The sequence below is a fragment of the Burkholderia sp. Ax-1719 genome, from assembly GCF_011753055.1.
Taxonomy (GTDB): domain Bacteria; phylum Pseudomonadota; class Gammaproteobacteria; order Burkholderiales; family Burkholderiaceae; genus Paraburkholderia.
This window is the reverse complement of sequence record NZ_VWWJ01000016.1, coordinates 115,343-173,013: the sequence shown is the minus strand read 5'-3', so window position 1 is coordinate 173,013 and position 57,671 is coordinate 115,343. Positions and strand designations below refer to the sequence as shown.

At 56.4% G+C, this 57,671-nt stretch carries 47 protein-coding genes and 3 pseudogenes (1 of these 50 cut by a window edge); 38 read left to right on the top strand and 12 right to left on the bottom strand.

Annotated features, from left to right (window positions below):
• The 12 genes from F3J17_RS24005 to F3J17_RS23950 all read left to right on the top strand — a co-directional run.
• Positions 1-242 carry the 3' portion of a hypothetical protein gene (locus tag F3J17_RS24005; RefSeq protein ID WP_167064762.1) on the top strand. The gene continues 139 nt to the left of window position 1, outside the view, so only the last 242 of its 381 coding nucleotides appear in the window; its start codon lies beyond the left edge, outside the window; its stop codon occupies positions 240-242.
• Between the two features lie 588 nt (positions 243-830).
• On the top strand, positions 831-1,385 hold the full coding sequence (locus tag F3J17_RS24000; RefSeq protein WP_167064759.1) for a hypothetical protein: 555 nt from the start codon (positions 831-833) through the stop codon (positions 1,383-1,385).
• Positions 1,386-1,764: 379 nt separating this feature from the next.
• On the top strand, positions 1,765-2,595 hold the full coding sequence (locus F3J17_RS23995) for a transporter substrate-binding domain-containing protein (protein WP_167064756.1): 831 nt from the start codon (positions 1,765-1,767) through the stop codon (positions 2,593-2,595).
• A 136-nt stretch (positions 2,596-2,731) separates the two neighbouring features.
• Entirely contained in the window at positions 2,732-3,877 is a 1,146-nt protein-coding gene (locus F3J17_RS23990) for a porin (protein ID WP_167064753.1), read from the top strand.
• Positions 3,878-4,226: 349 nt separating this feature from the next.
• Positions 4,227-5,057 (top strand): amino acid ABC transporter ATP-binding protein, encoded by an 831-nt coding sequence (locus F3J17_RS23985; protein ID WP_167064750.1) that lies wholly within the window; start codon positions 4,227-4,229, stop codon positions 5,055-5,057.
• Positions 5,058-5,064: 7 nt separating this feature from the next.
• Positions 5,065-5,736, top strand: coding sequence for an amino acid ABC transporter permease (locus tag F3J17_RS23980; RefSeq protein ID WP_167064745.1), 672 nt, complete (start codon positions 5,065-5,067; stop codon positions 5,734-5,736).
• 10 nt (positions 5,737-5,746) lie between these two features.
• Positions 5,747-6,412 (top strand): amino acid ABC transporter permease, encoded by a 666-nt coding sequence (locus F3J17_RS23975; RefSeq protein ID WP_167064741.1) that lies wholly within the window; start codon positions 5,747-5,749, stop codon positions 6,410-6,412.
• A 34-nt stretch (positions 6,413-6,446) separates the two neighbouring features.
• Positions 6,447-7,325, top strand: a complete 879-nt coding sequence (locus F3J17_RS23970; protein WP_167064738.1) for a dihydrodipicolinate synthase family protein — start codon at positions 6,447-6,449, stop codon at positions 7,323-7,325.
• Positions 7,326-7,454: 129 nt separating this feature from the next.
• Positions 7,455-8,747, top strand: coding sequence for an FAD-dependent oxidoreductase (locus F3J17_RS23965; protein ID WP_167064735.1), 1,293 nt, complete (start codon positions 7,455-7,457; stop codon positions 8,745-8,747).
• A 12-nt stretch (positions 8,748-8,759) separates the two neighbouring features.
• The gene (locus F3J17_RS23960; RefSeq protein WP_167064733.1) at positions 8,760-10,241 is read left to right on the top strand and encodes an aldehyde dehydrogenase family protein; all 1,482 of its coding nucleotides are present in this window, start codon (positions 8,760-8,762) and stop codon (positions 10,239-10,241) included.
• A 12-nt stretch (positions 10,242-10,253) separates the two neighbouring features.
• Entirely contained in the window at positions 10,254-11,285 is a 1,032-nt protein-coding gene (locus tag F3J17_RS23955) for a proline racemase family protein (protein WP_167064730.1), read from the top strand.
• A gap of 72 nt (positions 11,286-11,357) precedes the next feature.
• A complete protein-coding gene (locus F3J17_RS23950) occupies positions 11,358-12,065 on the top strand; it encodes a GntR family transcriptional regulator (protein WP_205194932.1) in 708 nt (235 codons plus the stop codon).
• A gap of 1,295 nt (positions 12,066-13,360) precedes the next feature.
• Here the strand turns inward: F3J17_RS23950 and F3J17_RS23945 are convergent.
• The 4 genes from F3J17_RS23945 to F3J17_RS23930 all read right to left on the bottom strand — a co-directional run bounded on the left by F3J17_RS23945 (position 13,361) and on the right by F3J17_RS23930 (position 17,852).
• A complete protein-coding gene (locus tag F3J17_RS23945) occupies positions 13,361-14,311 on the bottom strand; it encodes an HNH endonuclease (protein ID WP_167064728.1) in 951 nt (316 codons plus the stop codon).
• 13 nt (positions 14,312-14,324) lie between these two features.
• Positions 14,325-15,833, bottom strand: a complete 1,509-nt coding sequence (locus F3J17_RS23940; protein ID WP_167064726.1) for an AAA family ATPase — start codon at positions 15,831-15,833, stop codon at positions 14,325-14,327.
• Between the two features lie 145 nt (positions 15,834-15,978).
• The gene (locus F3J17_RS36345; protein WP_205194931.1) at positions 15,979-16,545 is read right to left on the bottom strand and encodes a DUF4145 domain-containing protein; all 567 of its coding nucleotides are present in this window, start codon (positions 16,543-16,545) and stop codon (positions 15,979-15,981) included.
• A gap of 836 nt (positions 16,546-17,381) precedes the next feature.
• A complete protein-coding gene (locus F3J17_RS23930; RefSeq protein ID WP_167064723.1) occupies positions 17,382-17,852 on the bottom strand; it encodes an Lrp/AsnC family transcriptional regulator in 471 nt (156 codons plus the stop codon).
• A gap of 136 nt (positions 17,853-17,988) precedes the next feature.
• On the opposite strand from F3J17_RS23930, the gene F3J17_RS23925 reads away from it, so the two are divergent.
• The 6 genes from F3J17_RS23925 to F3J17_RS23900 all read left to right on the top strand — a co-directional run bounded on the left by F3J17_RS23925 (position 17,989) and on the right by F3J17_RS23900 (position 23,430).
• On the top strand, positions 17,989-18,396 hold the full coding sequence (locus tag F3J17_RS23925; protein ID WP_167064720.1) for a CidA/LrgA family protein: 408 nt from the start codon (positions 17,989-17,991) through the stop codon (positions 18,394-18,396).
• Complete coding sequence (locus F3J17_RS23920; protein ID WP_167064718.1) at positions 18,393-19,067, top strand: LrgB family protein; 675 nt, start codon at positions 18,393-18,395, stop codon at positions 19,065-19,067. Before F3J17_RS23925 ends, F3J17_RS23920 begins: the two co-directional genes overlap by 4 nt.
• Before the next feature lie 299 nt (positions 19,068-19,366).
• Positions 19,367-20,683 (top strand): amino acid permease, encoded by a 1,317-nt coding sequence (locus F3J17_RS23915; RefSeq protein WP_167064715.1) that lies wholly within the window; start codon positions 19,367-19,369, stop codon positions 20,681-20,683.
• Positions 20,683-21,756 carry an aminotransferase class V-fold PLP-dependent enzyme gene (locus F3J17_RS23910; protein ID WP_167064713.1) on the top strand — a complete coding sequence of 358 codons (1,074 nt, stop codon included), beginning with the start codon at positions 20,683-20,685 and terminating at the stop codon, positions 21,754-21,756. The genes F3J17_RS23915 and F3J17_RS23910 overlap by 1 nt, the downstream gene beginning before the upstream one ends.
• A gap of 17 nt (positions 21,757-21,773) precedes the next feature.
• A complete protein-coding gene (locus F3J17_RS23905) occupies positions 21,774-22,232 on the top strand; it encodes a RidA family protein (protein ID WP_167064710.1) in 459 nt (152 codons plus the stop codon).
• A 79-nt stretch (positions 22,233-22,311) separates the two neighbouring features.
• Positions 22,312-23,430 carry a porin gene (locus tag F3J17_RS23900; protein ID WP_167064708.1) on the top strand — a complete coding sequence of 373 codons (1,119 nt, stop codon included), beginning with the start codon at positions 22,312-22,314 and terminating at the stop codon, positions 23,428-23,430.
• Between the two features lie 110 nt (positions 23,431-23,540).
• On the opposite strand, the gene F3J17_RS23895 is transcribed toward F3J17_RS23900, so the two are convergent.
• Positions 23,541-24,227 carry a PAS domain-containing protein gene (locus F3J17_RS23895; RefSeq protein WP_167064705.1) on the bottom strand — a complete coding sequence of 229 codons (687 nt, stop codon included), beginning with the start codon at positions 24,225-24,227 and terminating at the stop codon, positions 23,541-23,543.
• 988 nt (positions 24,228-25,215) lie between these two features.
• Positions 25,216-25,866 carry a hypothetical protein gene (locus F3J17_RS23890; RefSeq protein ID WP_167064702.1) on the bottom strand — a complete coding sequence of 217 codons (651 nt, stop codon included), beginning with the start codon at positions 25,864-25,866 and terminating at the stop codon, positions 25,216-25,218.
• A gap of 462 nt (positions 25,867-26,328) precedes the next feature.
• Here F3J17_RS23890 and dcm point away from each other — a divergent pair, with 462 nt between their 5' ends.
• On the top strand, positions 26,329-27,675 hold the full coding sequence (gene dcm, locus F3J17_RS23885; protein WP_345891239.1) for a DNA (cytosine-5-)-methyltransferase: 1,347 nt from the start codon (positions 26,329-26,331) through the stop codon (positions 27,673-27,675).
• Positions 27,676-27,917: 242 nt separating this feature from the next.
• Here dcm and F3J17_RS23880 read toward each other — a convergent pair whose 3' ends face one another.
• Positions 27,918-28,301 carry a helix-turn-helix domain-containing protein gene (locus F3J17_RS23880; RefSeq protein WP_167064699.1) on the bottom strand — a complete coding sequence of 128 codons (384 nt, stop codon included), beginning with the start codon at positions 28,299-28,301 and terminating at the stop codon, positions 27,918-27,920.
• A gap of 90 nt (positions 28,302-28,391) precedes the next feature.
• On the opposite strand from F3J17_RS23880, the pseudogene F3J17_RS36340 reads away from it, so the two are divergent.
• Together F3J17_RS36340 and F3J17_RS23870 are read left to right on the top strand one after the other, a co-directional pair.
• Positions 28,392-29,429: pseudogene (locus tag F3J17_RS36340) on the top strand (aldo/keto reductase).
• On the top strand, positions 29,410-30,204 hold the full coding sequence (locus F3J17_RS23870) for an NAD(P)-binding domain-containing protein (RefSeq protein ID WP_345891241.1): 795 nt from the start codon (positions 29,410-29,412) through the stop codon (positions 30,202-30,204). The pseudogene F3J17_RS36340 and the gene F3J17_RS23870 overlap by 20 nt, the downstream one beginning before the upstream one ends.
• Before the next feature lie 278 nt (positions 30,205-30,482).
• Here F3J17_RS23870 and tnpB read toward each other — a convergent pair whose 3' ends face one another.
• A complete protein-coding gene (tnpB, locus tag F3J17_RS23865) occupies positions 30,483-30,656 on the bottom strand; it encodes an IS66 family insertion sequence element accessory protein TnpB (protein ID WP_167064693.1) in 174 nt (57 codons plus the stop codon).
• A gap of 291 nt (positions 30,657-30,947) precedes the next feature.
• Here tnpB and F3J17_RS23860 point away from each other — a divergent pair, with 291 nt between their 5' ends.
• The 6 genes from F3J17_RS23860 to F3J17_RS23835 all read left to right on the top strand — a co-directional run bounded on the left by F3J17_RS23860 (position 30,948) and on the right by F3J17_RS23835 (position 38,824).
• Positions 30,948-32,252 (top strand): alkaline phosphatase family protein, encoded by a 1,305-nt coding sequence (locus F3J17_RS23860; RefSeq protein WP_167064690.1) that lies wholly within the window; start codon positions 30,948-30,950, stop codon positions 32,250-32,252.
• Between the two features lie 3 nt (positions 32,253-32,255).
• Entirely contained in the window at positions 32,256-33,566 is a 1,311-nt protein-coding gene (locus F3J17_RS23855) for a cytochrome c peroxidase (RefSeq protein WP_240161133.1), read from the top strand.
• A gap of 708 nt (positions 33,567-34,274) precedes the next feature.
• Positions 34,275-35,819 carry a Rieske 2Fe-2S domain-containing protein gene (locus tag F3J17_RS23850; RefSeq protein ID WP_167064687.1) on the top strand — a complete coding sequence of 515 codons (1,545 nt, stop codon included), beginning with the start codon at positions 34,275-34,277 and terminating at the stop codon, positions 35,817-35,819.
• Positions 35,820-35,905: 86 nt separating this feature from the next.
• Entirely contained in the window at positions 35,906-36,916 is a 1,011-nt protein-coding gene (locus tag F3J17_RS23845) for a PDR/VanB family oxidoreductase (RefSeq protein ID WP_167064684.1), read from the top strand.
• A gap of 106 nt (positions 36,917-37,022) precedes the next feature.
• A complete protein-coding gene (ilvC, locus tag F3J17_RS23840; RefSeq protein WP_167064681.1) occupies positions 37,023-38,036 on the top strand; it encodes a ketol-acid reductoisomerase in 1,014 nt (337 codons plus the stop codon).
• 74 nt (positions 38,037-38,110) lie between these two features.
• On the top strand, positions 38,111-38,824 hold the full coding sequence (locus F3J17_RS23835) for a GntR family transcriptional regulator (RefSeq protein WP_167064678.1): 714 nt from the start codon (positions 38,111-38,113) through the stop codon (positions 38,822-38,824).
• Positions 38,825-38,868: 44 nt separating this feature from the next.
• Here F3J17_RS23835 and F3J17_RS23830 read toward each other — a convergent pair whose 3' ends face one another.
• Positions 38,869-39,789 (bottom strand): LysR substrate-binding domain-containing protein, encoded by a 921-nt coding sequence (locus tag F3J17_RS23830; RefSeq protein WP_240161132.1) that lies wholly within the window; start codon positions 39,787-39,789, stop codon positions 38,869-38,871.
• A gap of 170 nt (positions 39,790-39,959) precedes the next feature.
• On the opposite strand from F3J17_RS23830, the gene F3J17_RS23825 reads away from it, so the two are divergent.
• Together F3J17_RS23825 and F3J17_RS23820 are read left to right on the top strand one after the other, a co-directional pair.
• The gene (locus F3J17_RS23825; RefSeq protein ID WP_167064675.1) at positions 39,960-40,802 is read left to right on the top strand and encodes a class II aldolase/adducin family protein; all 843 of its coding nucleotides are present in this window, start codon (positions 39,960-39,962) and stop codon (positions 40,800-40,802) included.
• Positions 40,803-40,927: 125 nt separating this feature from the next.
• A complete protein-coding gene (locus F3J17_RS23820) occupies positions 40,928-42,235 on the top strand; it encodes an MFS transporter (protein WP_167064672.1) in 1,308 nt (435 codons plus the stop codon).
• Between the two features lie 98 nt (positions 42,236-42,333).
• On the opposite strand, the gene F3J17_RS23815 is transcribed toward F3J17_RS23820, so the two are convergent.
• Positions 42,334-43,002 carry a GntR family transcriptional regulator gene (locus F3J17_RS23815; protein WP_167064669.1) on the bottom strand — a complete coding sequence of 223 codons (669 nt, stop codon included), beginning with the start codon at positions 43,000-43,002 and terminating at the stop codon, positions 42,334-42,336.
• A gap of 513 nt (positions 43,003-43,515) precedes the next feature.
• On the opposite strand from F3J17_RS23815, the gene F3J17_RS23810 reads away from it, so the two are divergent.
• On the top strand, positions 43,516-44,469 hold the full coding sequence (locus F3J17_RS23810) for a LysR family transcriptional regulator (RefSeq protein WP_167064666.1): 954 nt from the start codon (positions 43,516-43,518) through the stop codon (positions 44,467-44,469).
• Between the two features lie 255 nt (positions 44,470-44,724).
• Here F3J17_RS23810 and F3J17_RS36335 read toward each other — a convergent pair.
• Positions 44,725-44,861, bottom strand: a pseudogene (locus tag F3J17_RS36335) (IS5/IS1182 family transposase); the annotation flags it as partial.
• 15 nt (positions 44,862-44,876) lie between these two features.
• Positions 44,877-46,502, bottom strand: coding sequence for a methyl-accepting chemotaxis protein (locus tag F3J17_RS36485; protein ID WP_167064663.1), 1,626 nt, complete (start codon positions 46,500-46,502; stop codon positions 44,877-44,879).
• A gap of 347 nt (positions 46,503-46,849) precedes the next feature.
• On the opposite strand from F3J17_RS36485, the pseudogene F3J17_RS23800 reads away from it, so the two are divergent.
• The 8 genes and pseudogenes from F3J17_RS23800 to F3J17_RS23745 form a co-directional block, all read left to right on the top strand.
• Positions 46,850-47,020, top strand: a pseudogene (locus F3J17_RS23800) (transposase domain-containing protein); the annotation flags it as partial.
• A gap of 804 nt (positions 47,021-47,824) precedes the next feature.
• The gene (locus F3J17_RS23795) at positions 47,825-48,874 is read left to right on the top strand and encodes an amidohydrolase family protein (protein WP_167064660.1); all 1,050 of its coding nucleotides are present in this window, start codon (positions 47,825-47,827) and stop codon (positions 48,872-48,874) included.
• A 399-nt stretch (positions 48,875-49,273) separates the two neighbouring features.
• The gene (gene mftA, locus F3J17_RS23785; protein ID WP_167064654.1) at positions 49,274-49,435 is read left to right on the top strand and encodes a mycofactocin precursor MftA; all 162 of its coding nucleotides are present in this window, start codon (positions 49,274-49,276) and stop codon (positions 49,433-49,435) included.
• Positions 49,436-49,800: 365 nt separating this feature from the next.
• A complete protein-coding gene (gene mftC / locus F3J17_RS23775) occupies positions 49,801-51,078 on the top strand; it encodes a mycofactocin radical SAM maturase (protein ID WP_167064639.1) in 1,278 nt (425 codons plus the stop codon).
• 116 nt (positions 51,079-51,194) lie between these two features.
• Entirely contained in the window at positions 51,195-52,400 is a 1,206-nt protein-coding gene (gene mftD, locus F3J17_RS23770) for a pre-mycofactocin synthase MftD (RefSeq protein ID WP_167064624.1), read from the top strand.
• 706 nt (positions 52,401-53,106) lie between these two features.
• The gene (locus F3J17_RS23760; protein WP_167064620.1) at positions 53,107-53,907 is read left to right on the top strand and encodes a mycofactocin-coupled SDR family oxidoreductase; all 801 of its coding nucleotides are present in this window, start codon (positions 53,107-53,109) and stop codon (positions 53,905-53,907) included.
• 1,446 nt (positions 53,908-55,353) lie between these two features.
• A complete protein-coding gene (locus F3J17_RS23750) occupies positions 55,354-56,130 on the top strand; it encodes an amidohydrolase family protein (RefSeq protein WP_167064614.1) in 777 nt (258 codons plus the stop codon).
• A gap of 375 nt (positions 56,131-56,505) precedes the next feature.
• Positions 56,506-57,339: a mycofactocin-coupled SDR family oxidoreductase gene (locus tag F3J17_RS23745; protein ID WP_167064611.1), complete on the top strand. Its 834-nt coding sequence runs from the start codon at positions 56,506-56,508 to the stop codon at positions 57,337-57,339.
• The last annotated feature ends 332 nt before the right edge of the window (positions 57,340-57,671 follow it).

The window sequence follows — 57,671 nt, the reverse complement described above, 5'->3', positions numbered from 1 at the left end:
AGCTGTGCGGCGAGCGATATACGGTGGGCCGCCCGACTGGCGACGGCATGACAGTAGTCGTCGCGCGTAAAGTTGGGAACGATGTGATGCCAGTCGTGAGACTTGGCATACATGCTCGCAATGGCATTGCGCGCGCGAGCATTCAGACTTACGATTTTCCTCGTTGGGATGGCGAGCCGGTTTACTACGCACCGGAGGACGATTCCATCGAGATTGTGCTCAAAATCCTCGCCGCGCTATGAAGCCATAAGGGCTAGAAAGCTTGAACGGCCGAGGCAGAGCACAAACACTCAGTAGACCGGCTCCGGCTCTGGCAGCAATACGCGGCGAAACCCTTGCCTGCGGGTTCGTCTGAGTTTGCTGCGAATCGTGCGTCGCGGAGCATTTGTGTCGTCGGAACGCTTTTGCCAAAGCAGTGGTATCAACGACCGGCGCTTCTATGCTGCGTGCAAGTTTGGAATCGCAGCGCTCGATGGCTTGGTATATTGGCCGATATCAGATTTCTTTGATGTGTAGCATGTCATTCGTAGATTGCAAACTCGTTCGGTAAGTGTCCGCCGATGCGTCGGCTCTCATGGTCGTTATCAGGATATCTCGACCATATCAGGGGCATACGCCTCAGTCGGCGTCTTCTTCTCTTCTTTCAGAAGTCTTGTCTATGGGGACGGTTAAACGGGGATAGCAAAGTCAATCACCCAGCTTTTTGAACGTCATGGACTGCCCCTTAAAAACAAGCGCTGGTCATGGGGAGCGCTTCGCGAAGGAGTCGTCTTGCTCAGAACTTGGGAGCATGAATACTCTGTAAAAAATACTAAGCGCGTCGCGCCGTCGTGCGTCAGCGACCCGATGCGTATCTTGGTCGGAACTCATATGGACTTGATGAGCGCATCCGCCATCTAAAGCAGCTCTGCTCAGGCACGTATGCGGGATACACCGTAATCGCGCGCGCCGAGGATGCAAACGCCCATCCGCGAAAGATTGCCGACTATCGTGAAGACGCAGTTTACGCAATTGACGGGCTTGAGACCACAGAGGACGGCGCGATTGTCGCGGTCCTCAGTAGTCTCGCCAACGGCGACCTCTTTCAACATTCGCAGCAGCACAAGGCAACTGCAGAAGGGGAGTTCCCTGATGCAGCCGCGCACGAGGTAGGAGTGTCTACTGGAAACTTCGCGATGAAGCTGTCGATGATTCGTGAATGGCTTATAGAAGTGGCGAAACGAAAGGGCATCGTCACCTACTGTGAGTTGATGGATACCTTCGGGCTGCATTTCTTCCTGCTCTACTCAACAATGTACAAGCTCGGGCATCAATGTGTTGACGCCGGCGAGCCTGTAATCACAACTCTGATACGCACGTGGTACAGAACGGCGCTATTGAAATAGCCGTCTAGCTGCATCGTTCACCACAGCTGCGAGTTCGAGCCCAGGCAAGATGCCGAATCCGACGCGATGACCCTCGCCCTCGTTCCAGTCCAACTTCGCCAGTTCGTCGCCGTCTTCGATGAAGTGGCGCACCTGACCCGTTCCAGTACCCAGCAGCTTCCGCTCATTCCATGCCAACTCATGCGTCGTAGCATTTTCTCGCGCGCGTGTAGTCACCGTTATCCCAAGGTCTCCTCGAGTGCCGTGTCCGCTAGGGCAATCGCCTGTTGACAGTACAAATTTTGGCTATCTAATATGTGTACATGGTTGCACACATTTAAGTGCGCAGCGATGTGTGGTGAGATAGCTACGGGATTACCCTTAATTTGGAGATGTCATCATGGTTCGGCTGTCCCGCATTACCCGTCATGCCTTTGCAGGTTTGTTTGCAGCGAGCTGCCTGTTCGTGAGTACAGCCCATGCGCAAGACACAGGCACCTGGCAGAGTGTCAAGAAAGCTGGTGTTTTGCGATGTGGTGCCGCCGTCGCGCCGCCGTACGTGATGCGCGACCCGAAGACTGGCGACTACAGTGGGTTTTTCTCCGACCTCTGCCGCAGCTTCGGTGAGAACGTGCTCAAGGTGAAAGTCGAATTCGTGGACACGTCGTGGGACAACATTGTCGCTGGCCTTCAGTCCGACAAATGGGATCTGTCGATGGCGCTCAACGATACGCCCGAGCGTGAGAAGGCCATCGCCTTTTCAGTGCCAGCGACGGACTACAACGTCTCACTGGTCTACAACAAGAACAATCCAAAAATCCCGAAGACCGTGAAAAGCATTGCGGATATCGACAAACCCGGGATGACCATTGCGGTGATGTCGGGCACTGTCGGCGATAAGGCGATTTCCAGCGTCGTCAAGCAGGCGCAAATCATGCGTCTCCCGGGCAACGATGAGACCCGTCTGGCGATGATGTCCAAGCGCGCAGACCTGCTGGCGGACGCGAACATTACGAACATGCTCCTGACCGAAGCACATCCCGACTGGGCCGTCGCAATTCATCCCAATCCGCCTCTCGCTCAGGAATCGGTCTCCTTCGGTGTCAGGAAAGACACGTCCCCAGCCGACCTCGCTGTACTCAACGATTTCCTCAATTCGCAGGTGAAGTCTGGCGCAGTCAATCGTCTTATCAAGACGTCGGTTCAGGCAATGCTTGTGACGAACAAGTAATGAGCCGTTCCGCCGCATCTCTCACGGAGCGGCGCGTAGTACTGCGCGGAGTGGCGACGGTGTCGATTCACTTCGCGCACTAAAAAATCCAATCAAAAATAACGGTTCATTGCAACCAAACAGGTTTGGACAACTAATGAAAAAATTGATTATCGGTGCCGCAGTAGCGAGCGTCGCCTTACCTGCCTTCGCGCAGAGTTCCGTCACCCTCTATGGCGTCATCGATGAGGGCTTCGACTACACCAACAACGTGAAAGGCGGGAAGGTGTATGAGCTCCAAAGCGGCTATACGCAGGGTAGCCGGTGGGGCGTAAAGGGCGCAGAGGACTTGGGTGGCGGACTACAGGCAGTCTTTCAGCTTGAGAACGGCTTCGACGTGAACAATGGCAAGCTCGGACAGGGTGGGCTTATGTTCGGTCGCCAGGCCTATGTGGGCCTTGCAAGTGACCGTTACGGTAGTGTCACGCTCGGTCGTCAATACGACTCCCTCGTGGACTATCTCGCTCAAACCACGGCGAATGGCAGTTGGGGCGGGTACCTCTTTTCCCATCCGTACGACAACGACAATACGGACAACACGTTCCGCGTCAACAACACCGTCAAGTACACAAGCCCGACCTTTTCCGGGCTGCAGTTCGGTGGCACCTATAGCTTCAGCAACGACACGAATTTCGCAAACAACCGGCAATACAGCGTCGGCATGCAATACGCGACCGGCGGCTTGCTGCTCGCAGCGGCCTACCTTCAGGCGAACAACCCATCCTCCTCTGCAATTGGTGCAATCAACAACGGCGGCGATGAGAACTTCCTGGCGGCACGACTGCGTGTCATCGGAGCGGGCTTGAACTACACGTTCGGCAGCGCAACGGTCGGTTTTGCCTACACGAACACGCTTGTGCAGCAGCCGTTGAGCTCCGGTTACGTGGGCGCAATCACGCCGTCCGGCGGCGCAACGCTGTCCTCGCTGCGTTTCAATAATTTTGAGGTTAACGCGAAATACCAGTTCACGCCGGTGTTCTTCGTCGGCGCTGCCTACACGTACACACGTACGAGCTTCAATGCCAGCAGCGGTCAGCTCCATCCACAGTTCCACACGGCCGGGCTGATGGCGGACTACAACCTATCCAAGCGGACCGATGTCTACGTGCAAGGTGGCTACCAACATGCCGCTGGCGACAAAACTGGTTCGGTTCTCGACGTAGCGTACGTTCCTGGTGCCGATGGCGTCTCGTCAACTGCTAACCAGTTGGTCCTGCGAGCGGGCATCCGACATAAGTTCTGATGAAAGTGTCTGTAGAGGCAGTAGCGCGCGAAGGCGCGCTGCTGCCTTTTTCATTGATGCCATGAGCATCTGACTGCTACGCGGGCCCAGTGTTTTCCCTGGAAATCCGGACTCTTCCGTTGACACACCAGTTTTTGACGGCCTAGTATGTGTACAACGATGCACACAACAAAGCGCACAATGATGTGTTCCAAAAAATGGGTGCCGGCGGTTGTAGCGGTGAACAGGCATATCAGCGCTCAACGCAAGCGCACTGTGGTCGGGAGACCTAACAGCTCCGGGCCCATCCACAAGCGTCAGATTTGATTCCCATCTCGCGCGCCCCCGCGCGCACCGCTGGAGAGAATTCATGTTGTCAATGCAAACCATGGCCGCTCACCCAAACGTTCCGCCCACCGCACTGGAGTTCTCAGCTTCGATGGGTGACTTTGTCCAGTTCCAGAACGTGTACAAGCGCTACGGCGAAAACCTTGTGGTCATGGACCGGATGAGCCTCGACATGCGCGCTGACGACAGGCTGGTCATCATCGGCCCGAGCGGTAGTGGCAAGAGCTCGCTGTTGCGCGTCATGATGGGCCTCGAGGGCATTCAGGGGGGGCAGATTGGCTTCCAGGGAAAGCCGTATATCTATGGAGAGGACTCGGGACGCTCAAAGCGCATCGACCCGAAGCTGCAAAAGCAGATTGGCATGGTGTTCCAGCACTACACGCTCTTTCCGCACCTTTCTGTGCTTGGAAACCTGATTCTGGCGCCGGTGAAGGTGGGCGGTCTTTCGAAGGCTGACGCTACCGAGCGCGCGCGCATGTATCTCGCGCGCCTCGGGCTGGAAAGCAAACTGCACTCATATCCCAGTCAGCTTTCCGGTGGCCAGAAGCAGCGGGTCGCCATTGCGCGCGCGCTCATGCTCGAGCCGAAGCTGATGCTGTTCGACGAAGTGACGTCTGCGCTGGACCCCGAGATGGTTGTCGAGGTGCAAAACGTGATGTTGCAGCTTGCCGAGCAGAAGATGGCCATGATTATCGTGACCCATGACATGCACTTCGCCCGCGATATCGCGACACGTGTTGTCTTCTGTGCAGGCGGGAAGATTATCGAGCAGGGCCCCCCGGCTCAGATGTTCAAGTGCCCCAAGGAAGCGCGTACGCGCGAATTCCTCGAGAAGGTCATCCATCTCGACTGAGGCCGCCATGAACTACACCTTTGATTTCCGCTTTCTGGAAGGAAGCCTTGGCTCACTGCTCGACGGGCTGCGCGTCACGGTCGAACTGGCGATTGCTTCCAACATCATGGGCCTCGTGCTCGGCTTTCTCCTTTGCCTGCTTGCGATGAGCCGCTGGCTGGTTGTGCGATGGCCGGCGCAACTCTTCATTGAGTTCTTTCGCTGCACGCCGGCGTTGCTGCAGATTGTCTGGTTTTTCTACTGCATCCCCATGATGGTCGATGTGTTTATCGACCCTATCTGGATGGGCGTCCTCGCCCTTGGCCTGAATCTGACGGCGTTCAATGCAGAAGCCTATCGCGCTGGCATGCAGGCTGTACCGAAGGAGCAACTCGATGCCTGCGTCGCACTTGGCCTCAAGCCCTGGCAGCGCACTTTTTATGTCGTTCTCCCGCAAGCATTGCGCAGCGCCATGCCGGTTCTTATGACAAACGGTATCGGCAGCCTGCAGCAGAGCGCGCTCGTCGCAATCGTGGCTGTCGCAGACCTGATGTACGTGGGCAAGAACCTCGCCACTCAGGCATATCGGCCGCTCGAAACGTACACGGTTGTTGCGCTCATCTACTTCGCGCTTTCACTTCCGATTGCGCGGCTCGTGACAGTGATTGAACGCCGTCAAGAGCTCGCCCATCAGCGCTAAGGAGAACAGCATGAATCTCGATTTTTCGTCGGTCCTGCCTTACTGGCTTGTCCTGCTTAAAGGGCTGGCGCTGACCCTGGCATTCACGAGCAGTTGTGCGGTAATCGGCAGCCTCGCGGGTTTTGTGTTGAGCCTGCTGCGCATGTCGCCGTCGCGCTGGACGAAGATAGCGACGACGCTTTACGTTGAGTTTTTCCGCGGTACGCCGCTTCTCATTCAGCTGTTCTGGGTCTTCTTCTGCTTCCCGGTGGTGTTCCGGATTCCGATTCCGCCGTACGTCTCGGTGGTCATCTCGCTGACCCTGTACATGGCGGCTATCACGAGCGAGACGTTTCGTGGTGCGCTGAAGTCGATTTCGTCAGAGCAGCACGACGCGTGCATTGCACTGAGCCTCTCGCCGCAAGCGAAGATTCTCTACGTCATTTTTCCGCAGGCCCTGTTGCGCGCGATTCCTCCGCTGCTTTCCAACGTCGTGAGCCTGTTCAAGGAAAGCGCGCTGATTTCGTCGGTAGGTGTTGCCGACCTGATGTTCGTCGGCCAGAACATCTCGAACAGCACCGCGCGTCCGGTCGAGTTTCTCACCACCGTCGCCATCATTTACTTCCTGGTCGCTTTCCCGCTGACGCGTCTTGTCGGCGTGGTCGAGACAAAACTGCTCAGGCGCTTCGCCTATTAAACCTCAACCCCTCTATTGAGAAGTGGAGAAACACATGCAGATGAAAGGTATCCTGCCGGCTCTCGTTACGCCGTTCAACGCATCGGGCGCAGTCGACCATGACACGCTTGCGAGCATTCTCGAGTTTCAGCTGAAGGCTGGTGTGAGCGGGTTCGTGCCGCTCGGTTCGACGGGTGAATACTATGCGTTGACGCACGATGAGCGTCGCGCAATCCTGAAGACGGTGCTTGAAGTCGTGGGCGAGCGCGGTACGCTCATCGGTGGCGCGAACGGTTCCTGCACGCGTGAAGTCATCGAACAGGTCCAGCTGGTCCGCGACGCAGGCTACAAGAATGTGCTCATCGCGCCGCCGTACTATGCCTTGCCGTCGCAGGAAGAACTCATTGGCCACTATGAGGCTATCCTGAAGGCAGTGCCGGACGTGAACGTCGTGCTCTACAACTACCCCGTGCGCACGAACGTGGAAGTTGGCTTCGGTGTGCTGGATGCATTCAAGGACAACCCGCGCGTCGTGGGCATCAAGGAAAGTAGCGGCAACCTGCTGCGTGCCATCGAAATCGGCGAGAAGTACAAGGGCAACTATCAGTTGTCGTGCGGCTCCGACGACCAGGCGCTCGACTTCTTCCTGTGGGGCGCGAGCAGCTGGATTTGCGGGCCGGCGAACTGCTTTGTGAAGCCTGTCATCGACTTCTATAACAAGTTCACAGCTGGCGACATCCGTGGCGCGCAAGACGTGATGCGTTCGCTGTTCCCGGTGATGGCGACTATGGAAGCCGGCAAGTTCGTGCAGAAGGTGAAGTACGGTTGTGAACTGGCCGGCTTCAAGGTAGGAGCGGCCCGCATGCCGCTGCAGCCGCTGACTGAAGAAGAAAAGGCGGAGTTCCGCGCCGTCTTCGAAGCAGCGCAGGCGTAACCTATGTTGCCGGCGCAGCATCCTGCGTCGGCGCCCCAACGATAAAGTCAATCGAATGAGCCGACTCATCAATCGCGCGGCGAACGCACAGCCAAACGCTCAGGGATTCTGTTTGCAGGAGTATCTGAAGTGAACGCCGTTCCTCACGAATTTTCCGCTCGCGACACGACCCCTGCCACGCAGGAATCAGCGGTCGTCATTGGCGGTGGCATTGTTGGCGTGTGCTGCGCGCTCTATCTGCAGCGCGCAGGGCTTCGCGTCACGCTGGTGGACCCTGAAGCGCCGGGCAATAGCACAGCGAAGTGGAGCTGCGGACAGATGGCGGTGAGCGAAATCATTCCGCTTTCCAAGCCGGGCATCATCATGAAAGTCCCGGGTTGGCTGATGGACCAGAAGGGACCGCTGGCTTTGCGGCCGAGCGCGCTGCCAGGAATTATTCCGTGGTTCTTCCGCTTCCTCATGTGCGCGCGACAGTCGAAGATTGTGGATATTGCGAACGCCATGGCGACGCTGACCCACGATGCGTACGCCGACTACGCGCCGCTCCTCGCCGCGTGCGAAGACAAAGCGCTCATGGGCGAACGACCAATTCTCGAAGTATTCGATGACCCGCGTGGGCTCGAGCATGAGCTGCCGCATCTTGAGCTGCGCGAGTCGCTGGGCTTCAAATCGCAGCGCCTGAACGCCGCGGAAATCGGTGACCTTGAGCCGGCATTGGCTGGCAAGTTTGCTCACGGTCTGATGTTTCCGGACTGGCGTGCGGTTAGCGACACGATGGGATTCATCGCTGCACTGACTGAGAGCTTCGTCGAGCAAGGCGGCGTTCGCGTGCGAACGGAGGCAACGCGCATCGATGAGTCGAACGGACGAGCAACAGGTGTGACGCTCGCAAATGGCGAGGGCGTTGCGGCACAGCATGTCGTCGTCGCGGCTGGCACAGGGGCGCGCCGTTTCTTCGGGGCCCTTGGTGTCAGCGTTCCTCTGGAAGGAATCGCCGGCTATCAAGCGGTGCTGAAAGACCCGGGTGTTGAAATCCGACACTCAACTATCTACGCCGACGGTGGTTTCTGCTTCTCGCCGATGACCCGTGGTCTGCAAATCGGCGGCACCATCGAGTTTGCAGGCCGAGGTGCCAAGCCGAACTTCAAGCGTGCCGACATCATCCTCGAGAAGGCGAAGCGCGTGCTGCCAGAACTCCGAACGTCGGCAGTCGAGTACGGGGTTGGGTACCGTCCGTTTCTGCCCGACACGAAGCCCATTATCGACAGGTCGCGACGCCTGAAAAATGTGCTGATGGCTTTTGGGCACGGGCAGCTTGGCCTTACGCTAGGCGCTACCACGGGGCGATTGATTGCGGACATGGTCGCCGCCCGTTCATCGAAACAGAATCTTGCGCCGTTTAGTGCGTACCGCTTTTCCTGACGAGACACATACATGAAATCGTACGAGCATCTCTTCATCGACGGTCGCTGGGTGGCGCCCGTGCACAAGGGCACATTCGAAACGATTGACCCGAGCACCGAGCAGGTCATCGCCAAAGTGGCTGCCGCGACTGCCGAGGACGTAGACCTCGCAGTTAAAGCGGCGCGCAAGGCATTTGATGAAGGTCCGTGGCCCCGCATGAGTGGTGCTGAACGCGCAGCTGTCCTGCGCCGCATCGGCAAGGGCATTCGCGACCGCATTGACGAGCTCGCGCAGCTAGAGGTGCGCGACAACGGTAAGCCGCTTCCCGAAGCCCTGTGGGACCTCGGCGATGCTGCAGGGTGCTTCGAGTTCTACGCGGGCCTCGCTGAAAAGCTCGACGAGAACGCAGAGACGCCGGTTACGCTGTCCGACGACCGTTTCAGTTCGGTCGCGCGCAAAGAACCCATCGGCGTCGCGGGCGCCATCATCCCCTGGAATTTCCCGCTGTTGATGGCGGCGTGGAAGGTCGCACCGGCGTTGGCTGCCGGTTGCACGATGGTCCTCAAGCCGTCAGAACTCACGCCGCTGACGGCGCTCGAACTCGGCGATATCGTGGCCGCAGCAGACCTGCCGCCCGGCGTGCTCAATATCGTCACGGGTTTTGGCAAGGACGCCGGCGCGCCTTTGAGCGAGCATCCGGGTATCGACAAGCTGGCGTTCACTGGCAGCGTCCCCACGGGCAGTCGCATCATGCAGGCGGCGGCACGCGACATCAAGAACGTGAGCCTTGAGCTGGGCGGCAAATCCCCGTTCATTGTGTTCGACGACAGCGACGTCGAGGCGGCTGTCGAATGGATTATGTTCGGCATTTTCTGGAATCAGGGCGAGGTGTGTTCAGCGACGTCTCGTGTGCTCGTTCAGCGAGGCATCTACGACAAGCTGCTCGAACGCCTGACGCGGGAAGCCGAGAAAATTACCATCGGAAGTGGACTGCAGGAAGGTGTGCTGCTCGGTCCCATCGTCAGCAAGGGGCAGTTCGAGAAGATTCGCGAAGCGATAGAGCGCGGTGTGGAAGAGGGCGCGCGCCTTGTCACCGGTGGGAACCGACCCGCGCATCTGGACAAGGGCTACTTCATGCAGCCTGTTGTCTTCGCCGACGTGCCGGAAACCAGCTGGGTCTGGAACGAGGAAATCTTTGGGCCGGTCGTCTGCATCCGGCCGTTCGATGACGAAGCGCAAGCCGTGCGGTCAGCGAACGATTCGCGCTTTGGTCTCGGAGCCGCTGTGATGTCGCGCGACGACGCGCGATGTGAGCGTGTGGCGCGCAATCTCCGGGCTGGCATCGTCTGGATTAACTGCTCGCAGCCGACGTTCACCGAAGCGCCGTGGGGTGGCTACAAACAGAGCGGCATTGGACGGGAACTTGGCGAATGGGGGCTCAACAACTACCTCGAAACCAAGCAGATTACCCGCTACAACAGCGACCAGCCCTGGGGCTGGTACATCAAGTAAGGTAGCTCAATCATGCGCTGGAAGAAGACGCTTCAGCTTGTCGACGTGCATTGCGAGGGCGAAATCGGCAAGGTCATCACGGGTGGCGTTCTCGGAATCCCGGGCGAGACGATGCTCGACAAGATGAACTACATCAACGAGGTCGACGACAGCCTTCGCAGACTTGTCGTCCTTGAGCCTCGTGGTTGCCTGCAGATGTCGGTGAACCTGCTGTTGCCGCCGACCAGACCTGAAGCCCATGCGGGTTTCATCGTGCTGCAGGCGGACAAGGCTCATCCGATGTCCGGGAGCAACGCCATCTGCGTGGTCACGGCGCTGCTGGAACTGGGCATGGTCGAGATGCAGGAGCCCGAGACGACCGTCGTGCTGGATACGCCAGCCGGTCTCGTCACGGCGCGCGCCACCTGTCAGGACGGGCGCTGCACGGGTGTTTCGCTCGATATGGTGCCTTCGTTTGTCGAGTACCTCGACCTCAGTATCGACACGGAACGGTTCGGCAAAATCCGCGTTGATATCGCGTTTGGTGGCGTGTACTACGCGCTCGTCGACGTTGGGCAGGTGGGACTCAACATTTCCCCCGCGAACGCGCGCGAACTCGCGGAACTTGGCGTCGCCCTGAAGGACATCATCAACCAGCAGATTGAGATTCAGCACCCGCTCTATCCGCAGATTAACGAAGTCGCCTATGTGATGTTCCGCAACCGCGTGAGCGATGAGTTGTACCAGACGTGTACGACGCTCCCACCTGGGCGCGTGGACCGTTCGCCCTGCGGAACCGGGAGCTCTGCCAATCTGGCTACCCTGGCTGCGCGTGGCAACGCGGACATCGGCACGCGTCTGACCTCGCGCTCAACAATCGGGGGCGAGTTCTCGATTGAGCTGCTAGGGAAAACGGAGGTTGCCGGCCGCGCGGCGGTCCTGCCACGCGTTTATGGTCGGGCGTGGGTGTATGGTTTCCAGCAGATAGGGGTTGACCCCGATGACCCGCTGTCGGCCGGATTTATGCTGAGCGACACATGGGGCGCGGGGTTTCCGAAGGTCTAAGGCACAGGGCGCGCGATGTTAAACTTTCATGCACGCCCGTCCTTCCGGGCCCACGATGACGGCGGTACGACGATGAGCAAAGACACGACTGAAACTGAGGTGAGCGGCCGCCGGCACGGCGGCCGCTACATCTATGAGGAACTGCGCAGGCGGATTCTCACGTTGCAGCTGAAGCCAGGCGCGCCGCTTGATGAGGTTTCGCTCGCGGAGCAGTTTGGTCTGTCACGCTCCCCCGTGCGTGATGCTCTTGCTCGGCTCATTAGCGAAGGGCTTGTCACGATTCTGCCGAACCGGACGACGCTCGTAACTCCGTTGGAAATCGAGGAGTTTCCCAAGTACGTTTCCGCACTGGACCTGATCCAGCGCGCGGTAACGCGTCTTGCGGCGCTGCATCGCACGGACGAAGACCTCGCGATTATCCAGAAGGCCGACGACGCTTACATGAGGGCAGTGGAGAGCGGTGACTCCGAGGCGCTCACCGAGACGAACAAGCAGTTGCACATCGCCATTGCACATGCTGCGAATAATCCGTACTTCGTCGGGTACTACGAACGTCTGCTGGGCGAAGGTCAGCGACTGACGCACCTGCATTTCGATTTCACCGTCACATCGCCGGCGGCAACGAAGCTCGGACGTGACCATGGCGAGCTCATCGATGCGATTCAACGAAAGGACGCAGACCTGGCGGAGAAGCTCGCGCACGAACATACGATGCTCTTCCAGAAGCGCTTCCTTGATTACATGCGGCAAAACATGACCGAATCTATTGCGGTCTCGTGAGTAGCTGTACCCCGTAATTCTCGCTTTAGACCTCGGGCCTGGTCGTATGGGGCTGGGCCCAAATTGGCCGAATCAGTCGACGCGCGCAACTATGCCGGAGCTACGAGCAAAGTGATGTAGGACTCTTGCACGTAATACGCCGTCCAGCGTCGCGAGCTGTTGATGTAGTTCGATTGCTTGCTGTTCAGTCTTGTTGCTCAAGACGATTCTCTGCTCAAATAACCCTTCGCAGCGCGTTACAGTCCATCGGTCGACGGTACCACGTTCCTCTAGGCCGGACCAACTAGCATTCTGGTCGCGATGGTATTTGACGGGAGGGAATTCAATCAATGGGCGTCAACGTATACGACCTTGTTTGTGGCCTACGCCGTCGCCATCCTAAGTGTTCACTGCGGCGTCACGATCTTCACCGCCTCGAGTCGACGCTGATCCTCCGCGATTGAGCCTTCAATGTCCTCTGGGGTGACATCGAATTCGGCCATCCTGCGCAGCAGCTAGGCGACGATGCTGTCACGCCTTCTTTGACCCATCCTGATTATCTCCATCCGCGACATGGCTGTCAGTTTGAGCCTGTGCAAGTCGTATGCCACCAGGATATCACAGAGGATGCGACTGCCTGCGCAGCTCAGACTTACTGCGCGGTCCGCTTACTCACGAGCATGTGAATTTGGTCTTGGCAAGGTCAAACATTTGTGCTGCTGCCTTTGCTACGGACGCCGCAGTGCAGCATAAACCGTGGAGCTACATCCAGGACCTCGTAGCTAGTGGATCTTCTTAAGCCATTTTCATAGGTGCACGGCATGATTGCCGCTTAAAGAGAACGTGATGCCGACGAGAGGAAAGTATGCAAGAGTGCGTTAGAGCATAGGGGCATGAAGTCGAAAATCGCACAGTGGGAGTTAGACGAGGTTCAGAAAATCGCGGTTGAGCTGGCCACCCGCAAACCCTAAGAGCGAGACAAGAGTCCAGCCGAGAGGTGGGTGAGTGATACACCGTCGCTCGCCTCGGCAGCGACTTCATGACGGTGCTTATAGGGAAGATGACCGTGTCCGCTGTCGAGCCGCTAGTGCGACTCGACACTCTCGCCCGCGACGGGATAGCACGCGTGAGCATACAAAGCAGGAGTTGGCCGCGCTGCGACGCTTAGCCGACTTCCTGCACGCCTGAGAATGATGCAGTCAAGATTCTGCGCAAGGTCATTGCCTCGCTATGACGTTCGGGCAGCAAAGGCAGCATACGAATCGATTCATCGTCGACAATGCGAGGCGCAGTTTAAGCAAACACAAAGTGTCTTGTCAGGGCTTCTCCAAGGCGGCTACAAGTTCCGCATTAGCTTCCGAGGACTGAAAAATATCCCGATGCATTTTTCCTTGAGGAAAATTTTTGTATTCGTCACCATCCCATGTAAATCCTATGCTCTCCTCAACATCCATTTCAATTCCAGTTTCTTTGTCTATCGACTGTGCCCACGCTTGAGTGAGTCCTAGCCTTGCAATGCGATGAGCGGTAGGTAGATAGATTTCGTACTTTGCCTGCAACGTGAACGTGGTTAGGGAATTTATTGCGGCTTCAACCCCATTTGGAGCGATGACGCGAAGTTCGTAGTCCGCCTTTTGACCACGCATAGCTACGAGTGTAGGGTCGCTGGAATCTTTGGGCATCAATTGAAAAACTATCTCATTACTGTCTTTCAGCGGGTTAAGTAGGGGCGTGATATACGGATTAGTGGTTCCCTTTGCACCGCTAAAATTGCAATCCTTGCAGGCAGGAACTAGGTTGCCCAAAGATAGTGAAAGGTACGGAAACTCGCCTCGAGGAAGAAAGTGATCGAGGTCACCCCGGAAGTCCATGGAGCCATTAGCCGCTTTAACAGGGGTGATATGACAGTAGGGGCAGACGAAGTAACGAGAACACGCGTACAAAGCATACGCATCCCAATTGTGCTTGCCATCTCGGAACTTTTCATAGTTGAAAACTCGGGATGCCAAAGCGTTAGCATCCTCACGTTTTCTGCTCCCATCTGGAAAGATTGAATCAAAGCAATCAATGACTGTAGAGAAATCTCTAGTTTTCGAATCGACAATGTTCTTTAACTGAGCATTGAGGAAGCAATCGAAGTCCATTAGCGCTCTTGAAGCGTATGCTTTTTTGCGCTCACGGGCCATCTCAATGCTTACGCGTTTGAGGACGTAAGCTTCATGTTGCTCCTCTGCCGTGGTCCAGACGTCGGGAATCTCAATTATCATAGTTTATAACGCCTCAATCTGATGCTTTACCCGACGGACTAGGAGGAATGTTGAAAGCCATTTTGGCTTGCCCCTTCAGCACCGCTCGCTGCAGCCCTGGATCGCCGATTTCTTTGATAAGTGCTCGGTCTTCGTCATCAAGCTCACCCCGTAGAAATCGCTCGCGTAGGATGCGTATTTTCTTCGCTGCAAATGAGCCGATGGATGAGGTCTCAAACGCATCAAAAACTAGCGAGTCAAGCGAATTTCCGAAGGTCTTGAATGGCTCAGATCGCTCGCTGTCTAGTCGTTGGACCATCGGGGAAGGAAAGTCTCCAGAGATAACCGGTGAATGAGTCGCTATCAGAACTTGTAACGAGTCCAAGTTGTGATGTCGCTTCAATTCTGATAGAAACGTGTTCAGGTTTTCGACATATTGACGCTGCCAATCGAGGTGTAAGAATGCGTCCGCTTCATCAATAAGCAGCAGCACGGACTTGATGGCGCTCTTGCGCAGGCGTGCGACCGCATAGTCAAGGCGTGTAAACTGCTGGATAAGTGAAAGCAATCCCGAACTCAGGTCGGACCAAGAAAACTCCACTGCGGAGTTTGGAGACCTAATGACAATATCAACTATAGCGGAATTGCTCTCGAATTCGATACCTTCGACGGTCCTATCATTGATTGTGTCGATGTGCTCAGAAGCCGCAAGAACGTTGAAGGTGCTCTCGTAGATTTTGTCAAAGTCGCTGGACGCACGCGCGAGGTCACTATGGTCCTCGAGTAGCCCAGGTTCCGATACGCTTGCCAAATCGAAGGCTTTAAGGAAATATGAAATGACAGCTGCACGTTGACCCACGCGCCTTATTTGGCGCTCAAGCGTAGCGAGCGCGATAAGCCGATGTTCGTGCCCATTCTTCGATAGCCTAGAATGCAAGAAATTTGAGACTGCGCGTACGAACTCAGGCGGGACGATTTGTGTTTGGGTTTCTCGGCGAGTCTCAAGCACTCTTACGCGTTCACGCTCTAAACTTCCGTCATTGAGCCGGCACTCATTATCTGTATCAAGAATGAATGGGACGATAGCTCGTTCCACAATGCTCTTTCGATAACAGATGCGGGCCTTCAGTGGGCGGTGCGTTTCGTCGAGTATTCCAGCAATCCAATCGTACCGTCGAAACATGTACGGTTGAAGTGTCTTGGCTGGAATACGAGATGCATCTACAAAGCGGGGGTGAACGTCCGTCGACCTGGTGTATGGGATGGGCGTGAAGTAGACGACTCCGAAGCCATCAGGAGGCCGCTTAGCATCAGAAGTGAAGCTATCGTCGTCGTCCGTTCGAGCTGCCCAGTGACCTTGGTCACCGAACTCAGTACCTCTCGTCAGGACTTCGGCTACGTTCAGCAACAATCGAGTTTTGCCGGCTCCGTTTTTGCCCAGCAAGAGCGCCATCGAGTCGATACCGAAATAGTCGGGAAATCGGCGGGAGGCGGAGCCTATCTCCGCGCGTACGTGGTCAATTAATACGTAATCGATAATCACAACATGAGTCCCTTTAAACTGCGCCCGATATAGTGAGTCGTGCCAATGGCATCATCGCAAGATACGCGACGGCATTGAGAATTCTGTCTCCAGCATTGCTTTTTCTTCGTGCGACTGCGGAAGAAAAATTTTGTCTGTGATTCAATCAGCCTTTCGCGCGTCTTTGCTTAAACTGTTCGAAGCGGTCGCGATAAGAGAACATGTAATCGAGAATCGCGTTAGTAAACTCCAGCGCGTCTTTTGCATCGGCTTGGCTGATTGCCGTGGCAACTCCGTGTGCGGCGGCATTGCCAAATGCGCGCAACGCGTCTGACCAGTCGAACAGTCGTTCGTCGATGAGCGAGCACTCCTTCATTTTCTTCAATGAAAGGCTTAAATTGCGCTCGCTGATTCCGTTTGCCTCGCAGACGCCCTCGAGTGTCTTCCGACACATGACCGCAGAAGCAGTATACGCTTGCGCTCGATAGCACCAGCATACCTCAGCAAACGCTCGGCGGATTTCGTGCGGGGCGTGCTGATTGACTTGAATGTCGCCCTCCGGATACACGATGGACGGCGTGTCCCACTTGTCTCCCTCGGCCATGTTCCCAATGTTCGTTTGTTCGACAACGATTGGAGATTGGCAGCCGGAGCAGCAAAGCAGGGAGTAACGCTTGGATGGTTTTTCACCATTGAAATACCGTAGATAGCCCCCGGCTTCGACGGCTTCCACGTACTGCCGGCAGCTGTGACACTCGATAATCATTGTTGTAAAAGCGGCGGTCGGTAGTTTCGAAGCCGAGTTGGGTCGCGATGCGTATTGCATGTCGATTACCACTCTCGTCGCAACGGTGCGCTCGCGTCAGCCGCATCGTCGAACGATAGTATGAAGGAAAAGCTTGGGCGTGAGATGCCGGTATCTCGGAGGTAGGGCTAACCGGCTAAAGTTGCGACTCAAATGTCGTTACCGCGATTGGCAGGCAACTACTCGGGGCACGAAAAAAGTAGAACTACAATATAACGCGGAAGTCGGACGTGAGAGGAGGACTTGGCGCGATACGGCAGTCGAATGAGGGTGTGATAGTCGGCCATTCGTTACGCGTGTTGCCACTCAATGAGACGTGCGCTATAGATCCTGCATCAGGCGCCTCCGTTGGCGCCCCAAGGACTTCGTCTGGTCTAGGAAGGTTACGTGGTCTATTTGTAAATGGCAAAACCCTTTGGGCGCAATCGCCTCGATTTCCGATATGGCGTAGCGGCCGAACCGCACTTCTGAGGGCTAGTGTTCGCACGAATTCCGGAGAGCGTCCACGCCGTAATCTCCGCAACTTGTCGTCGAGCGGGGTTGCAGAAGAGGGGCGTCCATAAAGGGTGCGGTCAGCGCGCAGGTTGCATAAGCGCCACCAAGGCAAATCTGGATCCGGAGGGTAGACGCACGATCCTACAGTGAGGTTGCGCTTGGTATTGTCCAGCCGATAACGCACATGCCTTGCGCGTAGCAGTCCTCACGCGCCTCAGCTGTGGTGCGCCAGCTTGCTTAGTGTTTCGCAGTCCGATATAAAAAGCTTGTCAGTTGGCGAGCGAAACGGGCAGCCCTCGATTGGTTGCTTCATCTGAAAGACTGATTAGTGTGTGGACGTCTTGAACCATCGGGAGGGTTGATAGTCGGTCCGCGAGGAATTTCTTGTACGCATCAAGGTCCACCGTCACGATGCGCAGCAGGAAGTCGACATCTCCAAGGACCGTGTGGATTTCAATCACTTCGGGATAGTGCGCGACCGCTGCCACGAAACGCTCTCCAGCCCGCTCACTGTGCTTGTTCAGCTTTATCTGAGTGAACATCTGCACGGTGAGCCCCAGCTTTGTACGGTCGAGAACTGCGACCCGCCTAAGAATCACCCCGTCACGCTCCATCTTCTCGACCCTACGCCACGCTTGGGATTGGGACAGGCCAACGCGCTCGCCGAGTGAACTCATGGAAATGCTCACGTCCTCCTGCAGGATTGTGAGAATCTTTCGGTCAAAGTGGTCGAGTGCCATATTTGTTTCGTGATGGGCTGCAACGATGCAAGGATTTTTCACCGTAACATGCAATTCCACGGAATGTTGAATTATGGTTGCGGCAGGAGGCGCCTAGCATAGAAGCTTCCTATAGAGAAGTCGAGTTAACCCAAAAATGAACAGCGTACGTACGTCCAATGGGTTTTCAGCCATCGTTCCGCCACGTCATCTCGTTCAAGCCACGACGCTGACCGCAGTTTTTCTTCTGCTTTCGCTTCTCATGCAGAAGACACACATGCCGTTCAACCCAGCGCTCACTGGCTTTGCCGTCTTATTTATCGCCTTGCTCCTCAGGTTCATTCCACTCTCTGCGGTTGAAGGCGGTGCCAAACTGCTGATTGCCCAGAGTGCACTCTTCCTGATTCCCGCCGTCGTCGCAGTCGCAAGACAAAAAGATGTGCTCAAAGCTGATTGGGCACCTCTGCTGCTCATTCTGGTCGGCGGAACGGTGCTCTCGGGAGCAGCTACCGCAGTTGCTGTCGAACTCGTCGCGCGGCGCTTCGGCCGGGAGTCGCAAGCATGAGCTTCATCGTGTGCTTTTGTATAACCGTCGCGATGTACGCCCTCAACATCAAAATCTACCGGCGTTGGCGTGGCGTACTCACGTCGCCGTTGGTGCTCACGCCCGCAGTTCTGATTGCAGGCCTGTATGCCGCTGGCGTCTCCTTTGATTCGTACGTCCATGCGACGCGTCCGCTGGTGTGGATGATTGGGCCACTTACCGTTGCCCTAGCCGTTCCCATCTATCAGCAGCGCCACTACATCAGGCAATGGTGGCCCGCACTGGTCGTAGGGACATTAGTCTCGAGTTGCGTGACGATGGTGACCGGAATACTTCTCGCGCGCTGGTTCGACCTCCCGTCGGTTGTCGCGCACAGCCTCGTCGGCCGGTCAGTCTCCATGCCATTCGCCTTTGTTGTGACAAATGAAGTTGCCGGCGCCCGTGACCTGACGACGATGTTCGTTGTGGCAAGCGGGACGGTCGGCATCATTGTCGGAGACCTTTTGTTGGTCTTGATGCGCATGCGCACGCCCCACGCTCACGGGGCAACACTGGGCGCAGTCGCTCAAGTAGCCGGGGTAATTCGAGCGCATGAGCGCGGCACGCCGAATGGCGTCATGGCCAGCTTGACGATGGTCTTCAGCGGCGCCTTCGCGGTGTTGGTCGCCCCGCTTCTTTCCCGACTCATTTAATCCGCCCTTCGGCGGCAGCATCAAAATGCTGCCGCTATCAATCCAGCACGCTCGTCCGTAGCGTCTGCGTCCCAAACGTCGGCTTTCCGACGGCTGCATGCCTTCTCAGAACGCTCCCGATTTTCCCTGGTTGCAGCAGACAACCTATCGTAGAGGCTTGGCATAGCGGGCCTTCGCGACACAACACGATGTTGATTAATTCAACATTTTGTTGACATCAAAAATTTGGAGTTGAATAGTTGCGCTACATCAACGGGGCGGCGCGGCGCTGCCCTCGATTTAGTTCAGGGAGGCCAAGCGTGGCTGAAAACAGTACAACCCTCGAAAAGGGTATGGGAATCGTGGACGTAGTCGCAATCGGCGTAGGGTCGGCGGTCGGCGTCTCGATTTTTTCTATCATGGCTCCGGCTGCCAAAGTTGCTGGTTCGGGGATGCTCATCGCGCTGCTGGTCGCTGCGATTCCCATGGTTGTGTTCGCCATCGTCTACGCGTACATGGGTTCGATTATTCCTCGCTCGGGCGCCTCATACGATTGGCCCGCGAAATTCGTCCACCCTTACGTTGGTTTCATGGTCGCGTGGCTGCGCGTGCTCGGTAACACGGGAGCAATCGTTGTTCTGGCGCTCGTCATGGTGAAGTACATCGGGAAGGCATTCGAACTGCCTGAAAAGCCGACGATGCTGGGCATCATCACCATCTTCTACCTGGCAAATCTGCTCGGCGTCCAACTGGCCGCGCGTGTAGAGCGAGTCTTGGTGCTGCTGAAGCTCCTTGCTTTCGGACTTTTTGTCGTCGCGGGCATCTCGGCCGTCCAATCAATTAACTTCCATCCGGTTCTTGGCTTCGGATGGGGCGCCGTGATTGCTTCGTTGCCGTTGCTCATCACGCTCTATATGGGCATCGAAAGCGCTACCGAAGTGGGCGAAGAAATCAAGAACGGTAAAGCCAACATTGCAAAGGGCATTACGTGGGCAGTGACACTTAGCGGCCTGGTCTATCTGGCTGTCGCAACGGTGGCTCTAGGTGTTCTCGGAGCACCGACCCTTGGTTCCAGCGACGCCCCTCTCATCGACGCGGGCAGCCACTTTCTTGGCGCATTCAACAAGCCGTTGATTATCTTTGCGGCAGTCGCTTCGATTTCGACGAGCATCAACGCAATCTTCATGACCTTCACGCGCTTCCTGTTCGCGATGGGCCGCGACGGCGTGCTGCCTTCATCGCTGGCGAAGCTTCATCCCAAGTGGAACACACCTCACGTCGCGACGACGGTCGTCTATGTCTGTGCGCTCGCAGGGCTGCTCCTCGGCACGAACCTCGTGTTTCTTTTCCTCGCAGTCAACATCCCCACTATGCTGAAGTATTTCAGCAATTGCTGGTCCGCGGTACGACTTGCACGCAACCATCCCGAACTCCATGCTCAAGCGAAGTTTGCGTTGAGCCATCGAGCAGTCAAGGTGTGGGGCTATCTCGGGATGCTGCTTGCAATTGGTGTCATCGCTGTGGGGCTCGACACGGATTGGCGTCCGTACGTCATTCTCGCGGCGTGGGGCGTGCTTGGAACCGCATACTGGCTCAGCGCACGCCGTCGTTCCGCCGCAGTTCTGGGAGCAAATTGATGACGCTCGATGTCCGTCGGATTCACGAAGCCTACCCGTACCTTGCCGAGCGCACGTATCTGAACACTGCCGCAGCAGGACTATCATGGGTCGGCGAAGGAGCCGCGGCCGCAAGTTTCTATAGCGGTGCAAAATCCAAGGGAATCAACGGACGCGATGAATGGCAGGGTGTGTTGCGACAAGCCATCCAGCGGGTGCGAAGTCTTCTGGGTGGCTTCGACGGCGAGATCAACTTCTTCGGGAACACGTCGGAGGTTGTGAACCTCGTCGCCCATAGCATCGAGTGGAACGCGGGCGACGAGATAGTGCTGGCTGCAGATGAATTTCCGTCGGTGGTCTTCGCCTGGCAACACAGCACCAAAGCGGGAGCGATTGTCCGGTACGCCGACGAAGGCGACGAAGCAAGCCGTACCGAACGAATTCTCGCGCAAATTTGCGAGCGCACCAAGGTCGTCGCTGTATCGCATGTCCATTGGGCAACGGGTACTGCAGTGGATATTGAGCGTATTGGGAAGGCTTGTCGCGAGCACGATGCCCTCCTGGTCGTCGATGGCGTGCAAGCGCTCGGCGCCATACCGGTCGAAATGCGCTATGTGGACGTCTATTGCAGCGCGGTCTTCAAGTGGCTGTGCTCCGGTTTCGGTCTGTCTATTGCGGCGATATCGGAGCGCGCCGCGTCGCGCTTTTGTCCGGCTTTCCTTGGATACGCAAATGCGGGACCGGCCGGCGGATTGCAGTATGCGCACATGAACTACCCCGGCATATATGCTCTGAACGCAACGCTCGGCCACATGGAGCAACTTGGTTGGAGCGATATCTATACACGCGTCAACGCCAACTGGTCGAGGCTCGCCATGGGGTTGAAGCGCCTCGGCTACACCGCGAGTGCTCCGGAAGACAGGCATGCCGGCATTGTCAGCATCGAAATCGAGAATTCGGAAAGTGTCCGCGACTCGCTCAAGGACAAAAGCATTGATGTGGAAGCCCGCTTTGGGCTGCTGCGAGTCTCGCCCCACTTCTACAACTCTGACGCGGACGTGGACCGACTGCTCGACGCGATAGCCACAATCTAACTAGAAGGTCTGAACCCATGAATGTATTGAAACGCCTTGCCGAACTCAATATCGAACTTCCTCCGCCACCGCGCCCGGCCGCTACCTATGTCACCGTGCGTCGCGAAGGCAATCTCGTGTACGTGTCCGGTCAGGGACCGATGGTCGGCGCCGAGCCTACCGTGACTGGCAAGGTCGGGGCAGAGGTCACTGAAGAGCAGGCTTACGATGCAGCAAGGTTGGCCGTCCTTAACGGCCTCGCCGCAATCCATCACGCAGTTGGACTCGACAAGATTCAGCGAATGGTTCGGCTTACCGGCTGGGTGAGCAGCGCAAACGACTTTCATCGTCAGCATGTGGTCGTTGACGGAGCATCGGACTTGCTCATCAAGATTTTTGGTGACAACGGACAGCACACGCGCTGCGCGCTGGGCGTCAACGTTCTCCCCTTCAACATTCCGGTCGAAATCGAGCTGACCGCGGTGGCAGCTGAGTAATCAAGGATAGACGAGTGCGCCATTGGGCGTGCTCGTAGAAAACATAGAGTTCTCGCCTACAATATAAATAGGAGTCCAGATGATTAAGAAGTTTGCTTTGGGCGCAATTTGCGCTATGGGAACAGCTTCGGCATTCGCGCAGTCGAGCGTGACGCTGTACGGTGCGATTGACACCAGCCTGCGCTACACGACGAACAACTCGGGGACGAACGGAGCCGCGAGCGAAATTGGCCTTACTGCGGGCGGCATCCAGGGCAGTCGTTGGGGCTTGAAGGGTTCCGAGGACCTCGGCAATGGCACCAAGGCACTTTTCGACCTCGAGAGCGGTTTTGTTCTGAACGACGGCACCGCAGACCAGCAGGGGCAACTCTTCGGCCGGCAGGCATGGGTCGGTTTGAGCAATCCGACGTTCGGTCGCCTTCTGGCAGGTCGAATCTACGGCATTCCATTTGGCTTGCTCAGTGACTTCGACCCGTTGGGTATCGGCAACTACCTCGAAAACGAGTACATCGCCCGCATCATCGGCGTACGCTTTGACAATACACTCGACTACTCCATCTCGCGGGGCCCCTTCAGTCTTGAACTGCAGCGCAGCTTCGGCGGCCAGGTCGGCAGTGTCTCCCAGGGTAGCACGACCGCAATTGGCTTGACCTATCAAGCACATGGACTCGAGGTCGGCGGCGTGGCGCATGAGTCGAAGGACTCGACCAACAAGCGCGCCATCATTCTCGGTGGAGGCGCGAACTACAGCATGGGTCCTGTGACCGGATATCTGATGTACGTCAACGCTCGCCGGGACGCTGGTTTCAGCATCGCCTCTACAACGGGCGGCGCCCTGGCGAACACAAGCCTGCTTGGCAATAGCACGACGATTTATGGTGCGAACACGCAGACGGCTCAGCGGGTCGACTCGTACATGTCGTTCGGCGTGTCATACAGGGTTACGCCAACGTTCCTCGTGACAGGCGCGTTCTATCAAGACAACGTCGCACACGTCGTCGACGACCAGAGCGGAAGAATTCGTACCGCCCTGTTGAACGTCGACTACTTCCTGTCGAAGCGCACGGATATCTATGCCGAAGTGGACCGTAACTGGCTGAGCGGCGCGTCGGTGACGGACCCGAACAACCCGCCGCTCTCATTCGGCGGCAAGAGCACTCGTACCGGCGTCGGGATTGGCCTCAGAACGCGCTTCTAAACACGTCCGTGGTTGCTGAAGAGTTCCTGCAACTAAGCAGTTGTGATCTTGACAGCAATTGGCCGGGCGCTAGTGCATGAGGTTGGGGGCTCCGCCCCCAACGCTGCCCTTCACTTCTTTTTTCTGGAAGTCGGCTTGGCCGAAGTGTCCGTGCTGCCATTCTTGCGCCGGCACTCGTCAAGGTAGTTGTAGATGGTGTAGCGCGTGACGCCAAGCGAGCGAGCGGCGCTCTCGACACTACCCTTCACGATGAAGAGACCCCGTTGAAGCATCACTTCGACGGCGTGGATTTTCTCCTCCTTGTTCATCATTGAAGGAGGCTTGCCGAACTTGTTGACAGCGTCTGAAATGATTTCGCTCATCAGCGCGTCCATGTCCGCGGGCTCGGCCTCTTGCTGTTCCTGGGTGAAGCTCGTCTGAAGCATTCGCTCAAGCCAACTATGAGCGAGCTTGACCACCGTCATGTCGGCGTTAAAGCACAGCGCCGCATACGGCTCGCCGTTGCTGTCGCGAAAGAGGGCGGTGGCTGAACGCAGAGGTTGGCCGGTCGGCGAGAACGTTGGATAGTCTCCGATTACAGAATGGGACGCAAGGCCACGAGACGCCAGCTCGACCTCGGCAGCCGCAAATGCCTTGTCGTTCTTCGGGCCGCTCAAAATCGATTGTCCAACATTTCGCCCTGAGACATGCCCGTTTGTGATGGCAACAATCGAGCTTTCTGGACGTGTCAGATCGTGAAGAACAACTTCGACATTCGGTCCTAACATCGACTTCAGTACGCTCACCACGGTTTCCATGGCAGCCATAACTGCTTTGCGCTCAGCAAGGATGCTCGCTGGGACTTCTGTTGCCTTCCCACGTGACTTACGCTTCACGACTGCAACTTCGGATGATGTGGTAGTCATTGTCAGATTGAAGATAAAACTGGCTTTGATGATAGCCTCCCGGAGGCTTTGCGCTTTGCGGCCCCAAGCCCCGTTCGGTCGCAACTGAGGTGAATGAATGCCCGAGGCGGAGCATGTCGATGCCTCAGTCGCCACTCCAAGGGTGTTCCTTAAGGGGCATGCTTTTACGCATTTCGAATCAGTCGCTTACAGCTAGAGCACCCCCAAAAGCTGAAGCATACGCGCAGCTTCCACTTCAACGCAATGTTGAAATTCGCACTACTTGGGCCGGCCTTCGCAGTGCTGTCAGGTTCATGATTCAGCTTGCGTGGTGCGCGACTTGAAGACGGGCCACAACCACTTGGTTATGGACAAACTTGACGGGTAAGTTGAGCGCCGCATCAAGCTTATAGATGACTTCGTCGCTGCTGCGGGCCGTGCGGAGCGCGAGATGGCTATGGGGCTTGGGTTGACGAACTTAACGAAGGTGATGCGAGCAACCTTAACCTTGAAAAGGAAATCAATAGTGGGGCCAACAGGAGGGCCTAACAACTCGCGACGTTTCTAGTGCTTCACGGATTCTTTAAGCAGGCCGAGCGAATCAACGGCTCAGTGTTCAGCTTTCTGTCAATCGACCGGTGCTGGCAGGTTTATTTTCAGAGCACATTCGCGAAAACTGGCACCCGGATTGTTGGGGCCATTTCGGATACTTTCGCCCCGTCGCAATCGCGCGGCGCATTTTGTACGGTCAGGGGCGGGAATTTATGAAGAGGGGAACTAAATCGTCGCGTTGGCGTTTCCGAGCGTACGGCGAGCTGTGGACCTCGAAAAAAAAGCACGACCCTACGGGGCGTGCCTTGGAAATCAGTTCGGGCGGGGCGGTCCTAGATGGCGGCCACAATCAGTGGATGTTATTTGCGCCAGCACTGCCAGCAGTTGCCCCTGTCGGCTTCCGTGTGAATGTTTTCCCCTGAACAAGTGCCTCGTATCGCTTCGTAACAAGCACATTGACGAGAACGCGCTCCAGCGGGATGCCTCGGATGTCGGTGCTGGCCTGCAGATGCACCAGGCCGCTGGCCGCGGCGCCTGCCAGGCTGTCCCACATTCCGGCAGGGGCATCAGCGGATATTTGATTGCGGAACTGACCGATGATCGGCGCTTTCGGGCCGATTTCAGCTTTGCCGAACGCTGCGAGACGTTCGCGGCTGCCGTTGTCCACCTCAAACACATAGGGCACGAACTGCTGCTTCTGCCATTGGTCCATTGCTGTCCAGACATCAGCGTCGGTCAGGTCAGCAAGCCAATAAATCTGTACGCCCCCGAGCTGAAGTCGAAAAGTTAGGAGGCGTGCGTCACCCATCTGCATGCTGCCATAACCGAAACAGCTGCCGACTCTTCGACTCTGGATGGCTGCCAAGTCTGCGGTTTCCAGCGGGCACGTGAGGATGGGGACGTCTCGCTTAACCTTGCCAGCAAGGCGCTTGTCCAGTTCGAGTTCGCGAGGCAGATGGAGACCGCCGAGTGTTACCAGGGTGTAGTCGAAATCCTGCATTTCAATGAGTTCCTTTGGGTCCGCTGCCAACCATCGGTTGGGGATAGGTCGTTCTATTGGGCATCCTGATGCCCTCACGTGGCGGTTCGGATGGAGCTTCAAATCCCGAACACCACTTCGCATATAGCGACCGCGCTGAAGTCACATTCGCATCTAAATTTTTAGCTCGCGACAACGGCTGCGCCGATGCGCTTACTCAGCCTCGCAACCGCATTTGCGGATTTTCAGGTGTCTCCAATTGCCCAGTTATCGGTCGAATTCGCAGGGCGATGCGGCCATTTCCCTGTCAGCGCTCGCTGACTCGTAGGTCTTCGTCGCCGGCGCATATTCGGATGCATCTAGGAGGCATAACCTGTCGCGCCTGCCCGTGAATGCTTTTGCTTGCTATCTAAATCTTCACGGGAGAAAAAAATATAAACACTTGTGCCTTGACTGCCCATCGTCCTTCCTTGGAGAACCACGGTGGCAGCAGGCAACACGTCGTACCAGATTCAAAACACGCTTCGCGTAGTTGAGCTTTTTGCCGGTGTCGGTGGATTCCGGCTCGGCCTTGAGCAAGTGCAGGGCAATCCTTTCGAAGTTGTACTTAGCAACCAGTGGGAACCCGCCCGCAAAACACAGCTTGCAAGTGAAATCTATCGTGCACGCTGGCAAAGGGACGTTCACTTAAATGAGGACATCGCTGAGGTATTGAAATCAGAAGCGGGACGCACCGCGATTCGCGAGGCGCGCCCCGACGTCGTAGTCGGAGGTTTCCCTTGCCAAGACTACTCTGTAGCCAAACCGCTCTCGCAGTCACAGGGCATTGAAGGCAAGAAGGGTGTGCTCTGGTGGTCGATTGCGGAACTGCTGAGGCAGCGAATCGCAGACGGAGAGCCAGTGAAGTACCTCATCCTGGAAAACGTTGACCGTCTAATCTCGTCTCCCGCTGTATGCCGTGGTCGTGATTTCGCGATGGTGTTGTCTACGCTCTACGGCATGGGCTATGCGGTCGAGTGGCGTGTGGTCAACGCTGCCGACTACGGCTTTCCGCAACGCCGCCGGCGCGTGTTCATCGTCGCATACCACGCGACCACTGGCGTCGCCGAGCGTGTTGCGAGTGACGTTAGTGAGGGTGGTGTGACATGGTTTAAGCAATCGATTCTGAGCCGCGCGTTCCCCGCAGCATTGGTGAATGAGCTTGATGCGTCGGCGCCAGCTTTGACCTTGCACAATGAGCCTTTCGACGAGCAGCTCGCATATCGGTCGCTCTCGAACGGCAAGAGCCGATTTGCAAACAGTGGAATTGTGGTTGCCGGCAAAGTATGGACAGGTGCTTCTAAGGGAACCGTCATCGACGACTTCAGTGCCTTTACAGGTTCTGTCGGTCTGCTAACGCTTGGAGACGTTGTGCGCAAGACGGGACCGGTGCCGACGGCGTTCTACGTGCGCAAGGCAGAGGAGGCGAGGTGGTTGGCTGCGAAAGCGGCGAAGCGGGTGCCGCGCGAGAAGGACGGCTTTGCGTATGAGTATGCGGAAGGTGCAATGGCGTTCCCTGACCCTCTGGATCGCCCGTCACGCACCATCATTACATCGGAAGGTGGCTCTACCGCGTCCAGAACGAAGCATGCTGTCAGGGAGGCTTCCGGCCTTGTTCGCCGACTGACTCCTGAGGAGTTGGAGGAGCTGAACGGGTTCCCGCGCGGCTTCACGGACCGTGCCGGAGCCTCTGACGTGACCCGGGCGATGCTGATGGGCAATGCCTTGGTGGTGGGTTTGGTGACAAGGATTGGCGAAGCGCTCTATCACGCGCACGTGAACTGCGACTAGAACCAATGGCGAGCGGGTCAAGTCCCTCAACCAAAATTGAACGCCAGATGCACTCGGGGTCGATGCTAGCCACTCGGCTGATTCGACTTCGGCCGCAGGTTATTCCCGGCTTCGCGGGGGTCCATTCGTTGGGGCCCGCGCCTTCCACATATCAGGTCACGTCCCGTAGGGGCGACTTGAAAACCCCCACCAGCTCGAGAAGACAACGGTTCGAGCTGCTAGTTGCTCAGCAGGTTTACGAATCACGCGACATGCCCCGCGCGGTCATCAAACAAAGACTGGGCCTCATTGATACGGTCGATGTTGTCGCAGGCCCATTTGCAGAGCGTGAGAACGGGCGCACTCAGCGACTGTCCTAGAGGGGTGAGTGCATACTGAACTTGCGGCGGCCTAAGCGGCAGGGTGGTTCGGCTCACAATTCCGTCCCTCTCCAACATGCGCAATGTTCTTGTCAGCATCTGCTGGGAAATGCCGTCGATACTTCGCTTGATGGCACTGAAATGCAGCGGGCCGCGCTGCAGGATATAGATCACCATCATGGTCCACTTGTCCCCGACGCGGGCGAGCACCTGGCCGATATTGCGCGTGTCCTTGAGCACGATGGGTTCCCCGGTAGTCATATCCATGTGACCAGTCCTATCCGTCTGCGTTCTTGCGGAACATCATGATAGTCGCATAATCCAGCGAGGTCATTACCTTGGACTGGAAAAGCGCAGATGTTGGCTATGAGACATTGGGACCGCCACGGTGACGGTGGATTGAGTTTTACCGAACTCGGATTCGGCGCTGCGGCGATCGGTAACCTGTTTCGATCCGTTTCGGAAGAAGAAGCAAGGACCGTTCTTGATCTTGCGTGGAATGGTGGCATCCGCCATTTCGATACCGCGCCGCTATATGGCCATGGTCTCTCCGAAACGCGCCTCAATCCATTCCTTCGGGGGAAACCCCGCGACAGCTATACCATTTCGACCAAAGTTGGCCATTTGCTCAAGGCGGTGCCACGGGGGCATGGCTCTGATGGGGGTATCTGGGTAGACATTCCCTCTCGACAAGAGGCTTACGATTACAGCTATGAAGGCGTGATGCGCAGCTTGGAAACATCGCTGGAGCGTCTTGGTCTCGATCGAATCGATGTCGTTTACGCCCATGACCTCGATCTGCCCAATCACGGTTCTCAAGAAGCTCTGCAGGCTCGATTCGACGAATTCATGTCCGGCGGTTACAAGGCGCTCCTCAAGCTTCGGGAAGAGGGTGCAATTCGGGCCTTCGGAGCCGGCATCAACGACTGGAAGGCCGCTCAATAGCTCCTGGACAACGGGGACTTCGACATATTCCTTCTGGCTGGCCGCTATACGTTGCTGGAGCAGGACAGCCTGCCGTTCATGAATTCCTGCACAGACCGTGGGGTCGGGGTTGTCATTGGTGGCCCGTATAATTCGGGCATTCTTGCAAGAGGCCCTTTTCCCGGCGCGAAATGGAATTACCAACCCGCACCTGACTGGATACTGGAAAAAGCCGGAAAGTTGAAAGCGGTAGTCGAAGCGCACGGAGTTCGCCTCGTCGACGCTGCATTGCAGTTCCCGTTGCTGCATCCGGCCGTTCTCAGCGTTATTCCGGGTGGCCAGACTGCTGAAGAGATGGAAGGGAATTTCTCCGCTGCGGCTACGCTTATCCCTCAGGTCTTGTGGGACGATCTGCGCCAACAGCGTCTGATCGATCCGGCTGTGCCTTTGAATCCGCCTCACAAGGCCTAGACCAGCGATTCATGAGCCCACGAGGAAGGAATCAAGCATGAAAATTGGCATTATCGGCGCGGGAAACATCGGCTTTACACTGGCGCGCAAATTTCGGCAGGCTGGGCACGTGGTCTTTCTCGCAAATTCGCGGGGGCCGGGCAGCATCAAGGAAAAGAGCGAAGGGATAGGCGTAACCGCCGTTACTGTCCAGGACGCACTGAACGGCGTTGATGTTGTTGTGGTGTCGATCCCTGAAGGTAGTATCCCTCAGCTTCCGAAAGACCTCTTTGCAAGGCTCCCGGCCCACGTGCCGGTCGTCGACACAGGTAACTATTTTCCGGGACTGCGTGACGAGCCAGTTGCGGCCATCGAAGCCGGAATGGCGGAAAGCGAGTGGGTCGCGACGCAGCTTGGACGCCCGGTAGTGAAGGCGTTCAACAGCATCATGGGTCCGAGTCTCGCGGAGAAAGGGCGCACAGAAGGAGAACCAGGTCGTATTGCTCTTCCAGTCGCTGGCGACAATGCCGACGCCAAGCGCAAGGTGAAGCAGCTTGTGAATGACGCTGGGTTTGACGGAGTTGATGCAGGCAGTCTCGCGGAATCATGGCGACAGCAGCCAGGCACCCCTGCATATTGTACTAATCTCACCGCCGATGCACTTCGGCATGCGTTGTCGACCGCGAGCAAGACTGACGCCCCTCGCAAGCGAGATATGGCTCTCCAGCAGCGACAGGAGGCCGGGCAGAAAATGAGCAGCGACGACGTGGTCCAGCTCTATCGCTCATTGTTTTAGTTGTCGGCTCACCGGCGGTCTGCTGCCTTTGACTACGGGCAAGTAGCGCGGCACGGCTTGTCTGGTCTCCCCGACCGTCGCTGTGCACGGGTTGCCTTTCGGTTCGGCCGCCTCGATCATGGCGCGGCCGCTGCCTACGTCGCGGCGGACTAGCTGGATACCAAATATGACGCGACTAGAGCAGGCGTGTCTTTCGCCAGAACTCCACGGGCCTCGACTGACTTCCCGGCAACGGAGAATCAGATCCTGCTTCGTATTGGCCTTTCGCGTCTCCCGCTCTAGAGTCTCTTCATCGGCATGCACATGCCATGTCCGCGCCACCACGGCACTTTGAGCAGGTCATCGCGGTTGTCGCGAAACACGAAGACGTGTCCGAAGAACGGATGTTCTTCAGGCTGCAACTGAATGAGCAGTGCGGCCGTGTTCTCGACCGTGCGTTTCTCTTGAGTCACTGCTACCGGCAACCCTGTCGGCCGCTCATATTGTCCGGATTCATTGGTTCAGTGCCCGCATTAATGCGCGAACGTTAGGTTTTTATTCGAACTAGAGAAGTCGATTCGTATCTCAGAAGGAGAGAGTAGTCGTTTTATTATAAATAACGCTCGTTTTTCTATATAACTCGTCATATTGTCGAAACGGGGCCTAACTATTCTTCCTCGACTCATTGGCAGCCGAGGCGGCAATTCAATCTTCCGTCTAGAGCAGGTCATAAAAAAATTAAACTGACAATACTGAGGAGTATCATGTTCCTTCGATTTTCAAGCAGAACGTGGTCGTTATTGATTTTCCTGATCGCGTCGATATGCGGCGCATTTATTGTCGCAGCGTGTGGCTCGAGCAATAACTCGACAACTGCGGGGACAATGCAGCAAATACGTCACGTTTTTATAATTACGCTCGAGAACGAAAACTACGCAACGACGTTTGGAACTGCTTCCAAGGCTCCGTATCTCTCACAGACACTCGCCGCTCAGGGTGCTTTGGTGCAGAACTACTACGGCACAGGCCATGTCAGCTTGGACAACTACATCTCGATGATCAGTGGGCAGGCGCCAACCCTCGAGACGGATAACGACTGCTTTACTTACGACGACTACAAACTGACGGGCATGACCCCAGACGGTCAAGCTATCGGCACGGGTTGCGTATTCCCTGCGAGCATCAAGACTTTGCCTGATCAACTGAAGGCGGCCGGGTTCACGTGGAAAGGATACGAGGAGGATATGGGCAACGACCCGTCACGTGAGGCGGCGACTTGTGGCCACCCGACGCTGAACACGACTGACCTCACGGACAAGCAAGAGGCCCCCAGTGCGGCCGTTCCTCTTGGCGACCAGTATGCGAGCCGCCACGACCCCTTCGTATATTTCCACTCGATCATTGACTCCCCTGATTGTCAGACGAACGTAGTCAACCTCGATAAACTGCAAAGCGATCTCCAGTCAGTTAGTACGACTGCAAATTTTAATTTCATAACACCGAACACCTGTGACGATGGACATGATGCGCCTTGTGTAAATGGTCAGCCTGGTGGCCTAACGAGCGCAAACGCTTTCCTGGAGAAATGGGTGCCGATAATTACCTCGTCTCCCGCGTTTCAGCAAGACGGTATGCTTATCATTAACTTCGACGAAAGCAGTTATGCGAGTGAGAGCTTCGATACGACCACGAACCCGCCTACAGTGATGCTGACATACGCCGGTGCTACCTGCTGCGGACAGCAACCCGGTCCTAACCTCGCCGCGTTCCCGCAGGTTGCTTCTCAGGGTACGTATCCGACAAGCTCTGTGATTAACAATTTTCCGCAATTCCCGCTGTCTTCGTATCAGACGGCCCAATTTGCCACGACTAAATCAAACTACGGTGGCGACCAGACGGGTGCTGTGATGATCTCGAAGTTCATCAAACCGGGTACCGTGTCGACCGTCCCGTATAACCACTACTCGATGCTCAGGAGCATCGAGGACATTTTCGGTCTAGATCACCTTGGATATGCAGGGCAAGCAGGCCTCGTACCGTTCGGCAAAGACATCTTCACAAGCTTGTAAGCCATGAATGTCCTTACCGCCACCACGACGGCGCACCGCGCCTTCAGGGTCGCGCTCACTGTCGCCGCTGCTGCGGTGGCGGTAATGTGCACGTCGGATTTCAACGCAGCGCAGGGCCAGCCGATCAACGGTCAAGACGGTGCCCCTAGCAACCTCGCCGCGAAGCCGAACTACAGTGACATCGCGGCCCTCGGCAAGCTGATATTTTACGATCCCAAGCTTTCCGCCTCAGGGCGTATGTCGTGTGCGACGTGCCACAACCCCGCACAAGCGTACGGTCCCCCTAATGGCCTAGCAGCGCAATTCGGTGGCCCTGATTTGCGCTCACAGGGCACGCGCGCGGTGCCCACCCTGCGCTATGTACTCGATCGCACTCCAATTTGGACTCATGTGAGGGCGGCTAGCATTGCGGAGCAAATCGAGGAGCAGGATGACTCGCCTTCAGGTGGATTTGGCTGGGATGGACGATTCAATCGTTTGCGTGACCAAGCCACGTTTCCACTTTTTAATCCTAATGAGATGGACAACCGAGACGCCGCCTCGGTGGTCGCAAAGCTCGCGCGTGCTCCGTACGCGGATCGCTTCAAGCAGGTCTTTGGCGAAACAGTGTTCGGTTCACCGGGCGTGGCTTTGCGCGAGGCTATGACGGCAATTGAGCGCTATGAACTTGAGGACTCAGACTTCCACCCGTACACGAGCAAGTTCGACTATTACCTCGACGGTAGGGTACAGCTGAGCGCGAGCGAGCTTCGTGGGAAGACGCTGTTCGACGATCCCAAAAGCGGCAATTGCGCCTCCTGCCATATTGATCAGCTAGGCGTGAACGGCGCACATCCCCTGTTCACGGATTTCCAGTTTGAGGCGCTTGGCGTGCCGCGCAATCTCGAACTGCGCGTCAATCGCGATCCGAGTTACTACGACGAAGGGCTGTGCGGTCCACTGCGAAAGGATTTAGCCGACGACAAGGCGATGTGCGGCCTATTCAAAACTCCGACGTTGCGTAACACGGCAACGCGCCACGTATTTTTCCACAACGGGCGCTTCCATACGCTTCGTGACGCGCTACGTTTCTACGTGCAGCGGGACACGAACCCAGAGAGGTGGTATCAGCGAGACCGCGCTGGGAACGTGATTAAGTACGACGATCTCCCGCCAGGTGTGCGCGTCAACGTGGACACTACTGATGCGCCACTAACCTACAAAAAGGGCGATAAACCAGTGTGGAGCGAGCACGATATTGACGATGTTATTGCATTCCTGAAAACTCTTAGCGATGGCTATAACGTGGCCGCGCAGTCCAACAAGACGCCATGACTTGAGTCGGAAAAGAACCCCCGCGGCGTTGCGAAGGGGGCGAATGGCAATTCAAGGATTGTCAATAAGAGCGGCAACAGTTGTGTGGGAAAGCTGCGGCGAAAACTTCATGGGACCGGCACCTTCCCGCACGCTTGGGCACGATATTCCAGCGCCACAACGAGGGTTTTTCCACGCCAGTCGGATCGTGCTTGGAGCAGCGTGGTACGCCTTTGTCGAAGCTTTCTCAAACTCGTCGCGCACGGCAATAGAAGAATATCGCGATAGTCGCACTTGCCCATGGACTCAGCGGATTCACGTCAAACATCTGCCGGCCGTCGTTGTCGCTCATCTTAGCCGGCGAAGCACCGATACCATGCCTGCGCCCCGTCGGTTCGCTTAAACGATGCGCGGTTGACGCAACGTAGCGCTCGCATAACTAGCTCTCTTACTAGTTTTCGCCTTCTGGGTCGCGCATGCGTCCTTGCATTCAGCGTTCGCCCTCCTCCAGGGCCAAAATGCTCCGGCGTTTGGCCCTGTGCCGTGGTGTCTTTCGCCCCGTAAGTCCTCGGATGTGTTGCGAGCGGTGACGGCGGATTAGGTGTTAACCCATAGAGACAAGGAGCCCTCACGCAACTAATCTTTGGATACAGAGTTCAGAACACAGACATCAGTATCCGAAGATGGTCAGAACCATGAATCGGTCCCTATCAATACTGGAGGCAAGTCATGAGCGTCAAGTCGGACAAGTTGGATGAGCAGAAGAGTGCTGGTGGCGCGGCGCCCGTCGCGAAGAAGCTGATTCCCTTTGGCGGGTATTACACGAACAAGGTGCCGGAGCACGACCCCGAGCTCACCGAAACTGGCCCAGGGACGCCGATGGGTGAATTCATGCGCCGGTTCTGGCATCCGGTCTGCATGTCGATCGAACTGACTGATACCCCTCGCTTCCTCAAGATCCTCAACGAGGAACTCGTTGCCTTCCGGGACAAGAGCGGTCGGGTCGGAGTGCTGCACGCGCACTGCGTGCACCGAGGCGCTTCCCTCGAATACGGCGCCATCCAAGAGCACGGCATCATGTGCTGCTATCACGGCATGGTGTTCGACGTCGATGGAAAGTGCCTCCACGTTCCGTTCCCCAAGGGGGAAGAGAAAGAGGCTGAAAAATTCGCCTGCTCGATTCGTCAGGGCGCATACAAGGCGGTCGAGCGTAACGGTCTCGTCTTCGCCTATATGGGGCCGCCGGAAGAGGAGCCGCCGTTCCCGGAATGGGAAGGCGACTTCACGGTGATGGAAGGCGATGAACTCGTTCCGTACAGCAACTTCCAGCACTGCAACTGGCTGCAGGTCCAGGACAACGCGGCCGACAACTACCATCCGACCGCGCTCCACGCCGGCAAGAACGTTGTTGGTGGCAACTTCCAGGGCACGACGTTCGACGAAGTCGGCGCTGCATCGATGGAGGTGGCCCCCGATATGAACTTCGTCCCGGTGCAGAGCGGGCGTAGCCTCGCATGCGCGGGTGCGCGCCGCGTCGATAAGGACAAACTGTTCGTGCGCGTGCAGCATCAGGTGCTTCCGAACCTCAGTCTGCATGCTTATACGTCGGAAGATGGCTCTAAGAAGAAGCTCTTCAGCCGCTTCCACATCATCCGCTGGACCGTGCCGGTGGACGACGAGAACAGCAAGATGATTGGCTGGCGCGTCATGGGCCCCGGCATCGACACGCGCGGCGTCGGCAACAAGGAGATGGTCGGTTACGAAACCATCGACTTCCTGGAAGGCCAGGTTGCGATGCGACGTCCGGAGCGCTTCGGCAAGTACAAGCTCGAAGACATGCCGCCGATTCCGCCGAACCATCGCGAACGCGCTAACTACAAGGAAGCGCAGTACGCGCCCGGTGACTACGAAGCCATCATCAGCCAGCGTCCCATCGCCGTTCATGCGCTCGAGCATCCAACGCGCTTCGACGCAGGGCTGTACCAGTTCCGCAAGATGCTGCGCGATGCAGTGCGCGGGACAAATCCGGCTTCTTCCGCCCAGGGCTTCTCCGACTGGTTCCGAGAGCTTGCCGGCGCGCCGAACAGCTTCTGCTCAGGCAACGTCTTCGAAATCGCGGAAGGCGAAACCGTTGAAGACGAGGTCGTTCGCCGTCGCAATGTACTCAAGTCGGTCGTCGAAATCCTGACCCAGAGCGACTCCATGAAGGGACAAAAGCGCGCCGAGTTCGTGCGGGGCAAGTTCGACGAACTCGAACAATCGCTGAAGCGCTAAGCCATCGTGGCGCGGACGCATCCGTGTCCGCGCCCGCCCGCTAGGGCTTTGGCGAACGCCTGTAGTTTGCCTCGCAAGGACAACAAATGGAAACCGTACTGGAAGCAGAAGAGGCCGTCGAGGATATCGATGCAGAAACCCTTGACGTCAGGGTCAAGCAGATTCGCTACGAAGGCAAAGGCATTAACTCCTACGAGTTGACGAGCCCGTGCGGTGAGCAACTGCCTCCATTCGACGCTGGAGCGCACATTGATATACATCTGAAGAACGGCATCGTCCGGCAGTATTCGCTGTGCAACTCCTCAGCCGAACGCCATCGCTATGTCATTGCCGTGCTTAAGGACGAGAACGGCAGGGGCGGTTCGCGCGCAGTGCATGAAGGGCTCGGAGCCGGTGATGTCGTCACTATCAGCAAACCGCGGAATCACTTTGCACTCACGCGTGACGCCAAAAAGGTCGTACTCATCGCTGGTGGTATCGGAGTGACGCCCCTGAAAGCGATGGCACACGAACTCGAAGAGCGTGGCGTCGACTTTGAGATGCACTACTGTGCCCGCAGTCCCGAAGCAGCAGCGTTCGGTCCGGAACTCGACGGCATGCGTCGGGCAGGAAAGCTGCACTACCACTTCGATAACGGCGCGGTTAGCAACCAACTCGACATCAAGCAGCTTCTTGCGCAGCCAAACCCGGGGACGCATGTGTATTACTGCGGACCCGGTGGATTCATGGTCGCGTGTGCGGACGCAGCGAACCATTGGCCCAAGGGCACCGTGCACTTCGAGCATTTCAAGGCGCCAGAGCAGCCGAAGCGTGCGCCGGGCGGCACCGAGCATGCCAGCGGATGCGAAGTGACGATTGCGAGCACCGGCCAGGTCATTCATCTCAAGGCGGAGCAAACTCTCTCCGACGCGCTTAATGATGCTGGTGTCGCAGTTGCGACGTCGTGCTGCGCCGGGCTGTGCGCCACCTGCAAAGTCAGGTATCTCGAAGGCGAGGTCGAGCATAACGACTTCATCCTCAGCGACGAAGAGCGCCAGCAGTACCTGACCACCTGTGTTTCAAGGCCTACCAGCAAAACGCTTGTTCTTGACCTCTGAGTCGCCTGCTGTGGGTTTTATTTGCGGCTGCCTCACACACTGTTGCAGCTGAATTATCGACGCGCCTCGCGCTACAGCACCACCGGTGCAACCAATTGGAATCAGTATGAAAGTCTTCTACGATAAAGATGCCGACCTCTCCCTTCTCAAGAGCCGCAGTGTCGCGATCATCGGCTACGGCTCGCAGGGGCACGCTCACGCGCTGAACCTGAAGGACAGCGGCATCAATGTCAGCGTGGGCCTGCGCAAAGGTCCGTCCTGGGAAAAGGCCGAAAAGGCCGGCCTGAAGGTCTTGAATATCGCTGACGCCGTCAAGGAAGCCGACATTATCATGATGCTCCTTCCAGACGAGCGTATCGCTGACGTGTACCGTAGCGAAGTCGAACCGAATGCGCGTAAGGGCGCGGTGCTCGGCTTCGCCCACGGGTTCAATATTCACTATGGCCAGGTCGTGCCGCGCGCTGACCTGGATGTGGTGATGGTCGCTCCGAAGGCTCCCGGGCATACGGTGCGTAGCACCTACGCAGCCGGAGGCGGTGTTCCGCACCTCATCGCGGTCGCGCAAAGCCCGTCCGGCAGCGCCCGCGAAATCGCGCTCGCCTATGCGGCTGCTAACGGAGGCGGCCGAGCGGGCATCATCGAAACGAGTTTCCTTGAGGAAACCGAGACAGACCTTTTTGGTGAGCAGGCCGTCCTGTGCGGAGGTCTGGTGGACCTGATCAAGGCTGGCTTCGAGACGCTGGTTGAAGCCGGCTACGCGCCAGAAATGGCGTACTTCGAATGTCTCCATGAGGTCAAGCTCATCGTGGATCTCATCTACGAGGGGGGCATTGCGAACATGAACTACGGCATTTCGAATAATGCTGAATTTGGTGAATACGTGACCGGACCGCGGATCGTCACGGATGCGACCAGGCAGGCCATGAAGCAGGTCCTGCGTGACATCCAGACTGGCGAATATGCCAAGAGCTTTATCCTCGAGAGCCGTGCTGGCGCGCCCACGCTTCAGTCGCGTCGTCGCCTGACCGCCGAGCATCCTATTGAGACCGTGGGAGCACGGCTGCGGGCGATGATGCCGTGGATCAGCAAAGATGCACTGGTAGACCGCTCGAGAAACTAAGGACGGGCAAGCCGCGTGGACTGAGGTGCATCGACGGTCTGCGCGGCCCCCCATCACGGCGGGGTGTATGCATCATGACATCGAAGTTGATTCAGACTCCATCGCGAACCGACTACGTCGAAGAGGTCTATAAAGTGCTCATCGACGCCATCTGTGAAGGCTCGCTGGCTCCCGGTACTCGCCTGACGCAGGAGGAGATAGCGGAGCAACTCTCGGTATCTCGCTCACCCGTGCTTCAGGCACTACGGCTACTCAAGAAGGATGGATTAGTTCATGACGCACCTCGCCGAGGCGTCGTCGTTGCCCCGTTGGACTTGCAGTGGCTCAGCAGTCTCTACGAAATTCGCGGAACACTTGACGCTCTGGCGGCAAAGCTTGCCGCCAACAGGCGAACCAGGCTGGACCCTGCACTTATTACTCGCGGGCGCCAGGCGTCTCTAAGTGCAAATATCAGAGCGATGATTGACGCAGATATGGAGTTCCACTTTGCCGTCTATGCGGCGTCTGGCAATCCGTTAATCGCTGAAACGGCGCGTGTCCATTGGGCCCATCTGAGAAGGGTCATGGGTGAAACGCTTCAAGCGTCGGGTCAGCGGGCGTCGATATGGAATGAACACGAGGCCATCGCCAAAGCCATCGAAGCTGGGAAAGCTGAGGCGGCGGTTGAATATTCAGATCTCCATACTCAACGAGCTCACGAGCATCTCGTTGCCGAACTCACAGCCGTACTGGGAGAAGACGGTAATGGAAGGGCGGTAGATGTGTCTCTCAAAGCTTTGCCCGTTTGAAGCAGCCTCGGAGAACGCTGGGCCTTCCTAGCGCGGCCCATAGCCTAGCCTGCGAGGGATGCCTTCTCAAGGCCGGCTGTCTTAAAGAGCCAGAGTCTGAAGCGTTTGACCTTATCGACGTCTCGCTCTTCTTCGCGATAGGAGAAAAAGTGCGTCTCGCGGCTGAGTTTTGCGAACTCGAGGTCCCCGACGATGACGAGGTCCCCACGGGAAAGTTCACGCTCGGCGAGCCGTGTGGTTTCGAGTGCTACACCCATACCGTCAACCGCGGCTGAGAGCACAAGAGCCGCGCGGTCGAATGAAGGACGGGCTGTATGCGGGAGTGGCATGTCGTTGAGCTTAAACCAGTGAGGCCACGTGATGCCGCTGAGCTGTGAATCGATAAGGGTGAGTTTTTGTATCAATTCACGTGGCTCGCTGTCGGAGCGCAGTAGTGACGGAGAGCACATGGGCACGATCCGTTCTTCGCCCATCGGGAGCGCGACAATGCCGGTCCTTTGGACGACGCGGCCATAGGAGATAGTCACATCAACTTCCCTGTCACTGGTGAGGTCAATGGGCATCGCGCCCGATGAAAGTCGGATTGTGATGTCAGGGTTTTCGCGCATAAATTCAGGCAAGCGCGGGCCTAGCCATTTGGCGGCAAAGCTGGGAGCGCTGTGTAGCGCGAGCACCTGGGCAGTGGGCGCAAGACTTACTTCGTTGCAGGCGGCTTCGATGACGTCAAATACGCGGCCGAGGCTTTGCTGGAGACGAAGTCCCTCTGGCGTCGCCTCTACCGTTCGGTTGCGTCGTGCCAATAGTCGGCGCCCGAAGTAGTCCTCCAGTTCACGAACCTGGTGGCTGATTGCTGACTGTGTGAGGTGCAGTTCCTCAGCAGCACGTGTGAAACTCTTCAGGCGCGCGGTTGCTTCAAATGCCCTAAGTAGTACGAAATTAGGAAGGCGCCTCATGTTCGTCTCCATGCATGAACCTCATTCATGGTTGTATGAACAGCTATTGTTTGTCAACTGTTCTTTCAAGGCCGACGATGTCGATATCGGTCTTTGTTTTCAGGCACCGAAGCATAAGTTGCGAAAGTGAAATCCATTCGCTTCAAGTTTCCATCACCAAATCTTGTAGAAGGAGAATGACCATGTCCACAGTCGCCGAACATCCTGCCGATTCGATTGTGAAAGCAGGAAAGGTTTCGATTTATCAACCGGAACAGGAGGGACTGGTTTTTCCTGAGCTTCCGACGTTCAAGACGGTGGAAGAGCATCGCCAGCACCTTAAGGAACGTCTCGTGGCCGCATGCCGAGCGTTTGCCATCCACGGCTTCGATTACGGATTTGCCGGTCACCTGACCGTGCGCGACCCGGCTAATCCCAGTCTCTACTGGACGAATCCGATGGCGGTGCACTTCTCGCAGGTCAAAGTCTCGAACCTTATCTGCGCGGACCACAAGGGCACAGTCGTCGAGGGCGAATACGCCATCAATCGCGCAGGCTTCGTTCTGCACGCGGCGGTGCACGAGCAGCATCCGGACATCGTCGCGATGTGCCACGCGCACACGGTGTACGGCACAGCGTTCGCCTCGCTTGGCAAGCCGCTCGCGCCCATCTCGCAGGATGCGGCCGCCTTCTACGAAGACCACGTAGTCATCGGCGACGAAGCGGGTAAGGTCGCGGTCGAGGTAAAGGGTGGCAACAAGGTCGCGAACGCTTTCGCTGGCGTCAAGGCTGCAATTCACCAGAACCATGGCTTGCTCACCGCAAGCCGGCACAGCATCGACTCGGCTGCCTTCTGGTTCATCGCCCTGGAACGCTGCTGCCAGCAACAACTGATGATTGAAGCAACGGGTGTCACCCCGAAGGAAGTCACCCCAGAGCGCGCTCGCTACAGCCGCGAGCACGTCGGAAGCGACTACATCGGCTGGCTCCACTTCCAGACCATCTGGAACGATCTCGTCGCCACGCAGCACGACATGTTCGACTAATCAGCGTTTAGCGAGCTCTCGACCTCCGGAGGAGCATCGAGTTGCTCCTTTGGGGGTTACCAACGTGGCGGAGACAAAGCACATAGAGCACCCGCCAATGAAGAAAGACCCCCTAGGAGACAACAATGAGTTCCCACAGCCCTGCCGCGTATGTGGAAGGAGGCGAGTCGTCTGCATTTGCAAAAGCAACGATGCGACTCGTGCCGTTCCTCTTTCTATGCTATCTAGCGGCATATCTGGACCGAATCAACGTTGCATTTGCCAAACTGCAGATGCTCAGCGACCTTGGCCTGGACGAGGCCATCTACGGGTTCGGAGCAAGTGTGTTCTTCATCGGCTACCTCTTGTTCGAGGTTCCGAGCAATCTGATGCTTCTGCGCGTCGGCCCGCGGCGGTGGATTGCGAGAATCATGGTGACGTGGGGCATTATTTCGGCGTGCATGATGTTCGTACGGACTCCCGTCGAGTTTTACGTCATGCGGTTCTTGCTGGGCGTGGCTGAAGCTGGATTTTTCCCGGCAATCGTTCTTTACCTGACGTACTGGTTTCCTTCGTCGAGGCGCTCCAAGGTCACGGCGCTGTTCATGACAGGCATTCCGATGTCAGGTGTCATTGGCGGCCCTCTATCGGGTTGGCTCATGACACAGCTGGGTGGCGTGCACGGGATGGCCGGGTGGCAGTGGCTTTTCCTACTGGAAGGTATCCCGACTGTCGTCTTTGGCGTCATCGCATTTTTCTACCTCGACGACAAGGTTCAAGACGCAACCTGGCTCAGCGAGAGTCAAAAGGCTGCTATCGAGCAGAAGCTGCGAGATGAGGCGCCGAAGGGGGCGCTACATTCCGCGCTGGACGGTTTGCTGAATCCGAAGATTCTTCTCGTCAGCGGCATCTACTTCTTCTACACGATGGGACTCTATGGCGTGAGCTTCTGGCTCCCGACGCTGATAAAGTCCAGCGGCGTCTCCGACCCGCTCAACGTCGGCTTGTTGACTGCTATCCCCTATGCAGCAGGCGCTATTGCGATGTTAGTGGTCAGCCAGAGCTCTGATCGCACCGGAGAAAGACGCTGGCATTTGATTGTGCCAGGCCTCGTTGGTGCGTTGGGCCTTGCAATGAGCGTTTCGTTCGCGCACTCAACCGTGCTGGCGATGATTGGACTGACGATTGGAACGATGGGCGTGATGACGACGATTTCCCAGTTCTGGGTGTTGCCTCCGGCGTTCCTGGGTGGAGCTGCCGCGGCGGCCGGGCTCGCGCTGGCGAATTCGGTCGGAAGCATCTCAGGCGTGGTCAGCCCGTCGCTAATTGGGGTAATCAAGAACGCAACGGGCTCGGCAGGTGCGGGCGTGTTGGTGCTCTCCGTCAGCCTGCTGGTAGGTGGTGCACTGGTACTTCTTGTTCCGCCAACTCTCGTCAACTCCAACCGGAAGTAATTGCCGGAGTGAACGAAGCGGCCGACGGCGAGCCTTTGGCCAGTGGCGTAGTGGTCGGTGTGCCCCTTAGCGCATGGATGTGCCTGGGGGCACGTTTTTCATTCAACCGGGCTGACCGCCTCGCTCATATGCTTGACTAGGTTTTCGCGAGCAAATTCCGCGTGCTGGAGGCTGAGCTTTGCCGCGAGTTCCTCGTCGCCCTTTGCGATGGCATCTGCGATTGCAGCATGTTCGTCCCAGACAGTCTTGCGTTGGCCGACAACCTGGTGGACCGCGCCCATCACACGCCGTAGGTGCATCCAATGCAGACGGGCATTCTCGACAATCAGCGGGTTGCCCGAAGCGGTGTAAATGGCGATGTGGAACGCCATATCGGCCTCTATCATCGCCTTGATGTCTGAACCCTTTGATAACTTCCTGCCGTTCGCAATCAACGACTTGTCCAATTTCACCTGCTTTCTGGCCGCGAGTCGGGCGGCAAGGCTGTCAAGCGCACCCCGGAGCTCGTAAAGATGACCAATCCGCTCAGGGTCGAGCGGTGTCACCTGAAGCCCGCGGCCAGGCGCGTCCTCTACCAGTCCATCTTTCTTCAGCAGCCGGAACGCCTGCAGGACTGGCGACCGGGAGACGGCCAGCTGCTCCGCGATCTCCTCCTGGACAATACGTGCCCCAGGGGCGATGGAGCCCTCGCTGATGGCATCCAGAAGAACACGATAGACCTCATCGACGTAATCTGTACGAGCCTGAATTTTCAGAAGTGCTGACATGGCGACGGTCACTATGAATACAGAATACCGTAAGCATACCAGTATGGGATGGGAGCACGAAGGCGCGTAGGCTTGCGCGATATCAATGGCGCGAACTCAGGTGGCGCACAGTCTCCTGGCTGGGCGAAGGGCGTGTTACAGCCTGCAGAAAACGGGGTCATATTGCGATTGCGGCTCGACTTTCGCAGCGGGACTGCTTAAGGAAAGTATGGCGCGGACGCCTGCGACTTAATCGTTATTCTTGGCGATCTGAAGGCTCGCAAACCAGATGCGCAAATCAGTGCTGAGGCTAGCGACGTGCACAAGTCAGTTCGTCAAAGGCAGCTAATACGAATTTGCGATTGCAACCATAGAAACGCCCCGCCGTGAACCAACATTGCCAATATCGCTACATCATCGACGAGTTCAGATTGTTATCAAAATTGATATAAGTCTATTATCAGCTGCTCCTCTGGGAATCAGGCACCATTAAGAAAACGGCTGCGAGCGCGCAGCAATGAAGGCAGGGTAAGCGTGGATACAGTCAATCAGATGCGTGTATTTGTCAGAATTGTCGAACGTGGTACCTTCACTGGCGCTGCAACCACGTTAGATACAAGCCCAGGCGCGATTTCGCGCGCGATATCGGAGCTGGAGGGACGACTGCGGACGCGGCTTTTCAATCGGTCGACGCGCAAGGTAGCTCTGACGCCGGCCGGGGAAATCTACTTGCAACGTTGCAAGCAAATTCTCGCCGACATTGAGCAGGCGGAGGAAGAAGCGGGTGATGCCCAGAAGCGGCCGACTGGAAAGCTGCGCGTACACAGTTTCACCGGGATTGGCCAGTACTATGTGTTGCCAGCAATCAGGGAGTACCGCTCTCAATACCCGGACGTCAAGGTGCAGCTTTCAATGTCGCAGCAAAATCCGGCCCTCTTTGAGGGAAGCACGGACGTCGCAGTGGTTGCAACGTCATCAGCACTTCCTGACTCAGACCTAATCTCACATCTGCTAGGAGCTTCGTTTAGTGTGCTCTGCGCGTCACCAGAATACCTTCGGAAGCGAAGTGCTCCGAGTGAGCCAGATGAGCTCATTTCTCACGAGTGCCTGATTCTCCATACGCCGGCGTTTCCGGCGTACGAGTGGCTTCTCGAGAGTGAAAAAGGAAGCGAATCGATGAAAGTAACGGGCTATGTGGAGCTGAACACGGCGGAATCCATCGCGCTCGCCGTGCGTGCAGGTATGGGAATTGGCGTTTTGCCTGTGTACTCGGCACTTGATGGCTTGGCGGACGGAAGTCTGGTGCGGGTGCTGCCGAACTACACATTGCAGAGGATGAACATTTACGCGCTCCATCCAACACGGCGATATATAGATGCGCGAATCAGGACATGGATTGATTTTTTGCGGCGGTTCATGCCGACCGTCATCGCTCGCGACGCGGTTATACTCAAGGACTACGGCGCGCCAGGAGAAGTGGTAGTTTGAACGCCACGCCACTGAAACTTCAGAGATGGTCGAACGCATTTTACGCGGTGCTGCCAATCGACCCATCCCTCTCTCTGAACAAAGAGGTAGCGATTCCCCAGAGTCGGTGCAGAATTTCGGAGATAACTGCTAAAGGGAAATCATTAGTTAATCTAACAGGTGTTGATCCCTAGGCGCATCCGTGACCTACGGAAGGTTCGCCAGCTCGGCAAGCATCTGGCCGGTCTGGTTCGGATCGTCGTCGATAGCCTCCTTTGTGACCTCATGGGCAACGAGGAGACAGTGTTGACATCTACGGCTACCTGCACGTAGTAGCCCATCATTCCGGAGCCACGGCCCCTCGTCGCCATGGAGCGGGCATCGAGATTAGTTAGCGAGATCAGTACATCAGGTAGACGAACCAGTCTTCAATGCCAGGACTTTGGCAGACCTTCCCTAGTCAACCTGGGTGGCACCGCGTGTGTTCCAGCATCAGCAATTTTAAACACCGCTACTGCTTTTTTCAGAATCTGAGCCTGTTCTTCGAGCGAATGCGTGGCTGCTGCCGACTGCTCAACGAGTGCCGCGTTCTGCTGCGTTACCTCGTCCATCTGGCCGACTGCCTGATTGACCTGCTCAATCCCGCGACTCTGCTCTTCGGATGCAGCGGTGATTTCACCGACGATGTCCGAAACCTGTTTGATGGCCTGCTTCACTTCCCCCATGGTCGCATTGACTTGAGTAGCCTGTTTAGCACCGTCCTCAATCATTGTCACCGATAAGCCGATCAGTTCCTTGATCTCTTTTGCTGCGGTTGCAGAGCGTTGCGCAAGGCTCCGCACCTCACTTGCAACGACGGCGAAACCACGCCCCTGTTCACCAGCACGTGCCGCCTCCACCGCTGCGTTCAAGGCCAGGATGTTGGTCTGGAATGCGATGCCTTCAATAACGCCCGTAATTTCGGAAATCTTGGTCGAGCTGCCATTAATTTTATCAATGGTACCGACCATACCTTGTACCGCATTGTTGCCAGCGTCTGCAACATTCGTCGCGCGGATCGCCAATGCGTTGGCCTGGCGTGCATTGTCGGCATTGTGCTTCACCGTCTCAGTCAGCTGAGTCATACTGGCCGCTGTTTCTTCGAGAGACGAAGCTTGCTCGGCGGTTCGCGATGAGAGATCAACGTTGCCCGCAGCGATTTCTGAGGCGGCTGTCGCGACGTTATCGGTGCTTGTGCGCACGCCACTTACTACGCTCGCCAGACTATCCAGCATAGTTTTCAACGACTTCAGCAGCTGACCGGTCTCGTCGTTCGACGCAGAGTCGATCTGAACGGTCAGGTCGCCAGTTGCGACCGATCGCGCAAATTCAGACGCCTGCCTGATAGGCAGCACGATACTTCTCGTGATGAACCATGCAACCCACACGCCCACTATGATAGCTAGTGCGCATAACACAAGCATGAGCATGCTGAATGACCCCGCAACAGAACGCGCGTTCACCGACAAATTCTGACTTATTTTCTCCTCAAGATCGATAAGCGCGTTGATGCTGTCAAGCCAGTCGTTGAAGGAAGGGCGTGCTTCGGTAAGCAAAATCCTGGTGGCCTCTGGCAAATTGCCAGAAGCTCGCAACTCAATGACCTTTGCTATTAACGGTAATGTATGAGCCTCGATGCTCTTAATCTTCGCAAGATCGGCGCGTTCCTCACCGGTGATCCCCGTGTCAGCGGAAAACATCTGATCAAGCGGCTGCGCTGATTGCGTGTAGTCGTCGGTCAACTTCTTGATTAAGGAAAGTTGTGTCTGCAGCCCCGCATCTGTTCCTTCGAAGACTACATCCCGAAGCGCGATGGCCCGATTATGGACACTGCCGCGAAAGTTGATAGCGTAGCGTTCCCTTACCCCATTGACGTCGCTTATTGTCGTAAGGCTGCTGTCAATCTTCCCAACCCGAATCACACCCACAGTGGTAAGCACGACGAGGAATGCCAGCACGACACCAAAACTCGCGGCAAGCCGGATACCGATCGTATGTCGAGAGATTGTTACCATGGAAGAATCCGTTCAAGGAAATAATGTCTAGGAAATCTGCCCGAGTCACCAGGCGGTCACTTGATGAGATGTTCCCTGAATGACTAGTTGAAGTCAGGCATCTTTAGGGGATCTTTGCATACATAGTGGTATACGGTCGTGCGCTATGCACCTTGAAGTCGGGATTTCCTGCTTTTTGTGTAGGCATGAGCCTCATTTCCCGGTCTAGTGCCTGAAAATTTCAATAGTCTCTTCGTCCTGGTTGTGGTGAAAAAATTTTGGATCAAAGGCGAACGAAGTGTGATCAACGCCTTCGCTTCATGCCGCGAGCAGTGCACGCCAGATTGCAGACGGAGTCTGGTCTTCGCGGCGAGCGTGTCGCCGTAATCTACAGCCTCGTTGGCAGCGCAAAACTTAACAGTATCGATCCTGAAGCATATCTGCGTTACGTGCTCGCACACATCGCTGACCATCCAATCAACCGCATCGACGAAATCACGCCGTGCGTCTTCGCCGGTCAGATCCGCATCGCAGTCTGAAGATCACGACCTCCAGTCAAGACGTTGCTGATGCCACAGTTACGCGCGGCAAGCGTACTGTCATCGAACTGCGCAAGGCCGCTTTGCCGCGAACTTAAGCGGAAATGGGTCCTCAAGCAATTTTGAGGGCGCGCGCCACGTTCTATCCAGAGCTGCTGAGAATCTAGCGACCACAATTCCGCTGGCTCGTAGCTTGGACCATCTTGCTAAAAAGATAGCGCGACCAGCAGCGCCAGCTAGGGCACCCCGATAACGCGTGTGATGTTTGGGCATCAACTCTCGAAGCTACCCTCCCGTTATTGATATGGATTCCGAATTTATATTCGGTAGCGATCTAATGTTTGTCCGGAATCACGCGTTAGTGGCGCAGCCTTGTTAGATGCAAGCACCTGATCGAACTTGCTAGGTGGCTGAATGTGTGAGCAAGGCTGCTCCGGAGGATGAGGCTGGATTGTCTGCGAGACTTTGGTCCCAATTTCCATCGAGAGATGCGTCGAAAGGGTCGCACTTCCGGCTGGAGGTCGCAGTTGATGACGAAGCCGTTGCATAGCTTGCTTGCGCTTAAAACCACGACGTTTGGCTCTCACACGTGGAAACCCTGGCTAGTCAAATAGCAGCGTCACTCTGCATCCAGATTACTACTACACCAGGTGCCAGAACACCGCATTTTTCGATCTTTTCCCCGGCTAATGCATGTTGTTGCACTGTGCGCCAATATGGCGTAGAGTGCCAAAAAACGCGCCGATAATCGGCCCAGTTGACAGTAGCCTTGCCCCAGAAGCAAGCGCCAAAGGAGGAGATACGATGCTTGACAATACTTTTGTCTTTGATGCGGTCATCCATGTTGTTGACTGGTCGATCGAGGCGATGAAATCTGACGCCAGTTTTCGGGACCCGGAAGTGCAGGCGGAGATGATGCGTCTTAGTAAGTTGCTGACCGGCGGGGTGTTCGAGGCGGACGTCAGCAAGATCAACGTCAACGATGCGCTCAAGGGAAGTCGAGAGGCAAACTACGACGTCATGTTCCGCAATGCTCCAACCGACATGGGAATTGTCGGCAGCCTTCCGTTCGGGCCGGGGACCGCATCAGACCTATATGCCGATCCCGAGCATTTCATCAAAGTGAACCATGGGTTTGCGGCTGCGTATCCACAGCGCTGCATTTTCTCCGGGGGAGTTGAACCCACCGCCGCCGGCGTGGATTACGCGAAGGAGTCAATCAAGCTGCAGGCCCATGAACTCGGCGCGAAGATGATGAAGTTCTATCCCTTCTACTGGAAGGCAGACGACCGGGAACTCGGCTACCCGCTCTATGAGCGTTGCCAAGAAGTGGGTATTAACATCCTGCAGTTTCACATGTGTCTACCCGGAGACGCATCGCATGATGTCGAAATCCAGCGCCCCAACTATCTTCAGCGCGTCGCTCGCGATTTTCCCGATATGCAGATTATTATCCATCACCCGATGCCGCTTTACTTTGATGAGGTAGTGAACATCGCGGCGCGCTTCAAGAATATTCATCTTCTGATCTCCCCGATGGTTCAACTTTCGCTGATCCGTCCGCGTTTGATCCAAAAGTTGTTGGGGGAACTCTTGCTTTCGGTTGGATCCGATAGGCTTATGTACGGGTCAGAGGGAGCCGTCAGCGGAAATCCGACGTCGTTTTTGCGCGCCTTTAAGAATATGCAAATTCCCGAAGATCTTCAGGAAGGTTACGGCTTTCCGGCCCTTACGGATAAAGATAAAGAGAAGATCTTGGGTTTGAACCTTGCCAAGCTAATGAACATCGACGTCGAAGCTAAGAAGCGCGAGTTGGCGGTACTCGACGCATCCGAAGGCAAAGGATATGACTGATCTGAAAGCAGTGGAAGGGAGGGCCAAGCTCGTGACCCGAATGTTGGGCTTACATGGAGGAGGCATCGAAGTCATTGGCTTTAATGAAGCATCAGGAGTGGTGAAGTTAAGCTTCACCGGACTTTGTACCGCCTGCTCAATGCGTCCCATGACGCTGGAGAGCATCGTCCGACCGGCCTTCCTAGATTTGGACGGGGTCAAGGATGTGGACATCGACGGCGTGAGGATCTCTCGATTCGCGTCCGCGCGTCTGAGAGATGCGAGTACGGTCCCACCTGCGGGTCACTATCCAAGAATTGATATCGTTCAGACTCAAAGGTAATGGACGATTGGGACTACCAACTGAAGAACTTGCAGTTGGGCAGAGAGTGTAGACATATAAGCAATGAGGTAAACCAAATGGGCGAAGGAATCGAAGTGAAGCAATACGAATCTGAATCTATTGGCGCGTCCAATGCTTCCCAGTCAAAGGACACGTCCGATCGGCAGCCATTCGAAGAGTGTGATTGCGAGGAGTTGATCGAAGAAGTGTCGATCGACGGCATGTGCGGTGTCTACTGAAAATTCTTCGGCACGGTGCGAAGTCGACGGTGGAATAGAATCCAGCCGCGATAATCGCTCGGCCGTTCAGCTCGACGAAAAATGGATGCTTTCACCGTTAGTCAGTATAAGGCGGGAGCCGTTCGGCGCACTCGTCTACCACTTCGGAAATCGAAAGCTAAATTTTTTGAAGCGGCCTGTACTCGTTCAAGTTATCGACTCGCTTTCCGAGTATCCCAATGTTCTGTCGGCGTTCGACGGGGCTGGCGTCCCTGAGGAACAGCGGGGAGTCTACCTTGCCGTCCTAAGCAATCTCGCTGGCGCAGACATCATCCAACGCTCAGTGAGTGGCGTAACCGGCGTCGAACCATAAGAGGAATAGCAAAGTGACGATACTAGCTGAACGTCCGGCCCGCTCGCGGCCAGCCGGTGACACGCTGCTCCACCAGTTCGAAGTGGGACTGGACGCTCCGATCTGTTTGACATGGGAGTTGACCTACGCCTGCAACCTTGCTTGTGTGCACTGCTTGTCATCCTCTGGACGGCGTGACCCAAGCGAGCTTACCACTGCGCAGTGCGAAGCGGTTATCGACGAACTGCAGAGAATGCAGGTCTTCTACGTCAATATCGGAGGTGGAGAGCCGACAATCCGGCCAGACTTCTGGCACTTAGTCGAGTACGCAGTTGCTCACCAAGTGGGTGTTAAGTTTTCGACGAATGGTCTGCGGATCACCCGTGAGAGAGCAGACTGGCTCGCTAACTCGCCGGCCTTGAAGGGCTACGTAGACGTGCAGATCTCTCTCGACGGCGCGTCGGCCGCCGTGAACGATCGCATCCGCGGCGAAGGGTCGTTCTCGATGGCCATCAATGCACTAGAAAATCTGAATGAGGCTGGCTTCAAAGACGCAAAGCTCAGTGTGGTCTGCACGCGCGAAAACGTCGCGCAGCTTGACGAATTCAAGGCAATCGCTGATCGCTATGGCGCAACACTCCGGCTAACACGTCTGCGTCCCTCTGGACGCGGTGCTGACGTGTGGGATGAATTGCACCTTCGCTCCGAGCAACAACGCACGCTCTTCGACTGGTTGGTCGCTAACGGAGAGAACGTACTAACGGGTGACTCGTTCTTTCATCTCAGTGCGCTCGGGCACAAACTGCCAGGTCTCAATCTATGTGGTGCTGGTCGCGTTGTGTGCTTAATTGACCCCGTGGGGGACGTCTATGCGTGTCCATTCTCCATCCATGAGGAGTTTCGCGCGGGGAACGTGCTTGCAGACGGGGGTTTTGGGGCAGTCTGGCAACGATCTGCGCTTTTTTCGGACTTGCGATCGCCGCAGGCAGACGGGCAATGCACAAAGTGTAAGTCGTACGATTCGTGTCGAGGCGGATGCATGGCTGCCAAGTTCTTTACCGGTCTGCCCGTGGACGGACCAGACCCAGAGTGCGTTAAAGGATACGGAGAGCAAGCACTTAATGCACTTGGCCCTGAGCGTGCGCGGCCGCAAGCAACGCAAGACCATAGCCGACGAGTTGTCTGGCGGATCCGACCAGATATTGAGAAAGGGCAGTTGGAAACCTCAGTGAACAGCCATGCGCATATAGGGGCTCCGAACCGCATGTGCGAAGAGGATCCGTTGGTTGGGTACACACACGAATCCGCTTAATGCAAGGCGAGGCACCCGAAGCGCCAATGAGCAAGCTGGCTTGGGCTGCTGTGGGAGCGGATTAAGTCAGATAGGAACGGCGGGATCGCCATCAACAAAGACGAAGGAAATGCGCAATGGCGTTTAATCCTTGGAAGGAAAATGCCTGGTTTGAGTCCGTAGCGGTCGCCAAGCAGCGAGCACGTAAGCGACTGCCTGAACCGGTATACATGGCGATAGTCGCTGGGTCCGAGCGGGGCAAATCGGTTAGCGAGAACGAGCAAGCATTTGAACAGCTGGGGGTTAGTCCTAAGATTGTGGGTCAGACTGACAAGCGCGATTTGTCAACTACTGTCTTGGGGACGCGTGTTGAACTTCCCGTGCTGATAAGTCCAACCGGGGTCCAGGCGGTTCATCCAGACGGTGAAATTGCTGTCGCTCGCGCGGCGGCCGCTCGTGGCACAGTCATGGGCTTGTCAAATTTCGCTTCAAAGCCCGTCGAACAAGTCTGCGCCGTTAACGACCGAACATTTTTTCAAATGTACTGGTCGGGTAGTCGAGACGTAATGATTCAACGCATGACTCGGGCCCATGAAGCAGGTGCAAAAGCTCTGATCGTCACGCTCGACTGGTCGTTTTCTATGGGGCGTGATTGGGGCAGTCCGGAGATCCCGGAGCGGGTCAACCTTCGTTCGGCTATCCGGTTCGCGCCTAAGGTATTGACCAAGCCAGGCTGGCTTTGGAGATTTATGCAGTCGGGAGGCTTTCCTGACTTAACCGTGCCAAATCTCGCATCCTCGGTAGGTGGCGATGCACCGACTTTTTTTGGTGCCTACTACGAATGGATGACCACGCCGCCGCCGACGTGGGATGACGTCGCGTGGATGTGCAGAAGCTGGAAGGAGATCTCTGGCAAGCCATTTGTTATCAAGGGTATCGGTCGTGTCGATGACGCAAGGCGAGCTGTTGATGCGGGGGTTGACGCAATTTCGGTTTCCAACCATGGCGGCAACAACTTGGACTGTACGCCCGCGCCGATTCGTTTGTTGAGGCCAATCGTCGATGCGGTTGGCGAACATATTGAGGTATATCTTGACGGTGGCGTAAGACGGGGCTCCGATGTAGCCAAGGCGCTTGCCTTGGGTGCTCGCGCGGTCCTCATAGGGAGGGCATATCTTTGGGGTCTAAGCGCTAATGGACAGGCTGGTGTTGAAAACGTCCTGGACGTTATGCGGTCAGGCCTCGATTCAACGTTGCGCGGTCTCGCAATTGCGTCGGTGGCAGACTTGCGACCCGAACATTTGTTAATTCCCGACGGGTTCGTACTTTCGATGGGTGAGTGAACCAAGGCTGCAATACTATGCGCTGTGACTACATATCCCTGTCGGACAAAACGTGGCCATCTCTCGAAAAGCACGGAACGGTGGTAGTGCCTGTTGGTGCCGTCGAACAACATGGTCCGCATTTGCCTTTGGACACCGACACGGTCATCGCTACTGCGCTTGCTAAGAGGGTCGCTAATGCCGTGACCGGCATCCTGGCGCCGCCCATATGTTACGGCGCTAGCGGCGAGCATCAGCAATTTATCGGGACGGTTTCGATAGGCACGAAGGCACTTATCATCCTGCTGATCGAAATGGCCCGATCCCTCACGACTTGGGCTTCAAGAGTAATTTTCGTCAATGGACACGGCGGAAATAGTGCTGCCCTTAAGCGGGCTACTGAACTGCTGACGGCAGAGGGGCGCAATGTTGAGTGGGTACCGTGTTACGTACCATCGTCCGATGCTCATGCTGGTCGAACCGAAACGTCTTTGATGCTTTTTTTGGATCCAGAGAGGGTCCGGCTTGAGCTCGCACAACCAGGCAATACTCAACCCCTGAGCCAGCTAATGCCCGCGCTATTGTCAAAGGGCGTTTCTTCTGTGTCCGAGAACGGAGTATTGGGTGACCCCACGGGAGCGCATGCGGGAGAGGGAGAAGCCTTATTTCGCCAGATGGTCTGGTGCGCCATGTCGCGTTTGGGCTGCACGACAAACGAGGAGGATGTATGTCGAGTACGACTCTAGTGCGCCGAGTTGCCTTGATCACCGGAGCAGCGCGCGGGATAGGAGCGGCAGCAGTTCGTCAGTTCGTGGATGACGGGTACAACGTGGTTGCCATAGATTGGTGTGCCGACACGCAACCTGACCTCGTATATAAGCAGGCAACGCGTGAAGATTTGGCAACACTTGTGCGGGATCTCCCTGACGGAAGGGTCATTCCATACGTTGCCGACGTTCGCAGCGCCGAAGAGCTGCAAGCGGCTGCCGCACTAGCACTTAGAACTTGGGGGAGAATTGATGCCGCCGTTGCGGCTGCGGCTGTCCTGCAAGGCGGAGGCAAGCCAGTCTGGCAAGACAATAACCTCCAATTAATGTGGGAAATTAACGTCCAAGGGGTCTGGAATACTATTGCGGCTACAGTTCCTGCAATGTTGGCCGGCCCCGATCCCGCGGGCTGCCGCTTCGTAGCTATAGCTTCTGCGGCGGGCGAACGAGGTCTCTACAACCTAGCAAATTATTCAGCAGTTAAACACGCCGTCGTTGGACTGGTGAGGGGCTTGGCGGCCGATCTCGTCGGCACTGGAGTCACCGCGGCAATCGTCTCCCCGGGGTCGACCGACACGGCACTGCTTTCCGCGACAGCAAAGACCTACGGGGTGACAACAGAAGAGTTGGCGGAACATCAACTTCTGCGGCGCTTGCTGGATGCCGATGAAGTAGCGCGGGTAGTTCGATTCGCATGCTCTCGTGATGGGGCGGTCCTCACTGGGTCGATTATCAATGCGGACGGAGGCTTCGGCGCCTAATGGAAACCTTACCCCGCGGATTCTCAATCCGCGTTCGCGATGATGTCAAATGGCGTGTGAACTCAACCATTGGCGAGAAAGTACTTATTGGTGGTTCGCCACGTTGTGTCATGCGACTGTCCGCTCGGGCCATGGAGTGCTTCGATGGGGCGAGGCTAACCGTTTGCGGTGAGAGAACGGCGGCTCTCGCTCGGCGTCTACTTGATCGGAATGTCGCTGACCCGGTTGATCTTGTCCCCCTGAACCGAAACGATCTTACCGTCGTAATTCCCGTACGTAACCGGCACGAACAGCTAGAGCGTTGTCTCGCGGCCCTTCGGGGACTCAGCATCATCGTCGTCGACGATGCTTCACACGACGCACATGGTATCGCATGCGTCGCGAAGCGCTACGGCGCACGAGTGGTCGCACTACCTACCAATCGTGGACCCGCAGCGGCACGTAACGCGGGACTTGCTGAGGTAGCTACAAAGTTTGTCGCCTTCGTTGACTCGGATGTTGTTGTCGAAGTGGACGCTCTTCTTGGAATGTCAGGACACTTCGTGGATCCCGCGGTCGCGTTAGTTGGACCGATGGTTCACGGTGCGACGCGCGGTCAGAGACCACGGTGGTACGAACGCTACGACGCCGCATGGTCCTCACTAACGCTGGGGCATCGTCCTTGCTCCGTGGCGGTTGGTGCAGCCGTCGGTTGGTTGCCTAGCGCATGCCTTGTCGGCAGAGTTTCAGCGCTCAGAGAACCAAACATCGCCGCTTTCGCGGAAGAAATGCGTGTAGGAGAGGATGTCGACCTCGTCTTGAGGTTGCTGAAAGCAGGTTGGGTAGTACGCTACGCACCAGAGTTTATTGCCTTGCATGATGCGAGGACTGCTTTCTTCGCGTGGCTCGAGCGAAAGGTAGTCTACGGCACTGGAGGTGCGCCACTAGCGCGGAAGCACGGCGTCGGAGTGGCAGCCGCGCGGATCCCGGTATTTATGGCAATCGTGGTCGCGGCGACAATCTACGGGGGCATTTGGGGAAAGTTAGCCTCTGTAGTCGGCGTTCTTTGGACGACGTTCATCGTGTTTGGAAAACTACCACCTTTCGAGTCTCGGCTACCGACGTCTTTGGGACTCGCAGTTGAGGGCTTTGTCGCGGCTGTCCTACAAGCAACGCAACTCATTTTGCGCCATTGGTGGCCTGCGGCGATCGCGATGGCCTTGTTCAGCACGGCAGGTCGAGAGGCGATACTCTTCGCGCTTCTTATCGATTCCTTGTTTATTGCGTTTACGAGACCCCCGGTGATGCCCAACGGCGAGAGTCCGCCGAACTTCTTGGTCAGGGTGATAGGGCGACGGCTTGATGACATGGCCTACGGCGCCGGTCTATGGCTTGGTGCCGTTAAGCATAGGACTACTGGCCCCCTCGCAATCGAGTTTATCAACCGACGCAAACAGAGAAACTGACATGATTGTCGATAGTCATTGCCATGTAGGCATTAACTGGTATGAGCCTGTTGAGACGTTACTGCACCACATGGATAGTAACGGCGTGGAACGCGCGGTGTTGGTTCAGAGTTTGGGCCAATTTGACAATACTTATCAGGCCGAGTGCGTCGCGCGCTATCCAGAGCGTCTGGCATCGATTGTTCATATCAACATCGAGGACGCAGATGCTCCGACAACACTCACGCGGGAGGTTGGCCGCGGAGCAGTCGGCATTCGACTTCGTCCACCGGTAGGCAGTTCGTGCAATCAGGTCCAGTTTTGGGAGTTGGCGGAGGAGTTGAATATAACGGTTAGCTGCGTCGGGACAGCAGAGGAGTTTGCATCTGCGGAATTTAGAGCGCTCCTCGAACGACTCCCGAATCTGTCCGTTGTCATTGAGCATTTGGGGAACCTGCAGTCTAACTGTGACATGACCATCACAAGTAGCGTGCTGTCACTAGGGAAGCTTCCAAACGCTTACATGAAGTTCCACGGCCTTTCGGAATATACCCGCAAAGCGCTTCCAAAGTCCGAGGACGGATTTCCATTCGAGACCCCCGTGCCGCCGCTGATGCTAAACGCACTGGATGCCTTTGGCGCTGAGAAGCTGATGTGGGGGAGCGATTGGCCGATTGTGAGCATGCGGGAGGGATACCGGAATGCGCTACGTTGGCCACGTGACATCCTAGAATCACGCGGTGAGAGCTTGGTTGATTCATCGTTCGGCGGAGTTGCGCATCGGATGTACTGGCGCTAAGAGACACCGCAAGGAATTTCGGTTTGAATTATCACAAGGTGCTCGTAAAGCATCTTGATTAGTAATCCGACATAAACAAAACGCCAGTATTTATAGTTATGGGTCGATTTCGATCGCTTTTTAACTGCTCTGCTGTGCGCAGTCAGCGCGAGAATATTCTGCGGTAAGACAGGAGCCGCGAGTGATTCGCGTCTTGCGAGGTCGATGGTAGCCATAGAGACGTGTCGAAAAATTGCCCTCTGAAAAGGCTAGTGGTGGTCAACTGTTTCGCGTTGGCATTAAATGGTGACATGGCATAGAGTGCCAAAAGATAATGAGTGCGAGTCTCGAGATTCGCTTTGGTGAATTTAACAAACCAGAAGAGAGGAAGGAGATATGGGAAAACTTGAAGGTAAAGTGGCGCTAATTACCGGTGCAGCGCAAGGTCAGGGGCGTAGTCACGCGGTCATAATGGCGCAGGAGGGGGCCGACATCATCGCCGTCGATATTTGCGAGCACATTGACTCTCATATATCCAAGATGGGCTCGGAGGAAGACCTGGCCGAAACAGTCCGGCTGGTCGAAGAAACCGGCCGCAGGGTTGTGTCAGCCAAAGTGGACGTTCGTGACGAATCCGCACTGCGCATCGTTGTCGACAGTGCCGTCGAGCAGCTGGGGCGCCTAGACATCGTTGTTTGTAATGCTGGGATCGGCCATTTCTCTGCCGCTTTGGACACCACCGAGAAAGAATGGGATGACACGGTGGACGTGAACCTTAAGGGGGTCTGGCAAACGGCGAGAGTTGGTGCGCGGCATCTGATTGCGGGTAATCGCGGGGGCTCCATCATTATGACCGGTAGCGCTGCTGGTCTACACGGGGGCCGTAATGCAATCGCATATGTGGCCGCAAAGCACGGGCTGGTCGGACTGATGCGAGGCCTTGCTATGGAGTGGGGGCAGTTCAAGATTCGCGTTAATGCGGTACACCCAACTCAATGCGACACCGATATGTGTATGAACAATTTTGTCTATGGATTGTTCTGCCCGGATAAACCAAACGCGACCAAGGAGGATTTTGCGCCAGTCAGTCAAACTATGCATACGCTGCCTGTTCCTTGGGTCGACCCAAAAGATATATCGCGCGCGATGGTATTTCTGGCATCGGATGATGCCCGCTTTATAACGGGGGTCAATCTGCCTGTCGATGCAGGGAATGACCTTTTGAACTGAACGTCGGTCGAGACCACTGCACGAATCGCGAGATGGGGGGCGGGGATACCTCTCCGCGTACGTCTCGCTGCGGCCGCTATCTCGAGTGACAAAGTGGTCGGCACCACTCGTTGGTGGGGCCGACCGTGTCTACCCTGGTGCCATAGGACGAGAAGGTACTCCGGCAACGCTTTTGGCAGATGCCCCCACTGCGGCAGCGTTTCAACAAACGTGATCGGCTTCAATCTACCCCCAGCGACATTGTCACAACGAAATCATATTGACTAGGTAGATTCGCGAAATTTGCCTGTTCAGATGTCTCGTTCAATCGCAATACTCGATAAAAGCGGGAA

Bases quoted from the DNA above. Each gene is read 5' to 3' on its own strand.
- F3J17_RS23815 (WP_167064669.1), bottom strand. From the start codon at position 43,002: ATGTCAGCACTTCTGAAAATTCAGGCTCGTACAGATTACGTCGATGAG.
- F3J17_RS23850 (WP_167064687.1), top strand. From the start codon at position 34,275: ATGAGCGTCAAGTCGGACAAGTTGGATGAGCAGAAGAGTGCTGGTGGC.
- F3J17_RS23795 (WP_167064660.1), top strand. From the start codon at position 47,825: ATGCTTGACAATACTTTTGTCTTTGATGCGGTCATCCATGTTGTTGAC.
- F3J17_RS23945 (WP_167064728.1), bottom strand. From the start codon at position 14,311: ATGATAATTGAGATTCCCGACGTCTGGACCACGGCAGAGGAGCAACAT.
- F3J17_RS23955 (WP_167064730.1), top strand. From the start codon at position 10,254: ATGCGCTGGAAGAAGACGCTTCAGCTTGTCGACGTGCATTGCGAGGGC.
- F3J17_RS23910 (WP_167064713.1), top strand. From the start codon at position 20,683: ATGACGCTCGATGTCCGTCGGATTCACGAAGCCTACCCGTACCTTGCC.
- F3J17_RS23980 (WP_167064745.1), top strand. From the start codon at position 5,065: ATGAACTACACCTTTGATTTCCGCTTTCTGGAAGGAAGCCTTGGCTCA.
- F3J17_RS23820 (WP_167064672.1), top strand. From the start codon at position 40,928: ATGAGTTCCCACAGCCCTGCCGCGTATGTGGAAGGAGGCGAGTCGTCT.
- F3J17_RS23925 (WP_167064720.1), top strand. From the start codon at position 17,989: ATGAACAGCGTACGTACGTCCAATGGGTTTTCAGCCATCGTTCCGCCA.
- mftA (WP_167064654.1), top strand. From the start codon at position 49,274: ATGGGCGAAGGAATCGAAGTGAAGCAATACGAATCTGAATCTATTGGC.
- F3J17_RS23930 (WP_167064723.1), bottom strand. From the start codon at position 17,852: ATGGCACTCGACCACTTTGACCGAAAGATTCTCACAATCCTGCAGGAG.
- F3J17_RS23950 (WP_205194932.1), top strand. From the start codon at position 11,358: ATGAGCAAAGACACGACTGAAACTGAGGTGAGCGGCCGCCGGCACGGC.
- F3J17_RS23990 (WP_167064753.1), top strand. From the start codon at position 2,732: ATGAAAAAATTGATTATCGGTGCCGCAGTAGCGAGCGTCGCCTTACCT.
- F3J17_RS23895 (WP_167064705.1), bottom strand. From the start codon at position 24,227: ATGGAAACCGTGGTGAGCGTACTGAAGTCGATGTTAGGACCGAATGTC.
- F3J17_RS23745 (WP_167064611.1), top strand. From the start codon at position 56,506: ATGGGAAAACTTGAAGGTAAAGTGGCGCTAATTACCGGTGCAGCGCAA.
- F3J17_RS23830 (WP_240161132.1), bottom strand. From the start codon at position 39,789: ATGGAGACGAACATGAGGCGCCTTCCTAATTTCGTACTACTTAGGGCA.
- ilvC (WP_167064681.1), top strand. From the start codon at position 37,023: ATGAAAGTCTTCTACGATAAAGATGCCGACCTCTCCCTTCTCAAGAGC.
- F3J17_RS23960 (WP_167064733.1), top strand. From the start codon at position 8,760: ATGAAATCGTACGAGCATCTCTTCATCGACGGTCGCTGGGTGGCGCCC.
- F3J17_RS23920 (WP_167064718.1), top strand. From the start codon at position 18,393: ATGAGCTTCATCGTGTGCTTTTGTATAACCGTCGCGATGTACGCCCTC.
- F3J17_RS36485 (WP_167064663.1), bottom strand. From the start codon at position 46,502: ATGGTAACAATCTCTCGACATACGATCGGTATCCGGCTTGCCGCGAGT.
- F3J17_RS23760 (WP_167064620.1), top strand. From the start codon at position 53,107: ATGTCGAGTACGACTCTAGTGCGCCGAGTTGCCTTGATCACCGGAGCA.
- F3J17_RS23970 (WP_167064738.1), top strand. From the start codon at position 6,447: ATGCAGATGAAAGGTATCCTGCCGGCTCTCGTTACGCCGTTCAACGCA.
- F3J17_RS23900 (WP_167064708.1), top strand. From the start codon at position 22,312: ATGATTAAGAAGTTTGCTTTGGGCGCAATTTGCGCTATGGGAACAGCT.
- F3J17_RS23855 (WP_240161133.1), top strand. From the start codon at position 32,256: ATGAATGTCCTTACCGCCACCACGACGGCGCACCGCGCCTTCAGGGTC.
- F3J17_RS23835 (WP_167064678.1), top strand. From the start codon at position 38,111: ATGACATCGAAGTTGATTCAGACTCCATCGCGAACCGACTACGTCGAA.
- F3J17_RS23860 (WP_167064690.1), top strand. From the start codon at position 30,948: ATGTTCCTTCGATTTTCAAGCAGAACGTGGTCGTTATTGATTTTCCTG.
- F3J17_RS23995 (WP_167064756.1), top strand. From the start codon at position 1,765: ATGGTTCGGCTGTCCCGCATTACCCGTCATGCCTTTGCAGGTTTGTTT.
- F3J17_RS23825 (WP_167064675.1), top strand. From the start codon at position 39,960: ATGTCCACAGTCGCCGAACATCCTGCCGATTCGATTGTGAAAGCAGGA.
- mftD (WP_167064624.1), top strand. From the start codon at position 51,195: ATGGCGTTTAATCCTTGGAAGGAAAATGCCTGGTTTGAGTCCGTAGCG.
- F3J17_RS23905 (WP_167064710.1), top strand. From the start codon at position 21,774: ATGAATGTATTGAAACGCCTTGCCGAACTCAATATCGAACTTCCTCCG.
- F3J17_RS23975 (WP_167064741.1), top strand. From the start codon at position 5,747: ATGAATCTCGATTTTTCGTCGGTCCTGCCTTACTGGCTTGTCCTGCTT.
- F3J17_RS23880 (WP_167064699.1), bottom strand. From the start codon at position 28,301: ATGGATATGACTACCGGGGAACCCATCGTGCTCAAGGACACGCGCAAT.
- F3J17_RS23985 (WP_167064750.1), top strand. From the start codon at position 4,227: ATGTTGTCAATGCAAACCATGGCCGCTCACCCAAACGTTCCGCCCACC.
- F3J17_RS23750 (WP_167064614.1), top strand. From the start codon at position 55,354: ATGATTGTCGATAGTCATTGCCATGTAGGCATTAACTGGTATGAGCCT.
- F3J17_RS23890 (WP_167064702.1), bottom strand. From the start codon at position 25,866: ATGCAGGATTTCGACTACACCCTGGTAACACTCGGCGGTCTCCATCTG.
- F3J17_RS23845 (WP_167064684.1), top strand. From the start codon at position 35,906: ATGGAAACCGTACTGGAAGCAGAAGAGGCCGTCGAGGATATCGATGCA.